The organism is Aureimonas sp. AU22 (assembly GCF_001463745.1).
Classification (GTDB): Bacteria; Pseudomonadota; Alphaproteobacteria; order Rhizobiales; family Rhizobiaceae; genus Aureimonas.
This window is the reverse complement of record NZ_BBWJ01000010.1, coordinates 54,724-101,594: the sequence shown is the minus strand read 5'-3', so window position 1 is coordinate 101,594 and position 46,871 is coordinate 54,724. Positions and strand designations below refer to the sequence as shown.

Below are 46,871 nucleotides of genomic sequence, written 5' to 3'. Positions count from 1 at the left end.
GGGGCGTATGAGGCGGCGACTGGCGAGGACGTCCTCGCCCGCCGCATTGGCAAACAGAAGGCGCCCTTCGTCGTCCAGGAGGACGGCCGCATAGGGAAGGGGATCCAGCACCGCCTCGAGTTCCGCGCGGCTCGGCGGCAAGCCTTCGCGAAGGCGCAGGGCGAGCGCCAGGGATTCCCGAAGCGGCACCGCCAGGGCGAGCGCGCCGCCGGGGCCGTCGGGCAGGTCCACGATCCAGGTTCCAAGGCCCGTCACGCGAAGCACGGCACGGCCGGTGCTGCCCGTTGGAGAGGCGCCGCCCGTCGTCCCCTCGGCCTGGAACCGCAGCGCGAAGCCGGGACCCGCCTCCGCCTGAAGCGCCTCGGCGACGGCGTGCCAGCCGGAGGACTCGAGCGCGGCCTCGCTCAGTCGAAGGGCGAGGGACGCTTGATGTCCGGCAGGGCAGGGTGTGTGGGTCATGGCGGGACAGCGAGAGTGAGGCTATGCAAAGTATCGCGCGCAAATCTCTGCAAAGGATCAACTGGCAGTGGAAATTTGGCGGCAAACGGCCCCGTCTTGCGTCCAGCCTTTCCGATCTGTATAAGCCGCCCGTTCACGCGAACCGGCCGGCAGGGCATGCCGTGCCGGTTCTGATGCTGTCGTGGTCCCCCGATCCTGGTTCAGGATTTGATTCGCTCTGGTCTTCGGGCCGATCGATGCGGGGCGCGATTTTCCGATCGAGGAGAGCAAAATGCCCAAGATGAAGACCAAGTCGGCCGCCAAGAAGCGGTTCCGCATGACCGCCGGTGGCAAGGTCAAGGCGGGTGCCGCCGGCAAGCGCCATGGCATGATCAAGCGCTCCAACGACTTCATTCGCAACGCGCGCGGATCGATGATCCTCAGCGAAGCGGATGCCAAGATCGTCAAGGTCTACATGCCCTACAACCGCTGAACGCGGTCGGGCCTTAAAGATTTCAAGGAGATAAGATCATGGCACGCGTCAAGCGGGGCGTTACGTCCCACGCCAAGCACAAGAAGGTCCTGAAGGCCGCCAAGGGCTTCTACGGCCGTCGCAAGAACACGATCCGCGCCGCGAAGGCTGCGGTCGATCGTTCCAAGCAGTTCGCCACGCGCGACCGCCGCGTCAAGAAGCGCAACTTCCGCGCCCTGTGGATCCAGCGCATCAACGCCGGCGTGCGCGAGCACGGCCTGACCTATGCCCGCTTCATCGACGGCCTGAACAAGGCCGGCATCGAGGTGGACCGCAAGGTTCTGTCGGACATCGCGATCCACGAGCCGGAGGCCTTCGCCGCCCTCGTGGGCCAGGCCAAGACCGCTCTCGCCTACATCAAGGACGACAGCGACACGGCCTATGCCCGCGCCGTCGGCGAGAAGCAGGCCGCCTGAAGGCAGCGCCTGCGACCTTAGTATTCCAAAGGCCCGCGACGGACACCGTCGCGGGCCTTTTCGTATCGGGCGCTTGCCGCTCTTTTGCGCTGGAAACCGCATCCTTGTCGTCCGCGCCTTTCCTTGCGGGCGGCGAGCGGCTAGGAAGGCGCCGCCGGACGGAACTGTCCCGCCGGCATCCTGCCGCCTGCCCGTGAGGACCTGCCGTGACGGACCTGTCCGCGATCGAAGCCCGCTATCTCCAGGACGTGGAAGCCGCCGCCGACGAGGCATCGCTCGAGGCCGTGCGCCTTGCGGCGCTGGGCAAGAAGGGCGAGATTTCCGAACTCCTGAAAGGCCTCGGCAAGATGGACGCCGAGGAGCGGCGGGAGTTCGGGCCGAAGCTGAACGGCCTGCGCGACCGCGTGCAGGAGGCGCTGTCGACGAAGCGCGAGCGGCTGGCGGACGCGGCCATCGAGGCCCGCCTTGCCGCCGAAACGCTCGACGTGACGTTGCCCGTTCGTCCCTCGCCCGTGGCGCGCGGGCGCATCCACCCCATCTCCCAGGTGGTCGACGAGATCACCGCGATCTTCGCCGACATGGGCTTCTCGGTGGCCGAGGGGCCGGACATCGAGACCGACCGCTACAACTTCACCGCGCTGAACTTCCCCGAAGGCCACCCGGCGCGCGAGATGCACGACACGTTCTTCCTCAAGGCGAAGGACGGGGCGGAGCGCAAGCTTCTGCGCACCCACACCTCGCCCGTGCAGATCCGCACGATGGAGACGCAGAAGCCGCCGATCCGCATCGTCATTCCCGGCAAGACCTACCGGCAGGATTCGGACGCGACCCACACGCCGATGTTTCACCAGGTGGAGGGGCTCGTCATCGACAAGTCCGCCAACATCGCCAACATGAAGTGGGTCCTGACGGAGTTCTGCAAGGCGTTCTTCGAAGTGCCGTCCCTGAACATGCGCTTCCGGCCGAGCTTCTTTCCGTTCACCGAGCCTTCCATGGAGGTCGACATCCAGTGCGACCGCTCCGGCTCGGAAGTGCGCTTCGGCGAGGGCACCGACTGGATGGAGATCCTCGGCTGCGGGATGGTCCATCCCAACGTCCTGCGCGGCGTCGGGCTCGATCCCGACGAGTATCAGGGCTTCGCCTGGGGCATGGGCATCGACCGCATCGCCATGCTGAAATACGGCATGCCGGATCTCAGGGCCTTCTTCGACGCCGACATCCGCTGGGTCGAGCACTACGGGTTCCGCCCGCTCGACATGCCGACCCTGTTCGGTGGCCTGAGCCAATAGGGCGTTACCCTCGTGAGGGAAGCCGCCTTCCCCTCGACGGACGAGGCCGTTCTGCGACGCCTCGCGCGGCCGTCCTTCGCCGAGCGCCTGGGTCTTCTATGGCGCGAGCGACGCTTTCGCCGACGGGCGCGCCCCTTGCCGACCCTCCGGCCGGCAGGGGCCGCGCCCGTCGCGGTCGCGCCGGATGCGATCGTGCTCGTGTGCGTCATGCGCAACGCGGCGCCCTATCTGCCGGCCTTCCTCGAGCATTACCGCAGGCTCGGGATCGCGCGTTTTGCGGTGGTGGACGACCGTTCCGACGACGGCACGCGCGAGCTTCTCGACGCCGCGCCCGATGTCGACCGCTTCGAGTCGCAGTTAAGCTTCCGCGAGGTGGGCGGCAGCATGGGCTGGCGCGACGCCCTCGTGGCGCGATACGGCCGCAACCGCTGGTACGTTTCGGTGGATGCCGACGAGTTCCTGCTCTATCCCGACAGCGAGACGCGGCCTCTTGCCGCCTTCGTCGCCGATCTCGAACGCGCCGGCCTTCGCCGCTCGCTCGGGCCCATGCTCGACCTGTATCCGCGGGGAGCCCTCGGCGCGGCGGTTCTGCACCCCGGGCAGCATCCGCTGGCCGTCTCGCCGCTGATCGACGGCGAGGGCTACCGGATCTCGCGCGAGCGGATCGGCACCTCGATCTGGGGCGGGCCGCGCACGCGCCTGTTCGGCGGCGAGAACCGCCTGTCGAAGTTTCCGGTGATCTTCGTGGACGAGGCGACGCAATTTTCCGGCGGCACGCATCACGCGCCGTTGCCGCTTGCCCGCAACTTCGCCGTTCCGACCTGCGCACTGCTCCATTTCAAGTTCTCGGCCGCCTCGCTCGGGGAGTTCCGCGCCTTCGTTGCGGAGGGTGCCCATTTCGGCGGCTCGGCCTTCTACCGGCGGATCGTCGAGTCGGGGGTCTTCGGGGCGGACCTCGACCTCGCCTACGAGGGGTCCCTGCCGGTCGGGGCGACGCAAGAACTCGTCCGGCGCGGCTTCATGACCGATCTTGCGCGGGGCGCGGTTTGACGCCGCGTCGGAAGCCGGGCATCAAGCGGCCCATCGGATCGAAGCGAAGGGGCCGTGCATGACTGCCAGGAGCGTAGTGCTGGACGCGATCGCAGTTCTCGCCGGTGCGGTGATCGCGACGCTCGTCGCCGGCCTCTTCGCGTGGATCTTCGCCGGCGTCGATCTCCAGGTCTCGCTGGCGTCGATAGGACCCTGGATGGTGGCGCTCGTCACGGTCGCCGTGTTCGCCGTCCTCTACGCCTACCTGCCGAAGACGCCGGCGGCGCTCGCTTCGCTCGCCTTCGGCATCCTGTTTCCCGGCATCCTGATCCGCTTCGCCTTCGACGGCACGCTGACCTGGGCCACCATCCTCCTCGTCGCCCTCGTTTTCGCGCTGACAGCCCTGTCCGTCTACCGCTTCATCCACGCCGACGGCCGGGTGCGGGCGGCGGCCGAGCGCCTGTCCGACCGACCCTGACCCATCCGCTTCCGATCGCGCCCGCCGCGCGACGTCTCCTTTCGAGTTCGCCATCATGAAGTTCACCCTGTCCTGGCTGAAGGATCACCTCGACACCGATTCCACGCTGGCCGAGATCGCTGACCGCCTCACCGCGATCGGCCTCGAGGTGGAATCGCTCGACGACAAGGCGGCCATGCGCGCCTTCACCATCGCCCGCGTCCTCGACGCGCGCCGCCACCCCGACGCCGACAAGCTGCAGGTGCTGACCGTCGATGCGGGTCCCGGCGTCAACGACGGCAAACCGTTGCAGGTCGTCTGCGGCGCGCCGAACGCACGCGCCGGGCTCGTCGGCGTCCTCGGCCTGCCCGGCACCTACGTGCCCGGCCTCGATGTGACCCTCGGCATCGGCAAGATCCGCGGCGTCGAGAGCTTCGGCATGATGTGTTCGGAGCGCGAACTGGAGCTGTCGGACGAGCACAACGGCATCATCGACCTGGCCGCCGATGCGCCGGTCGGCACGGCGTTCGCCGACTACGCCGGCCTCGCCGATCCCGTGATCGAGATCAACCTGACGCCGAACCGGCCGGACGCCACGAGCGTCCACGGCATCGCGCGCGATCTCGCCGCCTCCGGCCTCGGCACGCTGAAGGGCGGCGCGGTGGAGCCGATCGCGGGGCAGGGGCCTTGCCCGGTGGCCGTCGAGGTCGAGAGCGCCACCTGCCTCGGCTTCGCGCTGCGCCGCGTGTCGGGCGTCCGGAACGGCCCGTCGCCGGACTGGATGCAGAAGCGGCTGAAGGCGATCGGGCTTCGACCGATCAACGCCCTCGTCGACATCACCAACTACGTCACCTTCGACCGCGGCCGCCCGCTCCACGTCTTCGACGCCGCCAAGGTGTCGGGTGACCTCGTGGTGCGCCAGGCACGGGACGGCGAGGAGATCCTCGGCCTCGACGGGCGCGCCCACGCGCTGAACCCGAAGGTCTGCGTCATCGCCGACCGCAACGGACCGGAATCCATCGCCGGCATCATGGGCGGCGAGCATTCGGGCTGTGACGAAGGCACCACGGACGTTCTGATCGAATCGGCGCTCTGGGAGCCGATCGCGATCGCCCGCACCGGCCGGTCCTTGGGCATCATCACCGACGCGCGCTACCGCTTCGAGCGCGGCGTCGACCCGGCCTTCATGGAGCCGGGGATGGAACTCGCCACGCGCATGGTGCTGGATCTGTGCGGCGGAACGCCCGGCGAGGCGACCGTCGTGCCGGCCCGCGTGGAAGCGCGCGAGCCGATCCGCTTCCCCTTCTCGGAGGTCAAGCGCCTGACGGGCCTCGAGGTCGAGACCGCCGCGCAGGTCGAGCTTCTGACGCGCCTCGGCTTCGCGGTCGACGAGCGCGGCGATCATGCCACCGTCGTCGCGCCCTCCTGGCGGCCCGACATCGAAGGCAAGGCCGACCTCGTGGAGGAGGTCATGCGTCTCGTGGGCGTCGACAACATCGAACCCCAGCCGCTGCCCGCCATTGCCGGCGTCAACGGCCGTATCCTCACGCCGCGACAGATCCGCGACCGCGCCGCGCGCCGCACGCTCGCCGCACGCGGGCTCGCCGAGGCCGTGACCTATTCCTTCGTCTCCGCGGAAGCCGCGAAGGCCTTCGGCGGCGGCGAGGCGCATCTCAGCCTCGAAAACCCGATCGCGGCCGATCTGTCGGACATGCGCCCCTCGCTCCTGCCGAACCTCCTCCAGGCGGCCCAGCGCAATGCGCAACGCGGGAACAGTGATCTCGCGCTCTTCGAGGTGGCCTCGATCTATCGATCGGACGAGCCGGACGGCCAGCGGCGCGTCGCCGGGGGCCTGCGCCGGGGCACCGCCACGCATGCAGGCGCAGGGCGCGACTGGGCCGGCAACGCCGGAAGCGTCACCGTCTTCGACGCCAAGGCCGATGCACTCGCGGTTCTCGAAGCCGTCGGCGTCCCGGTGGAGCGACTGCAGTTCGAGACGCCCGCAAGCCCCTGGTACCACCCGGGCCGCTCGGGGAAGATCAAGCTCGGTCCCAAGACCGTGCTCGCAGAGTTCGGCGAGTTCCACCCGCGCGCCTTGAAGGCGCTCGGCGTGTCGGGCGCGGCGGCCGGTTTCGAGGTGTTCCTGGACGAGGCGCCCGAGGGCAAGCGGAAAGCCACGCGCACCAAGCCGGTGCTGCAGCTTTCGTCCTTCCAGCCGGTGCGGCGCGACTTCGCCTTCGTGGTGGATCGCGACGTCCCAGCGATCAAGCTGATCCGCGCCGCCGAAGGGGCCGACCGCAAGCTGATCGGCGACGTCCGCCTGTTCGACGTGTTCGAGGGGGCGGCGCTCGGGGACAATGCCAAGTCGGTGGCGATCGAGGTGACGCTTCTGCCGGCCGAGAAGACGCTGACCGACGAGGATCTGGAAGCCGCCTCGAAGAAGATCGTGGCCGCCGTCGAAAAGGCGACCGGCGGTCGACTGCGCGCGTAAGCGGCGAAGAATAAGGGGAGGGGTGTCATGCTGCGTTGGGGAATCCTGTCAGGGGCGAAGATCGCCCGCGAGCACGTCATACCGGCCCTCCTGAAGGCGGAGGGCTGCGTGCTCGAGGGCATCGCCAGCCGCGACGAGACGCGGGCGCGGGACCTCGCCCGCCACTTCGGCGCGCCGCGCTTCTTCGGCTCCTACGAAGCGCTGCTCGCCAGCCCCGACATCGACGCGGTCTACGTGCCGCTGCCGACGGCCGCCCACGTGGAATGGGCGGTTAAGGCGGCCGATGCCGGCAAGCACGTGCTGGTGGAAAAGCCGCTGGCGCTGAAGGCCGCCGACATCGCACCCGTGATCGCGGCGCGCGACCGCGCGGGCGTCACGGTGGCGGAAGCCTTCATGGTCCGCCACCACCCGCAATGGGCGAAGGTCCGCGAATGGATCGAGGCCGGGCGCATCGGCCGGCTGCGGCTCGTCCAGGGCGCCTTCTCCTATTTCAACGACGACCCCGCCAACATGCGCAACCGGATCGAGCTCGGCGGCGGCGCGCTGCCCGACATCGGCGTCTATCCGGTCGTCGCGACACGCCTCGTCACCGGGCTGGAGGGGGTGGCCGCTCGTGCGCGCATCGAGCGCGACGCACGGTTCGGCACCGACATCCTCGCCGAATGCGAGGTGGAATTCGAGGGTTTCCGCCTGAGCTTCTATGTCGCCACGCAGCTCGCGGCTCGACAGACCATGGTGTTTCACGGCACGGACGGCTTCATCGAGGTGGACGCGCCGTTCAATGCCGGGCTCTACGGCCACGCCGCCGTGCATTGCCACGACCGCTCGCACGGCCACGCCGAGACGGTCCGCTTCGGCGGCGTCGACCAGTACCGGCTGCAGGCGGAGGCGTTCGCACGCGCCGTCGCCGGATCGGGCGAGACCCTGTTCACGCTCGAGGAATCCGTCCGCAACCAGCGCGTGATCGACGCCTTTTACGCATCGGCCGAGACGGGAACCGCGGTTCCGGTCTGAGCGCCAACTCCGCGCAAGCTTCAGGCCAACCGCCGGCCTTAGTTTCGGCCGATCTGTCGGGCTGATCGCAGCCGAACGGAGGGCCGAGCGCATGGTGGGATCGATGGGGCTGCGAATGGCGCTCGGGCTGGGGTTGGCGCTGGGCCTTGCGCTGACCGGTGCGGCACGGGCCGAGCCGGCGGCCAAGGACCTGTTCTCCGCCAAGCAGTTTCCGTCGGCCGCCGCGCCGCAGAGCATCGGCTTCTATTCCAAGGGATGCCTCGCCGGCGGCATGGAGATGCCGAAGGACGGCCCGACCTGGCAGGTGATGAAGCCCTCGCGCGATCGCGCCTATGCCCACCCCGCCCTGATCGCACTTCTCCAGCGCCTGTCGGTCGACGCCCGGCGCGAGGCCAACTGGCGGGGCCTCCTGTTCGGCGACATGGCCCAGCCGCGCGGCGGCCCGATGAAGGATGGCCACGCCTCGCACCAGATCGGCCTCGACGCCGACATCTACCTCACCGAGATGCCGAACCGTCGCCTCACCGACGACGAGCGGGACAACATGCCGCTGCCGTCCGTGATCGACAAGCGCACGCGCCATATCGACGAACGGCGCTGGCGGCCCGAGATGCTGAAACTCCTGCGCACCGCCGCTGAGGAGCCGGAGGTCGAGCGCATCTTCGTCCATCCCGGCATCAAGGAGAAGCTCTGCAAGACGGCGGGGCGCGATCGCGCCTGGCTGAACAAGGTCAGGCCGATGTACGGCCACGACTACCATTTCCACGTCCGCATGGTCTGCCAGCCCGGCTCGCCGAACTGCAAGCCGCAGGAATCTACGGGCGAAGGCGACGGCTGCGACAAGCTCGACTATTGGTTCGACGTGGCGCTTCAGCCGCCCAAGCCCAGCGCCAAGCCCTACAAGAAGCCGCCCCCGATCTTCCTGTCCGCCCTGCCGCGCGCCTGCGCCGCGGTGCTGAAGCAGCCGGACGCGGCGGGCGCGCGCGTAGCCGCTCCCGCTCGTGCCACGCCGGCCGCGGCGCCCGTCGCAACAGCGATGTCGGACGATTTCGACACGGGGGCGCCCATCGCCCTCGCTCCCGAGCCTGCCGTCCCCGCTCGGCCTGCGCTGGCGGCCCCGGTGCCGCCCGCGCCGATTCCGCGCGGACGGCTGCCGATGCCTCGTTTGCGCCCCAACGGCTGAGCGATCGATCCCTGTCGGGCAAATGGCGCCCGGCGTCTTTTGCCCGATAGGGGGCGATGGTATGGCCCGATCTTCAAACGATGTGATGGGTGCCCCAATGGTCCATGTCGCCGACACCACCGACGTTCTGAAGTTTCCCATCCTGGTCGGGGACATCGGCGGCACCAACGCCCGCTTCGCCCTGCTCGTCGACGCCTTCGCCGATCCCAAGACCTTTCCGGTCGTCCAGACGGCCGACTTCCCCAACATCGACGACGCCATCCAAGCCGCCGTCCTCGACAAGACCTCCATCCGCCCCGCGACCGCGGTCCTGGCGATCGCCGGTCCCGTGGACGGCGACGAGATCGACCTCACCAACTCCCCCTGGGTCGTGCGTCCGCGCACCCTGATCGACGGCCTCGGCTTCGAGGAGGTCATCGTCCTCAACGACTTCGAGGCGCAGGCGCTCGCCGTCTCCGCGCTGCCGGAAAGCGGACGCGAGAGCATCGGCGGCGGCACCGTTCGCGAAGGGGCGAGCCGCGTCGTGGTCGGACCCGGCACGGGCCTCGGGGTCGCCGGCCTCGTGCGGGCGCGCAAGATGTGGATCCCCGTCGCCGGCGAGGGCGGCCATGTCGATCTCGGCCCCCGCACGGCGCGCGACGCTGCCATCTGGCCGCATCTCGACACGATCGGCGGGCGCGTCTCGGGCGAGCAGATCCTGTGCGGGCGCGGGCTCGTCAACCTCTACCGCGCCCTCTGCGCCGTCGAGGGCGTCGCGCCGATCCATGCCGATCCCGCCGCCGTCACCGAAGCCGCGCTCAACGCCCGCGACCCGCAGTCCACGGAGGCCGTCCAGCTCTTCGCCGTGTATCTCGGGCGCCTTGCCGGCGACCTCGCGCTCCTCTTCATGGCGCGCGGCGGCGTCTATATCGCCGGCGGCATCTTCCAGCGCATCATCCCCGTCATCAAGGCTGCCGAGATGCGCGCCGCCTTCGAGGACAAGGCGCCTCACGAGGCGCTCCTGCGCGACATCCCGCTCTTCGTCATCACGCAGCCGCTCGCCGCCCTCGCGGGCCTCGCCGCCTTCGCCCGCACGCCCCGCTTCTACGGCCTCGAGACCGCAGGCCGGCGCTGGGTGGCGTAAGGGGCTCACGGGGTTCCACCCCGTACCCCGCCAGGGAAATGATTTCCCTGGACCCTCCTTATTTTTAGGGTGTGTCCGAATGTCGGGAGGGCCGCTGGCCCTCCCGACATTCGGAAAAGTCTCAAAACAAAGCAGGGGTTCGGGGACGTCAGGCCCCGAGCGGGGGTCCGAAGGACGGGCGAGACCCGTGGCTTGCCCCGAAGGGCGGCAGCCCCGCCAGTTCCTGCGCCGCTGCACGCCCGGTAGGCAGCCTCGCCGCGACGCGCTATAGAGCCGCCGAACGAAGGTGGGTTGCGTTGGTCGGAAAGAAGAAGAGCCTGTCCCTGTCCGACGGGGCCGAGCGCGGCGAGGCGCTGCGGCTTCTGAAGCGAATCTTTGCGGAGAACGGGCGCGAGCACATTCGCGGCTATGCCTTCGCGAGTCTGTGCCTCGTTCTCATCGCGCTATCGACGGCCTTTCTCGCCTGGATCATGCGCGACGTGATCGACGAGATCTTCGTGGAGGGCAATCGCACGGTTCTGTTCTCGCTGCCGTTCGCGATCTTCCTGTCGTTCCTGATCCGGGGGCTCGCCTCCTACGGCCAGGGCGTTGTGCTGGCGCGGATCGGCAACGACATCGTGGCGCGCTACCAGCGCCGTCTGTTCCGGCATCTGACCGAGCTCTCCGTCGATTTCTACGGCGAGAACCGCTCGGCCCAGCTCGCCGCGCGCATCAACCAGAACGTCTCTGGGGTGCGCGAGACGCTGAACCTCACCGTCACCTCGATCGCGCGCGATCTCCTCACGCTGATCTTCCTGATCGGCGCGATGATCTGGCAGGACTGGGTCCTGTCGCTGATCGCGCTCACCGCCGGTCCGCCGATCGCGATCATGATCTCCAACCTGTCGCGCAAGCTGCGCAAGGCGACGCGCCAGTCGGTCGATCTCAATGCGCGCGTGCTCGGCTCCATGCAGGAAACGGCGCAGGGGATCCAAGTGGTGAAGGCCTTCACCATGGAAGAGCTCCTGCGCGAGCGCACGGAGGGGTTGATCCAGCAGGCGGAGGAGCGCTCCAACCGCATCGCCGTGATCACCGAGCGCTCGGGTCCGGTGACGGAAACGGTGGCGGGGCTGGCGGTCGCGGCGGTGATCGCGTGGTCGGGCTACCGGTCGATCGTCTACGGCTATTCGCCCGGCGCCATGTTCGCCTTCATCACGGCGCTGCTCCTCGCCTACGACCCGGCCCGGCGGCTGGCGCGGCTGCAGGTGCAGCTGGAGAAGGCGCTGGTCAACGCCCGCATGATCTATGAAATTCTCGATGAACCGCCCCGGCAGCAGGACGCGCCGGGCGCTCGCTCGCTCGAGGTGACGCGCGGCCAGATCGCGGTCGAAGACGTCACGTTCGCCTATCCCGGCGGCGACGACGTCCTGCGGGGCTTGAGCTTCACGGCGCCGGCGGGGCGCACCACGGCGCTGGTCGGCGCGTCCGGCGGGGGCAAGTCCACGGTGCTGGCGCTTCTGGAGCGCTTTCACGATCCGAAGTCGGGCCGCATCCTCATCGACGGGCAGGACATTCGCGGCGTGACCAAGCGCTCGCTGCGCCTGCAGATCGCCTATGTGCCGCAGCAGCCGGTGCTGTTCGAGGGCACGATCCGCGACAACATCCGCTTCGGTCGGCCGGACGCCGGTGACGCCGAGATCGAGGAGGCCGCGCGCCGTGCCCAGGCGGAGGAGTTCATCCTCGCCCAGCCGCTCGGCTACGAGACGCCGGTCGGCGAGGGCGGCGCGACCCTATCGGGCGGCCAGCGCCAGCGCCTGTCGATCGCGCGCGCGCTCGTGCGCGATGCGCCGATCCTGGTGCTGGACGAGGCGACCTCGGCGCTGGATTCGCGCTCCGAAGTGCTGGTCCAGCGCGCGCTGGAGGAGGCGATGCGCGGGCGCACGGTGCTGGTCGTCGCCCATCGCCTGTCGACCATCGTCGGCGCCGACCAGATTCTCGTCGTGGATCGCGGCCGCGTGGTGGAAAGCGGCACCCATGCCGAGTTGAACCGCCGCGCCAACGGCCTGTATGCACGCTTCCATGCGCTCCAGTCGGGCGCGGGCGAGACGGTGGACTGAGGAAGGGCGGACGATGGGCGCGATGCGGCTGGTGATCCTCGGGGCGGCGGGCCGGATGGGCCGGACGCTGGTGCGTCTCGTCCACGAGGCGCCGGACCTCGAACTCGCCGCCGCGCTTGAGCGGCCGGGATCGAGCGCGCTCGGCAGCGACGCGGGGTCACTCGCGGGCGTCGGCGAACTCGGCGTTCCCGTGACGGACGATATCGACGCTGCGCTGTCCGGTGCCCACGGGGTGATCGATTTCACGGCGCCCGCCGCCAGCGTGGGGTTGTCGCGCGAGACGGCGCGGCGCGGGCTGGTGCACGTCATCGGCACGACCGGCTGCTCGGCGGACGACGACGAGGCGATCGCCAGGGGTGGCGCGGACGGCGCCCGGATCGTGAAGTCCGGCAACATGAGCCTTGGCGTCAATCTCCTCGCCGTCCTCGTCGAGCAGGCGGCGCGCGCGCTTGGGCCCGACGCCTTCGACATCGAGGTCCTGGAGATGCACCACCGGCACAAGGTCGACGCGCCGTCGGGCACGGCGCTGCTTTTGGGGCAGGCCGCAGCCGCGGGGCGCGGGGTCGGGCTGGCCGAGGCGTCCGTCCGGGTGCGCGACGGCCATACGGGCCCCCGTTCGGCAGGCACCATCGGCTTCGCCACGTTGCGCGGCGGCTCGGTGGTGGGCGACCACGAGGTCATCCTGGCGGGCGAGGGGGAGCGCATCACCCTCTCGCACCATGCCGAGGATCGCGCGATCTTCGCGCGCGGGGCGCTGCGCGCGGCCCTCTGGGCCCGGAGCCGGCCGCCGGGCCTTTATTCGATGCGCGACGTTCTCGGCCTGTGATCGACGTTTCAACCCGCTAAGGAAGCCAACGCCATGTCCCGAACCCTCGTCCTCGTCCGCCACGGGCAGAGCGAATGGAACCTCAAGAACCTCTTCACCGGCTGGCGCGACCCGGACCTCACGGAGCAGGGCGTGGAAGAAGCGCGCGAGGCCGGCCGTCGGCTGAAGGACGAGGGCCTTCGTTTCGACGTCGCCTTCACCAGCGTCCTGTCGCGCGCCCAGCGCACGCTGGCGCTGATCGAGGGCGAGCTGGGCCAAGGGGCGATCGAGACGTATCGCGACCAGGCGCTGAACGAGCGCGACTACGGCGACCTGTCCGGCCTCAACAAGGACGACGCCCGCGCCAAGTGGGGCGAGGACCAGGTCCATGTCTGGCGCCGCTCCTACGACGTGCCCCCGCCGGGCGGCGAATCGCTGAAGGACACCGGCGCGCGCGTCTGGCCCTACTATATCCATCGCATCCAGCCGAAGGTGCTGTCGGGCGGCACCGTGATCGTCGCCGCCCACGGCAACTCGCTGCGTGCGCTCATCATGGCGCTGGACGGGCTGACCGGCGAAGAGATCGTGGCGCAGGAACTCGCGACGGGCGTGCCGATCATCTACCGGCTGAACGCCGATTCCTCCGTGGCGTCCAAGGACGTTCTCGCCGGCTGAGCGCAGCAATCCGCTCTTTCGAACGAGGCGGACCGGCGCGACGGCACCGGTCCGCGACATCGAATTGTCTATAACATGACCTGATTTGGTAGATCTTTCCTGTCCGGCACCCGTGCTAGCCTCTAGCTTCAAGCCATCGAAGCTTGGCTCCGGCCGGAAAGGACCTCGGGAATGCGCCTCTCCCTGTCTCTTGGAATCGCCGCCGCCGCGTTGATGGCACTGGCGGTGCCGGTCTCCGCCCAGACCCTCCTCAACGTTTCCTACGATCCGACGCGCGAGCTGTATCGCGACTTCAACGCCGCCTTCGCCGAGCACCAGAAGGCCGAAGGAAAGGACGCGCCGACCGTGCGCATGTCGCATGGCGGCTCGGGCGCCCAGGCGCGCACCGTGATCGACGGTCTCGACGCCGACGTGGTGACGCTTGCCCTGGAGGCGGACATCAACGCGATCGCCAAGGCGACGGGCAAGATCCCGGAGAACTGGCGCACGCTTCTGCCACACAACTCCTCGCCCTACACGTCGACCATCGTGTTCCTGGTGCGCAAGGGCAATCCCAAGGCGATCAACGACTGGGGCGACCTCGTGAAGGACGGGATCCAGGTCATCACGCCGAACCCGAAGACATCAGGAGGCGCGCGCTGGAACTATCTGGCCGCCTGGGCCTGGGCCAACAAGGAGTACGGCGGCGACGCCGAGAAGGTGAAGGCCTATGTCGGCGACGTGTACCGGCATGTGCCCGTGCTCGACACCGGCGCGCGCGGCTCCACCACGACCTTCGTCCAGCGCGGCATCGGCGACGTGCTCCTGGCCTGGGAGAACGAGGCCTTCCTGGCGCTCGAGGAACTCGGTCCCGACCAGTTCGAGATCAAGGTGCCGTCCATCTCGATCCTCGCCGAACCGCCGGTGGCGCTCGTGAAGGGCAACACCGACACCAAGGGCACGACCGCCGTGGCCGAGGCCTATCTCCAGTACCTGTATTCGGCAGAAGGGCAGAGCCTGGCCGCCAAGCACTTCTATCGTCCGGCGGAGCCCGAGAAGGTCGCCGACAAGGCGCTGCTGGAGCGCTTTCCGCAGCTCGATCTCGTCAAGATCGACGACGCCCAGTTCGGCGGCTGGGCCAAGGTTCAGCCGGAGCATTTCGGCGACGGCGGCATCTTCGACCAGATCTACAAGCCGGCCAACTGAGACATCGGCCCCGCCGCCTTCCGGCCGGCGGGGCCGGCCCCAAGGCGATCGGCGGATCGGCGCGTCAGGCTGGCGGTATCGCTGCGCGATCCGCCGCGCTATCGTGTCCTTCGATCGTGCCTGTTCCCTACTGCCTATCGTCAGGACCCCCATGGCATCGAGCGTATCTGTCCGTCCGGGTTTCCGCTTCCGCCAGCCGAGCGTCGTGCCGGGGTTCGGCTTGTCGCTCGGCGTGACGTTGGCGTACCTGAGCCTGCTGGTGCTGCTGCCGCTGTCGGCGCTCGCGGTTCGCGCGGCGGGCCTCGGGCTGACGGAGTTCGTGGCGCTCGCCGGCGACCGGCGCGTCCTGTCGGCGCTGGGGCTCTCGTTCGGCGCGTCGCTGGTGGCCGCGCTCGTGAACGCGGTGTTCGGGCTGCTGCTCGCCTGGGTGCTGGTGCGCTACCGCTTTCCCGGGCGGCGCCTGGTGGATGCGGCGATCGACCTGCCGTTCGCCCTGCCCACGGCCGTCGCCGGCATCGCGCTGACCTCGCTCTACGCGCCCAACGGCTGGGTCGGCCATCTGTTCGCGCCGGGCGGCCTGTTCGCGCCCCTGTTCGGCGACGCGGGCCTTCGCATCGCCTATTCGCCGCTTGGCGTCGTGGTGGCGCTGACCTTCGTGTCGCTGCCCTTCGTGGTGCGCACCGTGCAGCCGGTCCTCGAAGAGGTCGACGCCGAACTCGAGCAGGCGGCTGCGACCTTGGGCGCCAACCGCTTCCAGACCGTGTTCCGCGTGGTGCTTCCCACCGTCACCCCGGCGCTCCTCACCGGCTTCGCGCTGGCGCTCGCGCGCTCGGTCGGCGAGTACGGCTCGGTGATCTTCATCGCCGGCAACATCCCCTACGTCTCCGAGATCGCCCCCCTCCTCATCGTGATCCGTCTGGAGGAGTTCAACTATGCCGGCGCGACGGCCGTGGCGGCATTGATGCTGATGGTCTCCTTCACGATCCTTCTTCTCATCAACCTCGTTCAGACCTGGAGCCGGCGCCGATATGGCCTTGGTGCTTGAGACCCCCGTGGCGGCGGATGCCGAGAACGAGCGCGCGCACCGTCGGCGGCCGTCGCCGACCGACGAGAGCCCTGCCGTCAAATGGGCGCTGATCGCGCTGGCCATGGCGTTCCTCGCACTGGTCCTGTTCCTGCCGCTCGTGGCCGTCTTCGTCGAGGCGCTGCGCGGCGGCGTCAGCGCCTTCCGGCAGGCGGTCACCGATCCGGACGCGCTCGCCGCGATCCGCCTGACGCTCACCGTCGCGGCGATCGCGGTTCCCGTGAACCTCGTCTTCGGCCTGTGCGCCGCTTGGGCGATCGCCAAGTTCGAATTCACCGGCAAGACGCTGCTTACGACGCTGATCGATCTGCCCTTTTCCGTCTCCCCGGTGATCGCGGGCCTCGTCTTCGTGCTTCTGTTCGGCGCGCAGGGGTATTTCCACTGGATGGTGCAGGCGACGGGCATTCCGATCGTCTTCGCGCTGCCGGGCATCGTGCTCGCCACCGTCTTCGTGACGCTGCCCTTCGTGGCGCGCGAGCTGATCCCGCTCATGCAGGAACAGGGCACGGGCGACGAGGAGGCGGCGATCTCGCTGGGCGCCAGCGGCTGGCAGACCTTCTGGCGCGTGACGCTGCCGAACGTGAAGTGGGCGCTCCTCTACGGCGTCCTCCTGTGCAACGCGCGCGCCATGGGCGAGTTCGGGGCCGTCGCGGTCATCTCCGGCAAGATCCGGGGCGAGACCAACACGATGCCGCTGCATGTGGAGATCCTCTACAACGAGTACGCCTTCTCGGCGGCCTTCGCGGTGGCGACGCTTCTGGCCATGCTGGCGCTCGTGACCCTGTGCCTCAAGACCTTCCTCGAATGGCGCTATGCCGGCGACATCAAGGCCAGCCGCGGCGGCCACTGAGTACGGAGCCCACCCCATGAAGATCGGCGTGCGCAACATCCGCAAGGAATTCGACCGCTATCCCGCCCTCCACGACGTCTCGCTCGATATCCGCTCGGGCGAGCTGATCGCGCTGCTCGGGCCGTCGGGCTCGGGGAAAACGACGCTCCTGCGCCTCATCGCCGGTCTCGAGTTTCCGACCTCCGGCCAGATCCTGTTCGGCGACGAGGACGCCTCGGGCAAAACCGTCCAGGAGCGCAATGTCGGCTTCGTGTTCCAGCACTACGCTCTGTTCAAGCACATGACGGTGGCCGACAATATCGGCTTCGGTCTCTCGGTGCGCGAGCGTGGGAGCCGGCCTGCGGGCGCCGAGATCCGGCGCCGGACGCAGGAGCTTCTCGACCTCGTGCAGCTGCCGGAGCTGGGCAAGCGCTACCCGATGCAGCTCTCGGGCGGCCAGCGACAGCGCGTCGCGCTCGCCCGCGCGCTCGCCATCGAGCCGCGCGTCCTGCTGCTCGACGAGCCCTTCGGCGCGCTCGATGCCAAGGTGCGCAAGGACCTCCGCCGCTGGCTGCGCGAGCTGCACGAGCGCACCGGCCACACCACGGTCTTCGTCACCCACGACCAGGACGAGGCGGTGGAACTCGCCGACCGGGTGGTGGTGATGAGCCAGGGGCGGATCGAGCAGGTCGGCTCGGCCGACGACATCTACGATCGGCCGCAGAGCCCCTTCGTGTTCTCCTTCATCGGGCAGTCCAACGAATTCCCCGTCGAGGTTCGCGGCGGCGAGATCGCCCATGACGGCGTGTCGCTCGGGCGCACGCAGGAGCGCGACGGGGCGTTCCGCATGTTCGTGCGCCCGCACGACTTCGAGGTGCTGCCCGCCGGCAGCCAGGGCCTGTCCGGCCACATCTCGCTGACGCGGCGCGTCGGCAGCGCGCGCATGGCCGAGTTCAACTCCGGCAACCCCGCCCGCCGCATCGAGGTCGAACTGCCGGCCGAAGCCCCGAGCCAGACCGGAACCCCCATCACCGTCCGGCCGAAGCGCTGGCAGCTTTTCGCCTGAAGGCGGGACGCGACGCGCGACAACGCGCCGTCTGCCGGCCATTCCCGATCCGGTCCATGGAACCTCCGCAAGAAGCCGGGGCCGGGGAACGGGGAGGCGACGGGTGGGCGCGGACGAACTCGCCGAACTGATCGAGGACTGTCCCGTCCTCTACCACATGGCGGCCGCCGGCTCCTGGCCGTCCATCCGGCGGCACGGGCTCTGGGGTACGAACGCCCTTCTCGACCTTTTCGAGGTGGCGGCCAAGGACCGGCGGGCGATCGAGGCGCGGCGGTCGGCGTCGGTCGTCATCCGGCATCCCCGGCTCGGCGAGGCGACGATCCGCGACCAGAAGCCGATGAGCGACCGGAGCCTCCGCGCCTGCCTTGAGGACGGCTTGCGCCCCGCCGACTGGTACGCGCTCCTCAACGCACGGGCCTTCTTCTCGTTGACGCGCACCCGCCTCCTGCGGATGCTGAACGCCGGTTCGTACCGGCGGGAGGCGCACGACGTGATCGAGGTCGATACCGCCTCCCTGGTCTCGGCCCATGGCCCCGACATCACCCTCTGCGCGATCAATTCGGGATTTGCGCAGCGCCGGGCCGTGCCGCGCGGGCGCTCCACCTTCCTCTCCATCGCGGACTACCCTTACGCCGAATGGCGGGCGAAGCGGTCGCGCGGCGAGCGGGTGGTGGAGCTGGCCGTCTCGCCGGGCGTGCCGGACATTTCGCTTCATGCGCGCCGCGTCGTGCGCATGCGGGGAGACTGCGAGGTGGAAACGCTCTGGTCGCGCGGCTGAGCGGTCCGGACTGGTCTTCGCGCGCCGCGCCTCCTAAAGCTTGGCACGGTCCGCCTTCGAGGAGCCCCCATGAACGAGCCCGACGAACCCTCGGTCCCCGAGCGCCGGCGCGGCTCGGGCGCGCGCCTCGTCTACGAGCAGCTGCGCGACGAGATCCTGGACCTGCGGCTGGCACCCGGCAGTCCCGTGGACGAGGTGGCGCTGGCCGACCGCTTCGGCCTCTCGCGCACGCCGATCCGCGAGGCGCTGGTGCGACTGCAGGGGGAGGGGCTGGTCACCGCGCTGCCCAACCGGTCCACCCTCGTCGCCGCGCTCGATGCCGCGAGCCTTCCGCCGTTCTTCGACGCGCTGGTGCTGATGTACCGGGTGACGACGCGGCTGGCCGCCGAGCACCATCGTCCCGACGATCTCGGCCCGATCCGCTCGGCGCAGGCCGAGTTCGCGGCCGCCGTCGCCGCGCAGGACGCGCTCGCCATGATCGCCACGAACGCCGCCTTCCACGCGGCCATCGCGGCGGCCGGGCGCAACCCCTACTTCGCCGGCCTCTTTGAGCGGCTCCTGAACGACGGCCGCCGCCTCCTGCGCCTCTACTACGACTCCTACAACGACCGCCTGCCGCCGCGTTTCGTCGAGGAGCACGAGGATCTGATCGCCGCCGTCGCCGTGCGCGACATCGAGGCGGCGGACCGACTGGCCCGGATCCACGCCGAGCAGATCGTCGAGCAGGTCAACCGTCTCATGGCGCGGCGGTCCGATCTCGCCATCGACCTCGATCGCATCGTTGTCGACAAATAGAATGCAAGGTGGTACTGGTGGCCCATGGAGCGTGAAGGCGCCGTTTGGCGCCCGCCCGAACCTTTGGGAGCCAGCCATGTCCTCGTCCATCTTCTCCGGCGTCGTTCCGGCGCTCATGACGCCTTGCAAGGCGGACCGCACGCCGGACTTCGACGCGCTGGTCGCGACAGGGCAGCGGCTGATCGCGGCCGGCATGTCGGCGGTGGTCTATTGCGGCTCGATGGGTGACTGGCCGCTCCTGACCGATGCGCAGCGTATGGAAGGCGTCGAGCGTCTCGTGACGGCCGGCGTGCCGGTGATCGTGGGCACGGGCGCCGTCAACACCGCGTCCGCCGTCGCCCATGCGGCGCACGCCGCGAGCGTCGGCGCCAAGGGGCTCATGGTCATCCCGCGCCTCCTGTCGCGCGGCACGGTGCCGGCCGCCCAGAAGGCGCATTTCAAGGCGGTTCTCTCCGCCGCGCCCGGGCTTCCCGCCGTCATCTACAACAGCCCGTACTACGGCTATTCCACCAAGGCGGAACTCTTCTTCGCGATCCGCGCCGAGCATCCGAACCTCGTCGGCTTCAAGGAGTTCGGCGGGCCGGACGACCTGCGCTACGCCGCCGAGCACATCACCAGCCGCGACGACGACGTGACGCTGATGGTCGGCGTCGACACGGCCGTCGTCCACGGCTTCGTCAATTGCGGCGCGACGGGCGCGATCACGGGCATCGGCAACGTCCTGCCGCGCGAGGTGCTGCATCTCTGCGCGCTCGCGCAAGCCGCCGCCAAGGGCGACGCGGACGCGCGCCGCCAGGCTCTCGAGCTCGAAGCCGCGCTCGCCGTCCTGTCCTCGTTCGACGAAGGCCCGGATCTCGTCCTCTACTTCAAGCACCTCATGGTCCTGAAGGGGCACGCCGAGTTCGCGCTTCAGTTCAACGAGGGCGATGTCCTGTCGGATTCGCAGCGCGGCTTCGCCGAAGCGCAGCTCAAGCTCTTCGACGCCTGGTACGCCAGCTGGTCGAAGACCGCCTCCCATGCGCCGCGCCTTGCGGCCTGACGGCAGCGGGAGCATAGCTCTGGCATGAGCGAAGCAGCGCAGCCGGATGTGATCGTGATCGGGGCCGGCGTCGTCGGCCTTTCGTCGGCCCTCGCCCTGCAGGCGCGGGGAAAGACCGTCACCGTGCTCGACCGCGAGGGGCCCGCGGCCGGCGCCTCGGCCGGCAATGCCGGGGCCTTCGCCTTCACCGACATCCTGCCGCTCGCCTCGCCCGGCCTGATGCGCAAGGCCCCGCGCTGGCTGCTCGACCCGCTGGGGCCCCTCACGGTGCCGCCCTCTTACGCGCTGCGCATCGCACCCTGGATGCTGCGCGTGGCGCGGGCCTGCTCGCCCGCCCGCGTCGAGGCGGCGACCACGGCGCAGACCGCGCTGATGGACCTCTCCAAGGCCGAGCTCGAGCCGTTCCTGGCCGCCACGGGAACGCTGTCCATGCTGCGGCGCGACGGCAATCTCGAGGTCTACGAGAGCGACGCCGAATGGCGCGCCTCCTTGTCGGGTTGGGACGCGCGCGAGCGTCACGGCATCGCGTTCCGCCACATGCGGGCGGACGAGATGGCGGAGGTCCAGCCCGGCCTGTCGCCACGCTTCGTGCGGGGTACGTTCACGCCCGGCTGGTTCTCGATCGCCGACCCGAAGGACTATGTCCTGGCGCTGGCCGAGCGGTTCCGCGCGGACGGGGGCCGGATCGAGCGGGGCGAGGCGCTTCGGCTTCGCCCCGACGCCAGCGGCGTCACCGTCGAGGGCGCCGGGCTGCGCGCGACCGAGGTCGTGGTGGCGGCGGGCGCCTTCTCCCATCGCCTCGCGGCCACGATCGGCGAGCGCGTTCCGCTGGAGACCGAGCGCGGCTACAACACGACCCTGCCAGCCAATGCGTTCGACCTGCGCACGCAGGTCACGTTCGGGGGGCACGGCTTCGTGGTCACGCGGCTGGCCTCCGGCATCCGCGTCGGCGGTGCGGTGGAGCTCGGCGGTCTGCAGCTGAAGCCGAACTTCAAGCGCTCCACGGCCATGCTTGCCAAGGCCGAGAGCTTCCTGCCGGGTCTGCGGACCGAGGGCGGCCGGCAATGGATGGGCTTCCGCCCGTCGCTGCCGGACTCGCTGCCGGCGATCGGCTTTGCGCGCGGCAGCCGGCGCGTCGTCCATGCCTTTGGCCACGGCCATCTCGGCCTGACGCAATCGGCCGGAACCGCGCGGATCGTCGCGGACCTCCTGACCGGCCGGACCCCGCCGGTCGACCTCGCCCCCTTCTCCCCCCAGCGTTTCGCTTGAGGCGTTCCATGGCCAACCGCACCTTCTCCTGCCTCGACGGCCACACCTGCGGCAATCCCGTGCGCCTCGTCTCCGGCGGCGGCCCGGTGCTGGAGGGTGCGACCATGCTGGAGAAGCGCGCGCACTTCCTGGCGGAATACGACTGGATCCGCACCGGCCTGATGTTCGAGCCGCGCGGCCACGACATGATGTCGGGCTCGATCCTCTATCCTCCGACACGCCCCGACTGCGACGTCGGCGTCCTCTTCATCGAGACCTCGGGGTGTCTGCCGATGTGCGGCCACGGCCTCATCGGCACCGTCACCATGGCGATCGAGAACGGGCTGGTGACGCCGCGCGAGGCCGGCAGGCTGGCCGTCGATGCCCCGGCCGGCCGGGTGGACGTCACCTACCGGCAGGAAGGCCGCTTCGTCGAGGAGGTGCGCCTTCGCAACGTGCCGGGCTTCCTCCATTCGGAAGGGCTCACGGCCGAGGTCGAGGGCCTCGGCGAGGTCGTGGTGGACGTCGCCTATGGCGGCAATTTCTACGCCATCGTCGAGCCGCAGACCGTGTTTCGCGACATGGCGGATTTCACGGCCGGCGAGCTGATCGGCTTCTCGCCGAAGCTCCGCCGCGCGCTGAACGAGAAGTACGAGTTCGTTCATCCCGAGCATCCGGCGATCCGGGGCCTCAGCCATATCCTCTGGACCGGCGCGCCGCGCCATGAAGAGGCGCACGCGCGCAACGCCGTGTTCTATGGCGACAAGGCGATCGACCGCTCCCCCTGCGGCACCGGCACCTCGGCGCGCATGGCGCAGCTCGCGGCCAAGGGACGCTTGAGCGTCGGCGACGACTTCATCCACGAGAGCATCATCGGGTCCCTGTTCCGAGGCCGGGTGGAGGCGGCGGCCGAGGTGGCGGGCCGCCCCGCGATCGTGCCGTCGGTCGCCGGCTGGGCGCGCCAGACCGGCATCAACACGATCTTCATCGACGACCGGGACCCCTTCGCCCACGGCTTCGTCGTGGTGTGATCAGGCAAGGCCCTCTTCGCTGAGCGCCTGCGCCACGCCCGGACGCGCGTTCGCGGCGGCCATGAAGCGGGCGATGTTGGGGAAGGCCGACATGTCGAGCTTCATCGCATTCGCCCAGCGCAGGACGGTGAAGGCGTAGGCGTCGGCCGCCGTGAATTGCTCGCCGGTGAGATAGGTCCGGCCCTCCAGCGCGCCGTTCACGAAGGCGAAGCGCTTGGCGAGAAGCTCGCGCTGGATGTCCTTGGTGGCGTCCGGCGTGTTCGGCTTGAACAGCGGGCTGAACTGCTTGTGCAGCTCCGTCGAGACGAAGGCGAGCCATTGCTGCACCCGGTAGCGCGCCGTGGTGCCCGCCGCCGGCATCAAGCCGGATTCCGGCTTCCGGTCGGCGAGATACTGGACCACCACCGAGGCCTCGGTCAGCACCGGCCCTTCGCCGATGTCGAGCGCCGGCACGTAGCCGTTCGGGTTGACGGCGAAGAAGTCGCCGCCGTCCTCGAGCGTCTTCCTGGCCAGATCCACCGGCACGAGATCGACGGCCAGGCCCGCCTCGCAGGCGACGATGTGGGGCGCGAGCGAGCAGGCGCCGGGCTTGTAGTAGAGCTTCATCGGTTCGATTCTCCCGTTGCGGTCGATCGCCTCATGCCATGCCCCGACGCATCGCGCAGCCTCGCTCCGTGGCGACGCAGCGTTCATGCCGCGAAGGCGCCGTCATGTTCGGGCAGGTGAGACGGCGGGCGGCAGCTGCTATGAGCGGTCCTCCGCACGAGCCTTGAGGGAAGACAAGCGACATGAGCCAGACGCAGAACGCCATCGAGACCACCATCGCCGGCGAGATCGGTGCCCGCGCCCCCCAGGTCGCGGCGGCGGTGGCGCTTCTCGACGGCGGCGCGACGGTGCCCTTCATCGCCCGCTACCGCAAGGAGGCGACGGGTGGCCTCGACGACACGCAGCTGCGCACGCTGGAGACGCGCCTTGGATATCTGCGCGACCTCGAGGCGCGCCGGGCGGCGGTGCTGAAATTGGTGCGCGAGCAGGGCAAGCTGACCGGCGAGATCGAGCGGGCGATCCGGGCCGCGGCGACGCGCGTCGCGCTGGAGGACGTCTATCTCCCCTTCCGTCCGAAGCGCCGCAACCGGGCGGACGCCGCGCGCGAAAAGGGGCTGGGGCCGCTGGCCGAGCGCATCCTCGCCGACCGCCGGGTCGATCCGACGGCGCTGGCCGCCGCGTTCGTCACCACTGAGGTGCCCGACGTGAAGGCGGCGCTGGAAGGCGCGCGCGATATCGTCGCCGAGGGCATGGTGGAAAAGCCGGCGCTCGTCGGCGAGATCCGCCGCCATCTCGTGGCGAAGGCGAAAGTGCGCGCCCGCGTCGTCGCCGGCAAGGAGGAGGCCGGCGCCAAGTTCTCCGACTATTTCGACCACGCCGAGAAGTGGGCGACGGCCCCCAGCCACCGTGTCCTGGCGCTCCTGCGCGCCGAGAAGGAGGGCGTCGTCACGCTCGACGTCGAGGTGGACGCGGACGATCCGTCGCCTGTGAAGCCGGTCGAGGCGATGGTGGCGCGCCATTCCGGCGTGAAGCCCGTCGGCGGCTCGCCGGCCGACGCCTGGCTGATGGGCGTCGCGCGCTGGGCCTGGCGCCAGAAGCTCAAACTCAGCCTCACCACGGAGATGATGGGGACACTGAAGGAAGGCGCAGACGGCGAGGCGATCCGCGTCTTCTCGCGCAACCTCAAGGACCTGCTGCTCGCCGCGCCCGCCGGGGCGAAGGCCACGATGGGCCTCGATCCCGGCGTGCGCACGGGCGTCAAGGTCGCCGTGGTCGATGCCACGGGCCGTCTGGTGGACCAGGCGACGGTCTATCCCTTCCAGCCACGGAACGACGTCCAGGGCGCCATGGCCAAGCTCGCGCAGTTGATCCAGCGGCACGATGTCGAGCTCGTGGCCATCGGCAACGGCACGGCGAGCCGGGAAACCGAGGCGCTGGCCGCCGAGGTCATCAAAGCGCTGCCGGGCAGAAAGCCCGTGAAGGCGGTGGTCAGCGAGGCGGGCGCCTCGGTCTATTCGGCTTCGGAGCTGGCGTCCAAGGAGATGCCGGACGTCGATGTTTCGATCCGCGGCGCCGTGTCGATCGCGCGCCGCCTGCAGGACCCGCTGTCGGAGCTCATCAAGGTCGATCCGAAGGCGATCGGCGTCGGCCAGTACCAGCACGATGTCGACCAGGGGCGCCTGTCCAAAGCGCTCGACGCCGTGGTGGAGGACGCGGTGAACGCGGTCGGCGTCGATCTCAACATGGCGTCCGCCGCGCTCCTGTCGCGCGTCGCCGGCCTCGGGCCGTCGCTGGCGGAAGCCATCGTCGCCCATCGCGACGCGCAGGGGCCGTTCCGGACGCGCCGCAAGCTCCTCGACGTGCCGCGGCTCGGGCCGAAGGCCTTCGAGCAGTGCGCCGGGTTCCTGCGCATTGCGGGCGGCGCGGAGCCGCTCGACGCCTCCGCCGTCCATCCGGAGGCCTATCCGGTGGCGCGCCGGATCGTCGCGGCGCTCGGCCGCGACGTGCCGGCCGTGATGCGCGACCCATCGGCGCTGAAGTCGCTCGATCCCGAGCGCTTCGTCGGCGACGGGTTCGGCCTGCCGACCGTCCGGGACATCATCGCCGAGTTGGAGAAGCCCGGCCGCGATCCGCGTCCCGCCTTCCGCACCGCCGCCTTCGCGGAGGGCATCAACGCGATCACGGACCTGAAGCCCGGCATGAGTCTGGAAGGCACGGTCACCAACGTCGCGGCCTTCGGCGCCTTCGTCGACATCGGGGTCCACCAGGACGGGCTCGTCCACGTCTCGCAGCTCGCCGACCGTTTCGTGAAGGACCCAGCCGAGGTGGTGAAGGCGGGGCAGGTCGTGCAGGTGCGGGTGGTGGAGGTGGACGCGAAGCGCAAGCGCATCTCTCTCACCATGCGCCGCGAGATGCCCGATGCAGGCCAGACGGCAGGCCGGGAGCGCGCGTCCGATCGCCCGCCCGCCAGGGCGGCAGCGCCGAAGACCGAGCCGGCGGCGCGCGAGGGCGCGTTCGGTGCCGCCCTGTCCGCCGCCATGAAACGAAAGTGACGAGGGGCGGACGCTGCAGCCCGGCACTCCCCCTTCGGCATTCCTCCGTCGGGAACGTCGCGTCGACGGAGCGTCCGTGCCGGCACGCCGATGGTTGACATGCCGGGACGGCGACGTAAGGTCCGGCCCGTGAGGTAACGTCCTCATCCCGCTGCGGGAACAAACGTCCGGGAACGGCCCGGCCCACCTAGGGTCAGGGGCCGTCGGATGGCTTGGTTGTATCTCGTTCTTGCAGGACTTCTCGAAATCGGCTGGCCGGTCGGGCTCAAGCTCGCGCAGAACCCCTCGTCCCGGTGGGGCGGGATCCTCATCGCCGTGGCGTTCATGGGCGCCAGCGGGTTCATGCTCTGGCTGGCGCAGCGTCAGATCCCGATCGGGACGGCCTATGCGATCTGGACCGGGATCGGCGCCGCCGGGACCTTCGCGGTTGGGGTGGCCTTCTTCGGCGATGCGACCTCGCTTGGCCGCTTCGCGGGCGTCGCCATGATCGTCGGCGGCGTCGTCACGCTGAAGCTCGCCAGCGCCTGAGCCCGAAGAGGGCCGGCCAGTTTCGAGAAGAGGCGGCGCGGACCGCGGCTGCGTGTCGACGGGCGATGCGTGTTCGGTTCGGTGCGGAACGTCGCCCATGCCGGCCCGCTGCAGTGGCGCACCCGGACGTCGACCTCGCCGTTGCGCCCGGCGGCGACATTATACGCGTTGGGCTCGCCGCGCAGCCGCGTCGAGACGGCGCTCGCGGCCTGCACCACGAGAAGGGGGGCAGAGGCCGACCGATGCCGCTGGCGCGGACGGCAACGGACTTCCTCCTTGGTTTCGTCGGGATCGGCGAGGTCGTCTGGACCGCTGAGCGACGCTCGATCGCCTCCGCGCGGGACGACGCGCCGGGCTTCATCCTGACACGATCGGTCGACAAGTACGGCCGCGTCATCGCCTTCGCCTTCGCGGGCGAGGCGTCCGAGGGGGACGGCGACGAGGTGTTCCTCGACGCCGAGCGGCTCGGGGTGAGCTACAATCAGGCTGCCCTCGCGGCGGGGCTCGCCTACCCGACCTTCCACTGGGGTCTCTTCGCCGACCTTCGCGCCGCGCTGGCCGACGCCGCGCGGGGCGCACGGGCCGAACGCAAGGGCGTCTTCGCCGCGGACGCGACGCAGGACGGCGTTCGCGTGGCGTCCCTCTACTCCATCACCGACGACGCGGTGATCCTGCCCAAGCTGTTCCGTCGCCTGTCCGACTTCCTAGTGGCCACCGGTTCCGGCGACGGCTTCCTGGCTGCAATGGAGGCCAACCGCGAGCCCGTTCTGGACCTGACGACCAGCAACTTCACCCATTTCGACACCTTCATCGAGCAGGACGGCGACACCGTCAGGCTGACGCGCCTGCCCGAGGAGATCGTCTTCGATCCGATGCCGACGCGCGAAACCGCCAGCCTCGGCGCCATGCTGGAACTGGCGATGGCCGAGTCCGATTGGGTCGAAGACACCAGTCAACGCACGGGAGGCATCGCATGAGCAACACACCGGGCATCAGCCCCATCACGCCCGACATCGAGGATGTCAGGCACTCGGACGAGGACGGGTTCTTCGGCGACGAAGCGGAGAACGGCTCCGGCGACGAGGGCGCGGGGGAGGACAAGGCTCCGCGCGACGACGAGGAGCGCGCGCCCGAGCGTTGAGCACGGATCGGGAGCTGCCGATCCGGCGTTGCGCCATCGCCGCAGCACCACGCGGGGCACTGAATGGTGCGCAATGCCGATGCGATGACGGCTTCGGCGATCGGCTGGCGCGACCGCCACCCGGCAATCGCGCCGGGCGCCGGTCGCGTCCCCCCTCGATCGGTCAACTGCGCAGCGCCTCGGCCGGCGACTGGCGGTAGGCGAGGAGCGCGGGAACGAGGGTCGCGACGGCCGCGGCGGCGAAGATCACGGCCAGCGTGCCAAGGTCCGCTCGCTGGAACGCCACCGGCATGGCGACGCCGCTGGCCTCGGCGAGGCGGCGGGATAGGACGCGAACCGCGCCGTAGCCGATGGCGAAGCCCGCAAGGACCCCCGCCGCCAGGATCACGAAGGCTTCCAGCCAGACGATCGAGAACACCACCGCGCGCGGGGCGCCGAAGGCGCGCAGGGCCCCGATCTGGCGGCGCCTCTGCAGGACGTGCACGGCGATGACGAGGAGGATCGCGGCGGCCACGAGCGATTGCGCGCCATAGGACACGGCGGCGAGGATCTGGCGCGCGTCGCCAAGCGTGCCGTAGAGACGTGTCAGAACCTCGCCCGGGAACACCGCGAGCGTCGCCTCGCGCCGATAGTCCTGCCGCAGCTTGTAGGCGTCGGCGATGGACTTCGGCTTGACCACGATCGCCGGCACGCCCGGATTGTCGGCGCGATCGAGCGACGTCGGTGCGATCGCACCGGCCAGCGGACCCTCGTGGGCATGCCCGCCGTGATCGCCGCCGTGGTCGTGGTCGCCGACGGAAGCGGCATCATGGTCGGCTGCGACGCCTGTCGTCCCGGCGCTCGCCTCGTCGTGGTCGTGATGCGCGTGCACTTCCCAGACCGCCTGGATCGGGACGAGGATCGCGCGATCCCACGGCGTGCCGGTCGGAGCCATCCGGCCGACGACCTCGTATTCGAATGCTGCGTGCACCTCGCCCGCCGTGCCGACCGTGCCGTGGAAGGGGCGGAAGTGGTCGCCGATCGACTTGCCGACCGAAGCGCCGACGACCGCATCGCCGAGGTGGCTGAAGCCCGCGCCTTCGGCGAGTCCGCCGAGCCCGTCGATCACGTCCCCCGTTGTTCCGACGATCGGGTGGCCGTCGGCGAAATCGCCGAAGCCTACGGGTGCGGCCCAGTCGACCCGGGGATCGGCTCGCAGGTCCGACAGGACATGGCTGGGCAGGAGGGGCAGGGGAGCGGGCTGGAGGAAGACGGATGACAAGACGAGCTGCGTCTCGCTTCCCGCCGCGCCGACGAGAAGGTCGAAGGCGGCGGCCGAGCGCGCGCTGCCGAGCCGCAGCGCGCGCTCCTGAAGCGTGACGGCGACGCCGAGCGCGGTGGCCAGGGCGATCAGCAGCGTGACGGCGAGGACGCCGATCCAGTTGCGGCGCAAGTCCGCGGCGATGAAGCGGATCATGCGGGCACCGGCTCCGATCGGGCGAGGCGGCCGCCTTCGAGACGCAGGACATGGGTGAGGCGATCGATCAGCCGCCGGTCGTGGCTGGCGACGATCAAGGTCGATCCGGTTTCCGCGGCGAGTTCCAGAAGAAGGTCGGCGACCGCCGCGCCGGCGTCCGCGTCGAGGCTCGCCGTCGGCTCGTCCGCGACCAGCAGACCTGGCCGGCCGACGAGCGCGCGGGCGACCGCTACCCGCTGCATCTGTCCGCGCGACAGGGTCTCCACGGGCTGGTCCAGTCGTTCGATGCCGACGCGCGCCAGGAGCCTTCTGCCTTCGTCGCGAAAGTGGGGAGGCAGCCGCAGGCGCGAAAGGCGCTGGGGCAGGAGCACGTTCTCCAAGGCGGACAGGCCGGGAAACAGGTAGAAGTCCTGCATCACCAGCCCGACATGGCCGGCGCGCCAGCGGTCTCGGCGGCGCTCGGACAAGGTGCCGAGATCGCAATCGCCCCAGCAGACGCGCCCCTGCGTGACACGCGCGAGCCCCGTCAGGACGTTGAACAGCGTCGTCTTGCCCGACCCGGAGGGGCCGGTGATCGCGACGCGCGCGCCGGGAGCGAGTCGGAGTGAGGGGATGTCGAGGGCCGGCGCGGTCAGTCCGGCAAAGCGCACCTCGACGCCGTCCAGTGCAAGGGCCAGCACGGTTCAGGCGGCCCGGAACTCGGCATCGACGATGCGCACCAGGCTGACGAAGCCGGTCTGGGGATCGGTCCAGGATCCGACTTCAAGCCGCCCTTCCACCTCGATCGTGGCGTTCGCCTGCTCGAAGGTCTGCGCCTCGCCGAGATAGACGACCACGATGTTGTCGGGCCAGTCGGCGTCGGAGGAGCAGAAGGGGCAGAGCGCCATCGGGATCTGCGTGAGGACGAAGAAATTCGCCTCGGCCTTCAACGGCGGCGCCATGAAGCCGCGCATCGCCACCGCCTGTCCGTCGAGCCGCTTGAGCTTGTCGGAGAAGGTGAGGCCGAGCACGCCGACCGACCCGTACATCTCGTCGAAGGTCAGGTTGTCGGCAGCCAAAGCGGGGCCGATCCCAAGCCCCAGCCCGGCCAGAAGCGCCGCCGTGCCACGCAGCATCTGCCGGCGGTGCAGGGCCGGGAACCGGGGCTGATCGTACATGGAACGGACCTTGGCGATGATCGGGAAGGATGGTCGGACTCGGGCTTTCGCGAGCCCTGCGTCCGACCCTTGCGGCGTGGCCTTACTGCGTCTGCTTGGTGCCGAGCGCCATGACGTCGGCGAGGACGCGGTAGACGTCGCTCTGCTCCATGTAGCCCTTGAAGCTCTCCGAGCCGGGGCCGGTCGCCTGCAGCACGATGTCGTCGACCGAATGGACGCCGGAATCGCCGCTGCGCGGGATGTTGCCCTGAACGAGCACGGCGCCCGGCACGTCCTTGTAGGCCTCGTTCGCGACGTATTGCTTGGCCTCGTTCTGGATCGCCGGCACGAACGGACCGTCGAGCTTGGGGCGGAAGGTCTCGTAGTGGTCCGGGCCGTTGTTGGCCGACAAGAACAGGCGGCGCGACACGTCCACGCGGTCGGGGTAGCCGTCGCCGTTCTCGTCGGTGTAGTTCGGGAAGCCGGCTTCGGCATAGGTGCCGACCTTCTCGCGCATGTCGTCGCCCGGCTTCTCGTCGTCCACCGTGCCGATGATCGAGACGCCGTGGGTGTGGTCGCCCGTCGCCACGACCAGCGTGTCCGGATTGTTGCGCGCGAACTCCATCGCGACGCCGACCGCCTTGTCGAACTCGATCGTATCGACGACCGCGCGATCCCAGTCGAGCGGATGGGACATCTTGTCGATGTTGGCCGCTTCCACCATCAGGAAGAAACCGTCCTGGTTCTTCGAAAGCTGTCCGATCGCGATCTCGGCCATCTCGGCGAGGCCCGGCTGGTTCGGGAACTTCTCCACCGTGCCCTTGCGCAGGAACTCGCGGTCGAGCGTCGTGTCCATGTTGGCGGTGTGGAAGAGGCCGAGGATCTTGCCGCTGTTGGTTCCCTTGGCGCTCTCGAGCTGCGTCTTGTCGGTCGCCAGCGTGTAGCCGGCGTCCTGGAACATCTTGATGTAGTCCTTGTCGTCCTTGCGCTTGGAGCCCGGGGTCGACTGCGGCAGGAAGTAGGCCGAACCGCCGCCCATGATGACGTCCGGCGTCACGTCGAACAGCATGCCGGTGATCTCGGCCTTGTCGGCGCGCCGGCGGGTGTGGGCGGCGACGGCCGCCGGGGTCGCGTCCTGGAGCTCGGAAGTCGTGACGATCCCGATCGAGCGGCCGGTCTGGCGGCGCAGCGCCTCGGCCATGGTCTCGACCTTCGGGTCGTCCATCGAATCCTTCGTGCGGTCGGCATAGACGCCGAGCGCGTTCACCGCCGTCTTGTGGCCTGTCATGTAGGCCGACATCGTGTTGGCGCTGTCCGTCGCCACCGCTTCGGTGGACGAGGTGCCGATGAAGGCCATGCGGTCGAGGCCGTCCATGTTGAGGCGGCCGTTTGCCTTGCCCTCGGTCATGCCCTTGGACATGATGCGCGCCGCGGTGCGGTGCGCCACCGACAGGCCGTCGCCGACCAGGAAGATGACGTTCTTCGCCTTCGGGGTCTCGGCCGTGCCGTAGACGTCCCAGGTCACGGTCCTGGTCTCGTCGCCGGCCTTGGCGACGACCTCGTAGGACCCGGGCTGGACAAGCGCGACGCCCTTGATGCGGACGGCGGAGGCTTCGGCGTCCGGCTCCTTCTCGATGAACTCGACCTGGCTCCCCAGAACCTCGGCGGCGGGCTTGCCGTTGATCGTGACCGAAACGTCGCCCTCGGCGACGACGCCGTCGAATTCGACCTTCATGTCGAAGGGCGACTGCGCCAGGATCGTGGCGCGATCGAGCGGGTAGATCGTCGTGGCCTGGGCGGCTGCGACGGAGGCCAGACAGGTCGTGGCGGCGAAGAGGGCGAGAAGACCGCGCATGGTCCAGAGACTCCGGAAAGGGGCTGATGCGCCCCGCTCGCTAGCGCCTGCTCATGTCACCTGCATGACAACGGCCGCGAGCATCCAGGAAGGGCGTCGCCCTCCGCGGCTCCGGGTCTCAGATGCGTCGTCTCGAAATGGCCGTTCAGCTTCCGTTTTCGAAGCCTATGTAGGGGCGACGCCCGCCGCAGCCTTGTGGCTTGGGCCAATATGCACGGAGTTTTCCATGACCCAGCACCCCACCGTTTCCTTCAACGACGGAAGGGCCATCCCGCAGGTCGGCCTCGGCGTCTGGCAGACACCGGACGACGGGGCGGCGGCGGCCGTCTCCACCGCCATCCATGCCGGCTACCGGCATGTCGATACCGCCGCGGTGTACGAGAACGAGCGCGGCGTCGGCGAGGGCCTTCGCCAGTCGGGCGTGGCGCGGGAGGAGCTCTTCGTCACCACGAAGGTCTGGAACGCCGACCAGGGCTTCGACGCGACGCTGAAGGCCATGGACGCGAGCCTCGGACGCCTCGGCCTCGACCATGTCGATCTCTACCTCATCCATTGGCCCGCGCCTGCCAAAGGGCTCTATGTCGATACCTGGCGGGCGCTCGTCCGGCTGAAGGAGGAAGGGCGCGCCAAATCCATCGGCGTCTCCAACTTCACGGCGGAGCACCTCGACCGGCTGATCGCGGAAACGGGTGTGACGCCCGTCCTCAACCAGATCGAGCTGCACCCGCGCTTCCAGCAGCGCGCTCTGCGCAAGGCCCATGCCGAGCGGGGCATCGCGACCGAGTCCTGGAGCCCGCTCGGCCAGGGAAAACTGCTGGAGGATCCGGTCATCACGAAGATCGCCGGGAAGCACGGCAAGACCCCGGCGCAGGTCATCATCCGCTGGCACATCGACAACGGGCTGGTTGTGATCCCGAAGTCGGTGACGCCGAGCCGCATCGTCGCCAATTTCGATGTCTTCGGCTTCCGCCTGGACGCCGATGACATGCGGGACATCAAAGGCCTCGACTCGTCCGGGGGCCGGCTCGGCCCCGATCCGATGACCGCGACCTTCTGATCGGGCGCTACGGGCGGGAGCTGCGGGCAGGCCGCTCCCGCCGGGCGTCGCGGGGCATCCTCTCGCGGCCGGATTGCAGCACCGCGACACCGAGGATGATCGCCGCCATCGCGGCGACGTCGAGCGGTGCGACGGGTTCGCCGACGAGCGCGGCTCCGATCGCCAGCGACACGACGGGCGGGATATACGTCACGCCCGATGCCGCCACGGCGCCGAGACGCCCCACGATCCGGTAGTAGAGGATGTAGGCGAACCCCGTGCCGCAGAGGCCGAGACCCAGCACCAGGCCGAGCGACGCCCACGCGTCGGAAAACACCGCGCCGATGCCTTGCAGGTCGGTGGTGGCCAGGAGCAGCACGAGGGCGATGCCGATCTGGTAGGTGGTCAGCGCCAGCGGCAACAGGCCCAGGGGGCTGATGAACTTCCTGGCGTAGACGAAGGACGCGCCGACGCTGAAGGAGCCCGCGATCATCCAGAGGATGCCCGCCGGATCCACGCCGCCGATGTCATCGTTCCAGGGACGGGCGATCAGAAGGATGCCGAGGAAGCCCAGAAGCGTGCCCGTGACCGAGCGGGCGTTGATGGGCTCCGAGCGTAGGAAGACGAGCGCCGTGACGAAGGTGAAGAGCGGGATCGCCCCGCTCAGCATGCCGGCGACGCTCGACAGGAGCAGCACCGTGCCCTTGGCGAAGGCGACGTAGTAGAAGGTCGTCGCCAGAAACGACATGACCAGGAAGTGGTGAAGGTGCCTGATGTCGCGCCAATGCAGCGCTCCCATCGCAAGGGCCGCCACCAGAAGGGGAAGGAAGCCGAACAGGACGCGCAGAAGCACGATCTGGCTCGGGGAGATCCAGACCGCCGCCCATTTCACGAGAATGAAGTTCGAACCCCAGATCACGCCGAGGGCGACGAAGGCCGCGTAGGCGAGCGCGAGGCCGGACGAGGCGTCGCGAGGAACGGGTGGCCGCGGGACTGTCCTGGCGCGCATCGACGTCAGACCGATCGCGTCACGCCGCCGTCGACGCGGATGTTCTGGCCCGTGATGTAGCCGGCCCCGTCGGAGGCCAGGAACGCGATCGTGGCGGCCACTTCCTCCGCCCGGCCGTAGCGACCCATCGGCACGCCCTGTCGGCGCTCCTCCGTCGCCGGGAGGCTGTCGATCCAGCCCGGCAGGACGTTGTTCATGCGCACGCCGTCGGCGGCGAAGGCGTCCGCGAAGATCTTGGCGTAGGCCGCGAGCCCCGCCCGGAAGACCCCCGAGGTCGGGAACATGGCGCTCGGCTCGAAGGCCCAGGCGGTGGAGATGTTGACGATGGCACCGCCCCGCTGCTCCCGCATGATCGGGGCGACGAGCCGAACGGGGCGGACGACGTTGAGGAGATAGACGTCCATTCCCTTGTGCCACTCTTCGTCGGTGATCTCGACGATGGGCGCGCGCGGCCCGTGACCGGCGCTGTTGACGAGGACGTCGATCCGGCCCCAGCGGTCCATCGTGCCGTCGACGAGGCGCCGGAGGTCGTCGACGGACTGGTTGGAGCCCGTCACGCCGAAGCCGCCGAGTTCGGCGGCGAGCGCCTCGCCCTTTCCGGACGAGGACAGGATGGCGACCTTGTAGCCGTCGGCGGCCAGGCGCCGCGCCGCGGCCGCTCCCATGCCGCTGCCCCCTGCGGTGACGATGGCGATCCGGTCGGTCATGGCACGGGCTCCTGCGGTCCTGTTGATGAGCGATTTGCGGCTCGACCCCCGAGCTATGGCATTGCGGGGTCGCGCCCACTATGAAGAAGTTCGCTCGCGACACTGTAGGAAATCTACTGGGTGACCAGTTCGCCGAACCGACGTCCGCCGCTCAACGCCCTGCGCGCCTTCGAGGCGTCGGCGCGCCATCTGAACTTCCGGCTCGCCGCAGAAGAGCTCGGCGTCACGCAGGGCGCCGTGGCGCAGCAGGTCCGGGGGCTGGAAGCCGCCCTCGGCATCCGGCTTTTCGAGCGCCTGCCGCGATCGCTGGCGCTGACGCCGCCGGGACGAAGCTACGCCGCGCAATTGCGGCGGGCCTTTGAGCTGATCACCGAGGCGACCGAGGCGCTCAGGCCCGAGCCCACGCGGCTGACGATCAGCGTGACGCCGACCTTCGCGTCGAAATGGCTGCTGCCGCGGCTGCCGGATTTCGCCGGAACCTGCCCTGGTATCGAACTGCGCATTCTTGCCACCGAGGCGCTGTCGAATTTCCAGACCGACGGCGTCGATATCGCGGTGCGCCAGGGGCGCCCGCCTTTCGGCGCCGCGCTCGTCGCCGATCTCCTGTTCGAACAGGAGGTCGTCGCCGTCGGCAGCCCGGCCTTGCTCGGCGGCGGATCGTCCCGGCTCGATGCGGAGGACCTCGACCGCTTCACGTTCCTCAACGACGCGCACGACCTCTGGCCGGAGTTTGCGGAGCGCGTCCTCGCACGCGCCTTGCCCGCGTCCGCCCGGCAGGTGCGGTTCAGCCAGACCTCCCTGGCGATCGACGCCGCCGTCGCGGGGCAGGGGCTGGCCGTCGCAAGCCGCTTCCTGGTGGAAGGCGACCTTTGCGCTGGTCGTCTAGTGCAGGCGCTTCCCGCCGGCATGCGGGGCGGCTTGAGCGCCTATGTCGTGACCCTGCGCAAGCCGCGATACCCCGTTCCCACCATGGCGGTCCGCGAATGGCTGCTCCGCCATCGAAGGCTCGAAGGCACCGCCGAGGACTGACCGCCGCATCATACGGGCCGGCGGCGGGGAACCGCTACGCCATCCAGGTCGGGAGCCTTGCGGGGGCCCGGCCCGACAGAAGGGCGTCGGCGCAGTCCGTCAACGTGCCGAGACGCACCGCGCAGCCCGACAGGCCGGGGCCGTAGTGCGCGTACTTGCCCGATGTCGTGATCACCGTCCTCGCGGTCGTCGGGAAGACGGGGCGCGAGATCGAGCACCAGCAGAGATCGGGGATCATCTCGACGCCCGCTGCGGCCAGCGCCCCGCGCGTCCCGTCCGCCTCCGCTTCGGCGAGGACCTGGCGTCCGGCGGTTACGATGGCGGCGACGCGCGGGTGGCGGGGTTGTCCCGCCAGCACCGCCGCCAGCGCGCGGCATTCGGCAAGCGAGGCATGGGGACTGCCGATCGCGACGAGATCGATCGCCTCCGGCCCGTCGTTCAGCTTGCGCCAGCCCTCCGCGAGTTCCGCCCGGCCGATCGCGATGTGCGGTGCGTCCGGCGCGGCCGCGCCGTCGGCTTCGGGCGTGACCCCTTCGACGTGCAGCATCGGGGCCGCCGAGGTCGTCCCGAAGGCGGCGCAGAGGGCCTTGAGGTCGTCGGGCGTCGGCGCTGCGTCGGCGAGGCCGCGCAGAAGCGGGATCCGGTCGGGCGCCAGCGAGCCCGCGAGATAGCCGATCAACGGCCAGGCCGCGGCGTCCGCGCCCGCCGGCAGGTCGACCGTGATCACGACGCGGGCGCGCCGCTCGGCCTCGAGGAACGGTCCCGCCAGCGGCGCGCGCCCGGTGATGGCGATGCAGAGGTCGAGGAAGTCGGCGTGCTTGGCCGTCCGGGCGCCGAGCACGCTGTTGGCGAAGATCACGGCGTTCGACTCCGACCAGCCGATCGGCTCGCCGCGGTCCGGTGCGCCGGGCAGGAGGTAGGGTGCGCAGGTGAAGGTCGGGCGGCATCCCATCCGGACATAGGCGTCGGCAAGTCGGGCCGCGGGCTCCCCGAAGTCGCGGGCCACACCCTGGCGCTGCCACCCCTCGCGATCGACGGAAATCGCGTTGGTCGTCGTCGGCACGCGGACCCGGCCCCCCTTGGCCTCCATCGCCTCGGCGAAGACGAGGTTGGCGGGGCCGGCATAGATGCAGCCGTCGATATGGGCACGTGTGACGTCGATGAGCCGGGCCGCGCCCTGCTGGCGCGCCATGGCGACGAGGATACGCATCGCCTGTGCGACGGCCTCGCCCTCGGCGCCCGCGAGCATCCCCTGATCGCGGTCGTCGAGCTCGAGCTCGCCCTCGGACGGACGCGCCACCGGGATCTCCAGGCCATCGGCCCGGATCGCCGCCGCGTCGATCGTGGCGGTCCCGGCCGCCGCGAGGGCTTCGAACTCCGCCGGCCCCAGCCGCAGGACGGGGACGGGCCTGGCGAACATCTCGGCGGCCACGAGCGCTCCCAGCGTCGCGACGTCTTCCGCTTCCCGGAACACCAGGGCGGCGGGGGCGAGGCCGGCGAGCGCCATCTCGAGGACGACGCCGGACCCCGAGCAGGAGCCGCGCGTGGTCGGCATGAGGACCACGGCGCCGGAAAGGCGCGCCCCGTGCTGCGGATGGCGTGTGTCGATCACCTCCGCCGTCGCCGCGTCGACGCCGCCCCAGAAGCTCAGGGGCTCGGTCAGCCGGAGGATCGGACCCGCGGCGTTTCCGGCAAGGATCGAGAGGGCTGTGCCGTGGGTCGTCATGGGCTCCTGCTCCGTGCCTGGGCGGTGTGTCGAGGCCGCTTTGATTTTTGGCGGCTGAGGTCGCGAGCGCGGCGACCCGACCGAAATACGCCCTTCGGATCGGAATGCCGAGGCACGTCGGACGCCCGAACCGCTCCCATCAGGTCCCTTTCACGATCGGCGTAAGCGCGGGGTGCGCCGCGGCTCGGATCGATCACGATAAGCCACTGGCTGCTCCTTAGGGATCTCCACGCCGGGATGGGTGCCGTCGCCCACCCGCGACGAGAAGCTGCCGTCCGGTCAGCGTGATGGCCCGGAGTTCCACCAGCGGGGACTGCGCAAGGGCGGGCTGTGCGAAGCCTCGCCGCGCATCGACGCGCGGACACGAGGGTGCCGCGTCCGCGAGAGGCGCCAGGGCACGGCCGCCCACCCAGCCGCCGACGGTCTCACTCTCGGCGTGGCGCGTGACGACACGGAAGATCGCCGACATGCGCATGGGATGATCCCGGAACGCGCCGTGTCCGCTTCCGAGCCGGGACTGCCGGAAGCGGACGGGATCGGCCGCCGACGATCGCGGCTAGACCTGTTGCATGCCTCCATCGACGCACAGCTCCGCGCCGGTGATGAAGCTGGCTTCGTCGCTGAGGAGAAACAGCGTTGCGGACGCCACTTCGTCGGGTCGTGCCATGCGGCCCATGGGGATCGGCGCGACAAGGGCTGCCCGCCCGTCCTCCGGTACTGCCGCCATCATGTCGGTATCCGTCGGACCGGGGGCGACGACGTTGACGCGGATGCCCCGCGGCGCCAGTTCGGCGGCCCAGGTCCGGGCGTAGGAGCGGACCGCCGCCTTCGTGGCCGCGTAGGTGCCGTAGGGCGGGATGCCCATCGTATCCGCGATCGATCCCATCAGAACCACCGAGCCGCCATCGCCCATCGCGCCGAGCGCCGCCTGAAGGCCGAACACCATCCCGCGCACGTTGACCGCGAAGTGGCGGTCGAAGTGCTCGGGCGTCTCGTCCGTGAGTGGGGCGGGCTCCGACAAGCCGGCGTTGAGGACGAGAAGGTCCAGGCGCCCGTGGGCTTCCCGCACTGTCGCGACCATACGCGAAAGGTCCTCCGGCGAACCGGCGTCGCCGACGAGCCCATGCCCCTGTCGGTTCAGTTTCCGAGCCGCCGCCTCGACCTCGCCGGCGCGTCGCCCGGTCAGAAAGACGGTCGCACCTTCCTGCGACAGCCGCTCGGCGATCGCCAGACCGATGCCCTTTGCGCCCCCGACCACGAGGGCAATCTTGTTCTCAACCCGACCCATCGCACGTTCTCCTTGTGCAGCGATGGCATCGAGATATACGACGGATATCTAGTCGCAAGAACGCACTTGGATGAGCCTAGATATGACGGACGATACCGAGCTCGAGATCCTGTCGGAAAAGGCGCGCGCCGACATGGTACGCATTCGGCCCGTTCTCGACCGGATCGCGGACAAATGGACGATCATGATCCTGACCGTGGTGTGCCCCAGGCCGGCGCGGTTCAACGAGATCAAGCGGCGATTGAACGGGGTCACCCACAAGGCCCTCGCCGACGCCTTGAAGCGGTTGGAACGCAATGGCCTCGTGACGCGGACGGTGCTGCCGACCGCGCCGATCGGCGTGGAATACGCGATCACGCCGCTGGGCCACTCGCTCCGCGAGCCCTTCGAGGCGCTTTGCGTCTGGGCGCTCACCCATGGCCCGGATATCGAACAGGCCGGCACCCGCTTCGACCACGCGAAAGCCGAGCGCTAAGCGCGACGCGCACCATCCGCGAGGTTCATCGAGGCGTCGAAACGGCGGGTGCGGTCCTCGTCGCGCTGCGGGACGGGGAGGCCAGCACCCAGCGCGTCGTCCTGACGGACGCGGCGCTCGCGCGCCTGCCGGAAGCGATCGCCGTGCTGTTCCAAGGCAACCGCGATGCGCTGGCGGGCTTCACGGACGAGGAGGCGGCGCAGTTCTGCGACGTCCTGACCCGGCTCCTCGCCAACCTCGACCCACTGACGGAGGCGCGATCCGGCCGCGGGTGAGCGGTCGCGCGGAGAAGCGGAAATCGATCGGTTCGGCGGTGTTCCAAAGTGGCGCGCAGTCTCGAACGGCTGCGCGGTGGGGAAGCCACGGATGTCGAACGCGTGAAGCAGGCGGTCAGCGCGTCGGGGCCCGCCGACGGTTTCGGATCGATCGCGGCTGAGCGCCCGCTCCGGATGTCCGTGTGCGCACTTCGCCCAGGTCGGAGCCTGGGGTTGGGGTCACCGCACGCCCAAGGCGATACGGGAGCGCAGGACGTGGACGGGCGAGGGAACCTGCGCTCGTCCCGTATCGGCGTCCGGCGGCAGCTGAAACCGCTGGAGCAGGTCGCGAAGCCGCGTCGCCTCGTTGGCAAGGTCGTTGCTGGCGGCGGTCGACTGCTCCACCATCGCGGCGTTCTGCTGGGTGCCCTTGTCGAACGTCTCCATGGCGATGCTGATCTCGCTCAGCGCGATCGACTGGGACTTCACGCCGGCGACGATGCCGCGGATGTTGCCGTCGATCTCGGCGAACTTGCCCAGCATCCCGTCGAGCGCGGACCCCGTCTTGCCGACGAGCTCCACGCCGTGCGCCACCTGGCGCCGGGAACCCTCGATCAACGACTTGATATCCTTGGCCGCTTCCGTCGAACGCTGGGCGAGGCCGCGCACTTCCTGGGCCACCACCGCGAAGCCGCGCCCCGCGTCGCCCGCACGGGCCGCCTCGATCCCCGCGTTCAAGGCGAGAAGATTGGTCTGGAAGGCGATTTCGTCGATCACGCCGATGATCTTGCCGATCTCGGCGGACGAGCGTTCGATCTCGGCCATCGCGTCCACCGCTTGGCGAACGACGTCGCCGGAGGCCATCACGACGGACCTCGTGTTAGACACGAGCGATCCGGCGTCGTCGGCCTGGACGCTCGACTGACGGACATTTCCGGAAATCTCGGTCATCGCGGCGGTGGTTTCCTCGACCGCGGCAGCCTGCTGCTCGGTTCGCCGGGCGAGGTCGTCGGCCGCCATCCGGATCTGGTTGGTTCCCGCGTGCATGACCCCGCTGCTCTGCAGGACGGCCTGCATCACCTCGCCGAGCGAATCGAGAGCCCCGTTGAAGCTGTGGCGGATGCCTTCCAGCGACGGGACGAACGGTGTGTCCAGGCGCTGGGTAAGATCCCCGTCGGCCAGTTTGGACAACGCGGTCCCCAGCGTGTCGAGCGCCGTCATGCGGTCGGTGAGGTCCGTGGCGAATTTCACGACCTTGACGACCACCCCGTTCTCGTCGCGGATGGGATTGTAGGAGGCCTGGATCCAGACCTCGCGGCCCCCCTTGCCGATCCGCTTGAAGTCGGCCGCCCGGTACCGACCCGCCCGCAGATCGTTCCAGAATGTCGCATAGTCGGGATCGGCGACCTGCGCCGGGTCGAGGAACATCCGGTGGTGTTCGCCGACGATCTCCTCCAAGCCATAACCCAGCGTCGCCAGGAATTTGTCGTTCGCCCTGAGGATCGTGCCGTCGGGTTCGAATTCGATGATGGCCTGCGAGCGCGACAGAGCCTCGAGCTTTTCCGCGTTCTCCATCGCGGCCCGCTTCGTCTCGGTGATGTCGGACGCGAGTTTCACGATTTTGACGACACGGCCCCGGGAGTTCAGGACGGGATTGTAGGTTGCCCGGATCCAGATCTCGCGTCCGCCCTTCGCGATCCGCTTGAAGGCGTCGGATACGTAGGCGCCCTGCGCGAGAGCCGTCCAGAAGTCCTGGTACTGGGCGGACGATGCGACCTGCGGCTCGACGAACATCCGATGATGTCTGCCGACGATCTCGTCGGGCTCGTAGCCGAGGGCCGCACAGAAATTGGCATTGGCCGAGAGGATGTCCCCTTTCGGCGTGAACTCGATGACCGCCAGCGATCGGCCGAGCGCTTCGAGAACCCGCTCCGCATTTCCAGAAAGCATGCGCATGAACAGCCCTCCGCCCGACCTGGTCCAACTCGTCCGAGCACCACTCCAGGTTACGCTTCCAACCGTTAAGGAGGACTTGGCGGCATGTCTTGGATCGTCGGCGAAGCGACCCCGGCATAATGGCCGTGAGCCTTGAGATGACTCGAGCAAGAGTTCCCGGAGCGTGGGTATCGCTTGGCCGGTTCCCAGATGTCGGCGTCGCCTCCTCGGAACCGCGTGCTCGACGCGGCGCCAATGCATGTGCTTTCGGAGGGGGATCCCGGGTTCGCGCCCTCGGGGGCTCGGAATCCCGGGTCAAGAGGAGAACTCTTCGAACTATCGGCTCCCGCGGATCGAAGGCTGCTCCCGGTGAGCGGATGGAAAGCGTCGGCGGGTCGCCAGCTTCAAGGCGTCCCCGACGCCGGTTCCCATTTCGGCCGGGGTGACGAGGCGAGGAGGGTTCGGGTGTAGTCGTGTCGGGGGGCCGCGAACAGGGTCTCGGTATCCGCCTCCTCGACGACCTTGCCGCCGCGCATGACGATGATGCGGTCGGCGAAGTTCCGGACCACCGGCAGGTCGTGGGTGATGAAGACGTAGGCGAGGCCTAGGCGGTCGCGAAGGTCGGCCAGGAGGTCGATCACCTGCATCTGGACCGACACGTCGAGCGCGGAGACGGCTTCGTCGCAGACGATGAGTTCGGGATCGCAGGCGAGTGCCCGGGCGATCGCGATGCGCTGGCGCTGTCCGCCGGAAAACTGATGCGGGTGACGGCCCGCCCAGTCCGGGTTCAGGCCGACGAGGTCGAGAAGCTCGCGCACACGGGCGCGCCACTGCGCCTTCGGCAGGATGTCGCCATGAATGCGCCAGGGCTCCGAAATGATCGCCTCGACGGTCATGCGCGGGTTCATCGAGCCGTAGGGGTCCTGGAACACCATCTGCACCTTTCGGCGCAGCGCCATGAGATCCGACCCTTCGAGGCCGTAGATGTCCGCGCCCCGGAACAGCGCCCGACCGGCGGTCGGCTCGACGAGCCGGAGCAGCATCTTGGCGACGCTGGACTTGCCCGATCCCGACTCGCCGACGATGCCGAGCGTCTCGCCGCGCCCGACCCGGAACGACACGTCCTCCACCGCCGCCACGCTCCGCGGCGCGGCGAAGAGCCCGCTGGTGACCTGGTAGACCTTGGTGAGCCCCTGAACGTCGAGAAGCGTCTCCGCGGCCGGCGCCCTGGAGCGACGGCCGCCCTCGCCGTCGTGCGAGGGGATCGCGGCCATCAGCCGGCGCGTGTAGTCGTCGCTCGGCCGCGTGAAGACGGCACGCGCCTCGCCCGCCTCGACGATACGCCCGCGCCGCATGACGATGACGCGATCGGCCATCGAAGCCGCGACTTCGAGATCGTGGGTGATCATCACCAGCGCCATGCCGAACTCGCGCTGGAGGTCGGCGAGGAGCGCGAGGATCTGCGCCTGCACGGAGACGTCGAGCGCGGTGGTCGGCTCGTCGGCGATGAGAAGCGAGGGCTTGAGGGCGATCGCCATGGCGATCATGACGCGCTGGCGCTGGCCGCCGGAGAACTCGTGCGGGTATCGGTCGAAGCGCGCCTCGGGTTCGGGAATGCCGACCCGGCCGAAGAGTTCGATGCCGCGCCGCCGCGCCTCGGCCCCGTCGCAGATGCGGTGGGCGCGGAACACCTCGCAAATCTGAGCGCCGACCGTGTAGACCGGGTTGAGATGGGCGAGGGGGTCCTGGAAGATCATCGCGATCTTCCGGCCGTTGATCCGCCGCCGCTCCTCGGGCGTCATGCCTGCGAGGTCGCGGCCCTCGAAGAGCATCTGCCCCGAGACGATCTCCGCCGGCGGCGTGTCGAGGATGTCGAGCACGCTGGAAGAGCTGACGCTCTTGCCCGAGCCGCTTTCCCCCAGGATGCAGAGCGTTTCGCCGCGCCGCACCTCCAGGCTGACGCCGTCGACGGCGCGCACCGGCGCCTCGTCCGACAGGAAGTCGACGGTCAGGTCGCGGATCTCGAGAACGGGAGGTTCGATCGCGGTCATTTCGGCGCTCTCCTCAGCGACTGGAGCCGCCAGCGCTGGTGGGGATCGGAGGCGACGCGGGCCCAACTCGCAACGATGTTGAGCGACAGCGTCGTCAGCATGATCAGGAGCCCCGGCCAGAAGGCGATCCACCACGCGGTCTGCAGGTAGCCGCGCCCCGTCGCCACCATCGCGCCCCAGGTGAAGGCCGGCGGCTGGATGCCGAGGCCGAGGAAGCTCAGCGCCGATTCCGCGAGGATCACGGCGGCAAAGTCGATCGCGCCGATGGTCACCAGTGTCGGAATGGTGAGCGGCGCGATGTGCCGGAACAGGATGCGCCCGTGCCCGGCGCCCATCGAGCGCGCCGCCTGCACGAACATGCGCTCGCGCAGCTCCAGCACCTCCGCCCGCGTCGTGCGCAGGTAGATCGGCACGCGCGTGACGGCGAGGACGATGATGAGATTGGTGATGCTGGGACCGAGGAGATAGAGGACGATCAGTGCCAGCAGGAGCGAGGGAAAGCTCATGATGACGTCGGCGACGCGCATGATGGCTTGCGCGAACCAGCGCCGCGAATAACCCGCCACCAGGCCAAGGCAGCCGCCGAGCACCATCGAGCCGAGCACCGCGCTCGCCGCGATGCCGAGCGTCGTGCCGGCGCCGACGAGGAGGCGCGCCAGCATCGGCCGGCCCAGCGTGTCGGCACCGAGCACGTAGAGCCAGCCGGCACTTAACGTGAAGGGCGCGAGATTGCGCTGGCGAAGGCCCGGACGCGTGGCCGCGGCATCGAGGAGGAACGGCGACAGCGCGGCGGCGACTGCCAGCACCACGAGGAACAGCACGGCGGCCAAAGCCAGCTTGTCGCGCCGGAGCCAAGCAGCCCAGGTGCCGAGCTGCGCCGTGCGCGATGCCGGCCGATCGGGGAGGGTCGTGATCTCGCTCATGGGGTCAGTACCGGATGCGCGGGTCGAGCGCGGCATAAAGGAGGTCGATCAGGATGTTGAGGATGAAGATCGCGCAGGCGGTGACGAGGATCGTGCTCTGGACCACCGCGAAGTCGCGCTGAACGATGCTGTCGATCATCAGTTTGCCGATGCCGGGCCAGCCGAAGATCGTCTCCACCACCACCGCGCCGTTGACGAGGCTGGCCGCCAGATCGCCGGCGACGGTGACCACCGGCAGCATCGAATTGCGCAACCCGTGGCGCAGCAGGATCGTGCGTGGGGCAAGGCCCTTCGCCTTTGCGGTCTTGACGTGCGCTTGGGCGAGGACGCCGATCATCGTGCCGCGCACCACCTGGACGAGGAGGCCAAAGGGGCGGAGCGTCAGCACGGCCACCGGCAGGATCCAGTAGGCGAGACCCCCGGTGCCCGACGTCGGCAGAAGGCCGAGGCCGACCGAAAAGACGAGGACGCCGACGATCGCCACCCAGAAGTCCGGGGCGCTGGCGCCTGCCAGCGAGACGAAGCTCGACAGGCGATCGAACCAGCCGCCGGGCCGGGCCGCGGCAAGCGCCCCCACCACGAGCGCCAGCGAGAAGGACAGGAGGATGGCGAAGAACGCGAGTTGAAGCGTGCGCGGGAAGGCTTCCAGCGCCACTTCCATCGCCGGCCGGTTCTGCCGGAGCGACATGCCGAAATCGAGGCGGAGGAGGTCGCCGAGATAGGCGAGGAACTGGCTGACGACCGGCTGGTCGAAACCGTTCAGCCGGTTGAACTCCTGGCGCGCCTCCAGCGAGGAGTCGAGCGGCAGGAACAGGGCCGCCGGATCGCCCGTCAGGCGCGTCAGCACGAAGACGAGGACCAGGAGACCAAGAATGGAGACCGCGCTGTTGAAGGCGCGCTTGCCGATGAAACCGAGCATGGGGTGCGTGCGTCCGGAAAGGCGACGGTCGGCCGGAGGGCGGGAGGCCACCCTCCGGCGCGCGACCTTGCTACTTGAAGCGGATCTGCGAGAGCGGAATCTCGCTGTTGGTGGCAAGGCTCGGACGCCAGTCGATGCGCGGGCCGACGGCGGTATAGCCGATCATGTGGAACATCGGCACGTCGGCGGCGATCTCGTCGTGGACCTTGCCGAAGACCGCGCGGAACGCTCGTCCGCGCTCGTCCCCGGTCGCCGCCAGCGCCGTGTCGATCTCGGCGTCCATCGCCGGGTCGTTCAGCGTCGAGTAGCTGCCGGACGAGCGATAGAGCAGCGGCACGGTGAAGGCGGCGTCGCCCTTGTTGTTGTCGTGCTGGATCTGAAGAAGCGTCGGGCCGCGCTCGGCCGGGAACGGCTTCTGGAGGTAGCGGGTCCAGTCGGCCACGTCGAGCATGGTCAGCTTCACGTTGAAGCCGGCATCGTTCCACATGGCCATCATGGCTTCCATGGCCTCGGTGCCGTTGGGATAGATGCCGTTGCGCCCGACGAGGTTGATCTCGGTGTCGACCGGAACGCCCGCCGCACGGGCTTCCTCCAGGAGCTTGGCCGCCCCGTCGGGATCGAAGGCCCAGGGCTTCAGGTCCTTGTCGTGGCCGTTGATGCCGGGCGGCACCATCTGCGAGGCGCGCAACGCCTCGTCGCCGAAGAGGCCGGCCATGCCGTCCCAGTCGATCGCCATGTTGAGCGCCTTGCGCACGCGCACGTCGTCGAGCGGGGGATAGTCCATGTCGATGCGGACCGCCGTCGTCTCCGAGTTGAGGTAGGAGACGTCGCGGGCGGGGTCGGTCGCGTCCTGGAGCGCGATCGTCGGCGTTAGGTCGGCCTCGCCGGTCTGAATCATCGCGATCCGCAGCGAGGATTCGCCGCGCCAGACATAGGTGGCCTTCGTCACCGCCGGCGCCTCGCCCCAATAGCCGTCGGAGCGCTCGAGGACGATGCGCTCGGGGCTCGCCTCCTTCAGCACATAGGGCCCGGTGCCGACCGGCGCGTTGGTCGCCTGCGTCGCCGCGGTCTTGGGCGAGACGATCATCGCCACGCTGATCAGCGTCGGCAGGATCGGCTGCGGCTGCGTGGACTTCACGTCGACGGTGGCGGGATCGACCACCTCGACGGTGATCGTGTCGTTGCCGAACTTGGCGAGGTTGTTGCAGGTGAAGGCCTTGGACGTCATGCGGTCGATCGAGAACTTGACCGCCTCGGCGTCGAAGGTCTCGCCGTCTCCGAACTTGACGCCCTCGCGCAGCTTGAAGCGCCAGGTCAGCGGCTCGACCTGTTCCCAGGACGTCGCGAGCTTGGGGTCGACCGAGCCATCGGCCGGATCCACCACCGTCAGGGTCTCGGTGATGTTCTGGCTAAGCACCTGCCCGACATCGGTCAGGATCGAGCCGCAGGGCTCCAGGTTGCTCGGCTGCTCCGGCAGGACGATGGTGATCTCGCCGGGCGAGCCTTGCGCGAGGGCGGGCTGCGCGATGGTGCCGGCCAGGGCCGCGAGGGCCATCCCGGCAATCGTCGTTGGTCTCATGATGATCCTCCCGTTCGTGTCGTCAGGTTCGAGACGGCCGACGCCTCCCGCGCGGCCGCCCGGACGTGTTGTCAGGCGCTCTCAGGCGTTCTTCTCGATCAGGGCGGCCAGCATGCCGCGCTC

General features: G+C 69.4%; 46 protein-coding genes (1 of these 46 running past the window's edge). 29 read left to right on the top strand and 17 right to left on the bottom strand.

Annotation, left to right across the window (positions count from 1 at the left end):
• Positions 1 to 459 (bottom strand): PAS domain-containing protein (locus tag AUL34_RS03865; protein ID WP_156420771.1); only part of this gene is annotated, 459 nt, incomplete at its 3' end.
• Positions 460 to 730: 271 nt separating this feature from the next.
• Between AUL34_RS03865 and rpmI the strand changes: the two genes are divergently transcribed.
• The 21 genes from rpmI to AUL34_RS03760 all read left to right on the top strand — a co-directional run bounded on the left by rpmI (position 731) and on the right by AUL34_RS03760 (position 22,603).
• Complete coding sequence (gene rpmI, locus AUL34_RS03860; RefSeq protein ID WP_061931394.1) at positions 731 to 931, top strand: 50S ribosomal protein L35; 201 nt, start codon at positions 731 to 733, stop codon at positions 929 to 931.
• Positions 932 to 969: 38 nt separating this feature from the next.
• Entirely contained in the window at positions 970 to 1,386 is a 417-nt protein-coding gene (gene rplT, locus AUL34_RS03855) for a 50S ribosomal protein L20 (RefSeq protein ID WP_061931392.1), read from the top strand.
• 206 nt (positions 1,387 to 1,592) lie between these two features.
• Positions 1,593 to 2,675, top strand: coding sequence for a phenylalanine--tRNA ligase subunit alpha (pheS, locus tag AUL34_RS03850; RefSeq protein ID WP_061931390.1), 1,083 nt, complete (start codon positions 1,593 to 1,595; stop codon positions 2,673 to 2,675).
• Between the two features lie 12 nt (positions 2,676 to 2,687).
• On the top strand, positions 2,688 to 3,725 hold the full coding sequence (locus AUL34_RS03845; RefSeq protein WP_061931388.1) for a glycosyltransferase family 2 protein: 1,038 nt from the start codon (positions 2,688 to 2,690) through the stop codon (positions 3,723 to 3,725).
• Positions 3,726 to 3,783: 58 nt separating this feature from the next.
• Positions 3,784 to 4,182 (top strand): hypothetical protein, encoded by a 399-nt coding sequence (locus tag AUL34_RS03840; protein WP_156420770.1) that lies wholly within the window; start codon positions 3,784 to 3,786, stop codon positions 4,180 to 4,182.
• A gap of 55 nt (positions 4,183 to 4,237) precedes the next feature.
• The gene (pheT, locus tag AUL34_RS03835) at positions 4,238 to 6,652 is read left to right on the top strand and encodes a phenylalanine--tRNA ligase subunit beta (RefSeq protein WP_061931384.1); all 2,415 of its coding nucleotides are present in this window, start codon (positions 4,238 to 4,240) and stop codon (positions 6,650 to 6,652) included.
• A 27-nt stretch (positions 6,653 to 6,679) separates the two neighbouring features.
• Entirely contained in the window at positions 6,680 to 7,666 is a 987-nt protein-coding gene (locus AUL34_RS03830; RefSeq protein WP_061931381.1) for a Gfo/Idh/MocA family protein, read from the top strand.
• 91 nt (positions 7,667 to 7,757) lie between these two features.
• Positions 7,758 to 8,849, top strand: coding sequence for a penicillin-insensitive murein endopeptidase (gene mepA / locus AUL34_RS03825; RefSeq protein WP_082653138.1), 1,092 nt, complete (start codon positions 7,758 to 7,760; stop codon positions 8,847 to 8,849).
• Between the two features lie 85 nt (positions 8,850 to 8,934).
• Positions 8,935 to 9,972: a glucokinase gene (locus AUL34_RS03820; RefSeq protein WP_370539019.1), complete on the top strand. Its 1,038-nt coding sequence runs from the start codon at positions 8,935 to 8,937 to the stop codon at positions 9,970 to 9,972.
• A gap of 317 nt (positions 9,973 to 10,289) precedes the next feature.
• Positions 10,290 to 12,068: an ABC transporter ATP-binding protein gene (locus AUL34_RS03815; RefSeq protein ID WP_061931414.1), complete on the top strand. Its 1,779-nt coding sequence runs from the start codon at positions 10,290 to 10,292 to the stop codon at positions 12,066 to 12,068.
• 13 nt (positions 12,069 to 12,081) lie between these two features.
• Positions 12,082 to 12,894 carry a 4-hydroxy-tetrahydrodipicolinate reductase gene (dapB, locus tag AUL34_RS03810; protein WP_061931377.1) on the top strand — a complete coding sequence of 271 codons (813 nt, stop codon included), beginning with the start codon at positions 12,082 to 12,084 and terminating at the stop codon, positions 12,892 to 12,894.
• A gap of 33 nt (positions 12,895 to 12,927) precedes the next feature.
• Positions 12,928 to 13,548 (top strand): 2,3-bisphosphoglycerate-dependent phosphoglycerate mutase, encoded by a 621-nt coding sequence (locus tag AUL34_RS03805; protein WP_061931375.1) that lies wholly within the window; start codon positions 12,928 to 12,930, stop codon positions 13,546 to 13,548.
• A 171-nt stretch (positions 13,549 to 13,719) separates the two neighbouring features.
• The gene (locus AUL34_RS03800; RefSeq protein WP_061931373.1) at positions 13,720 to 14,733 is read left to right on the top strand and encodes a sulfate ABC transporter substrate-binding protein; all 1,014 of its coding nucleotides are present in this window, start codon (positions 13,720 to 13,722) and stop codon (positions 14,731 to 14,733) included.
• 151 nt (positions 14,734 to 14,884) lie between these two features.
• A complete protein-coding gene (gene cysT / locus AUL34_RS03795; protein ID WP_061931371.1) occupies positions 14,885 to 15,778 on the top strand; it encodes a sulfate ABC transporter permease subunit CysT in 894 nt (297 codons plus the stop codon).
• Complete coding sequence (cysW, locus tag AUL34_RS03790) at positions 15,762 to 16,667, top strand: sulfate ABC transporter permease subunit CysW (RefSeq protein WP_082653137.1); 906 nt, start codon at positions 15,762 to 15,764, stop codon at positions 16,665 to 16,667. The genes cysT and cysW overlap by 17 nt, the downstream gene beginning before the upstream one ends.
• 16 nt (positions 16,668 to 16,683) lie before the next feature.
• Entirely contained in the window at positions 16,684 to 17,712 is a 1,029-nt protein-coding gene (locus tag AUL34_RS03785; RefSeq protein ID WP_061931369.1) for a sulfate/molybdate ABC transporter ATP-binding protein, read from the top strand.
• Between the two features lie 103 nt (positions 17,713 to 17,815).
• Positions 17,816 to 18,490 carry a hypothetical protein gene (locus AUL34_RS03780; RefSeq protein ID WP_061931367.1) on the top strand — a complete coding sequence of 225 codons (675 nt, stop codon included), beginning with the start codon at positions 17,816 to 17,818 and terminating at the stop codon, positions 18,488 to 18,490.
• Positions 18,491 to 18,559: 69 nt separating this feature from the next.
• On the top strand, positions 18,560 to 19,285 hold the full coding sequence (locus tag AUL34_RS03775; RefSeq protein ID WP_061931366.1) for a GntR family transcriptional regulator: 726 nt from the start codon (positions 18,560 to 18,562) through the stop codon (positions 19,283 to 19,285).
• 76 nt (positions 19,286 to 19,361) lie between these two features.
• Positions 19,362 to 20,324, top strand: coding sequence for a dihydrodipicolinate synthase family protein (locus AUL34_RS03770; protein ID WP_061931364.1), 963 nt, complete (start codon positions 19,362 to 19,364; stop codon positions 20,322 to 20,324).
• A 24-nt stretch (positions 20,325 to 20,348) separates the two neighbouring features.
• The gene (locus AUL34_RS03765; protein ID WP_061931362.1) at positions 20,349 to 21,593 is read left to right on the top strand and encodes an FAD-binding oxidoreductase; all 1,245 of its coding nucleotides are present in this window, start codon (positions 20,349 to 20,351) and stop codon (positions 21,591 to 21,593) included.
• Between the two features lie 8 nt (positions 21,594 to 21,601).
• On the top strand, positions 21,602 to 22,603 hold the full coding sequence (locus AUL34_RS03760; protein WP_061931360.1) for a 4-hydroxyproline epimerase: 1,002 nt from the start codon (positions 21,602 to 21,604) through the stop codon (positions 22,601 to 22,603).
• On the opposite strand, the gene gstA is transcribed toward AUL34_RS03760, so the two are convergent.
• On the bottom strand, positions 22,604 to 23,209 hold the full coding sequence (gene gstA, locus AUL34_RS03755) for a glutathione transferase GstA (RefSeq protein ID WP_061931359.1): 606 nt from the start codon (positions 23,207 to 23,209) through the stop codon (positions 22,604 to 22,606).
• A gap of 182 nt (positions 23,210 to 23,391) precedes the next feature.
• On the opposite strand from gstA, the gene AUL34_RS03750 reads away from it, so the two are divergent.
• From AUL34_RS03750 to AUL34_RS22135, 4 genes are all read left to right on the top strand, one after another.
• Complete coding sequence (locus tag AUL34_RS03750) at positions 23,392 to 25,701, top strand: Tex family protein (RefSeq protein WP_061931357.1); 2,310 nt, start codon at positions 23,392 to 23,394, stop codon at positions 25,699 to 25,701.
• Between the two features lie 207 nt (positions 25,702 to 25,908).
• Positions 25,909 to 26,229 carry a multidrug efflux SMR transporter gene (locus AUL34_RS03745; protein WP_061931355.1) on the top strand — a complete coding sequence of 107 codons (321 nt, stop codon included), beginning with the start codon at positions 25,909 to 25,911 and terminating at the stop codon, positions 26,227 to 26,229.
• 242 nt (positions 26,230 to 26,471) lie between these two features.
• Positions 26,472 to 27,206: a hypothetical protein gene (locus AUL34_RS03740; protein WP_061931353.1), complete on the top strand. Its 735-nt coding sequence runs from the start codon at positions 26,472 to 26,474 to the stop codon at positions 27,204 to 27,206.
• Positions 27,203 to 27,370: a hypothetical protein gene (locus AUL34_RS22135; protein ID WP_156420768.1), complete on the top strand. Its 168-nt coding sequence runs from the start codon at positions 27,203 to 27,205 to the stop codon at positions 27,368 to 27,370. Before AUL34_RS03740 ends, AUL34_RS22135 begins: the two co-directional genes overlap by 4 nt.
• Positions 27,371 to 27,533: 163 nt before the next feature.
• On the opposite strand, the gene AUL34_RS03735 is transcribed toward AUL34_RS22135, so the two are convergent.
• The 4 genes from AUL34_RS03735 to AUL34_RS03720 all read right to left on the bottom strand — a co-directional run bounded on the left by AUL34_RS03735 (position 27,534) and on the right by AUL34_RS03720 (position 31,817).
• Entirely contained in the window at positions 27,534 to 28,826 is a 1,293-nt protein-coding gene (locus AUL34_RS03735; protein WP_061931351.1) for an ABC transporter permease, read from the bottom strand.
• A complete protein-coding gene (locus AUL34_RS03730; RefSeq protein WP_061931349.1) occupies positions 28,823 to 29,506 on the bottom strand; it encodes an ABC transporter ATP-binding protein in 684 nt (227 codons plus the stop codon). Before AUL34_RS03730 ends, AUL34_RS03735 begins: the two co-directional genes overlap by 4 nt.
• Positions 29,507 to 29,509: 3 nt before the next feature.
• Positions 29,510 to 29,983, bottom strand: coding sequence for a hypothetical protein (locus AUL34_RS03725; protein WP_061931347.1), 474 nt, complete (start codon positions 29,981 to 29,983; stop codon positions 29,510 to 29,512).
• An 82-nt stretch (positions 29,984 to 30,065) separates the two neighbouring features.
• Entirely contained in the window at positions 30,066 to 31,817 is a 1,752-nt protein-coding gene (locus tag AUL34_RS03720; protein WP_061931345.1) for an alkaline phosphatase, read from the bottom strand.
• A 226-nt stretch (positions 31,818 to 32,043) separates the two neighbouring features.
• Between AUL34_RS03720 and AUL34_RS03715 the strand changes: the two genes are divergently transcribed.
• The gene (locus AUL34_RS03715; RefSeq protein WP_061931343.1) at positions 32,044 to 32,874 is read left to right on the top strand and encodes an aldo/keto reductase; all 831 of its coding nucleotides are present in this window, start codon (positions 32,044 to 32,046) and stop codon (positions 32,872 to 32,874) included.
• 7 nt (positions 32,875 to 32,881) lie between these two features.
• Here the strand turns inward: AUL34_RS03715 and AUL34_RS03710 are convergent, their stop codons facing one another.
• Both AUL34_RS03710 and AUL34_RS03705 read right to left on the bottom strand, forming a co-directional pair.
• The gene (locus AUL34_RS03710) at positions 32,882 to 33,862 is read right to left on the bottom strand and encodes a DMT family transporter (RefSeq protein ID WP_082653136.1); all 981 of its coding nucleotides are present in this window, start codon (positions 33,860 to 33,862) and stop codon (positions 32,882 to 32,884) included.
• Positions 33,863 to 33,867: 5 nt separating this feature from the next.
• The gene (locus AUL34_RS03705; RefSeq protein WP_061931341.1) at positions 33,868 to 34,569 is read right to left on the bottom strand and encodes an SDR family oxidoreductase; all 702 of its coding nucleotides are present in this window, start codon (positions 34,567 to 34,569) and stop codon (positions 33,868 to 33,870) included.
• A 120-nt stretch (positions 34,570 to 34,689) separates the two neighbouring features.
• Between AUL34_RS03705 and AUL34_RS03700 the strand changes: the two genes are divergently transcribed.
• Complete coding sequence (locus AUL34_RS03700) at positions 34,690 to 35,598, top strand: LysR substrate-binding domain-containing protein (RefSeq protein ID WP_061931339.1); 909 nt, start codon at positions 34,690 to 34,692, stop codon at positions 35,596 to 35,598.
• Between the two features lie 34 nt (positions 35,599 to 35,632).
• Here AUL34_RS03700 and AUL34_RS03695 read toward each other — a convergent pair whose 3' ends face one another.
• The 3 genes from AUL34_RS03695 to AUL34_RS03685 form a co-directional block, all read right to left on the bottom strand.
• Positions 35,633 to 37,324 carry an aconitase X gene (locus AUL34_RS03695; RefSeq protein ID WP_061931337.1) on the bottom strand — a complete coding sequence of 564 codons (1,692 nt, stop codon included), beginning with the start codon at positions 37,322 to 37,324 and terminating at the stop codon, positions 35,633 to 35,635.
• A gap of 217 nt (positions 37,325 to 37,541) precedes the next feature.
• On the bottom strand, positions 37,542 to 37,799 hold the full coding sequence (locus AUL34_RS03690) for a hypothetical protein (protein WP_061931336.1): 258 nt from the start codon (positions 37,797 to 37,799) through the stop codon (positions 37,542 to 37,544).
• Positions 37,800 to 37,880: 81 nt separating this feature from the next.
• Positions 37,881 to 38,612 (bottom strand): SDR family NAD(P)-dependent oxidoreductase, encoded by a 732-nt coding sequence (locus AUL34_RS03685; RefSeq protein ID WP_061931334.1) that lies wholly within the window; start codon positions 38,610 to 38,612, stop codon positions 37,881 to 37,883.
• An 82-nt stretch (positions 38,613 to 38,694) separates the two neighbouring features.
• On the opposite strand from AUL34_RS03685, the gene AUL34_RS03680 reads away from it, so the two are divergent.
• Together AUL34_RS03680 and AUL34_RS22980 are read left to right on the top strand one after the other, a co-directional pair.
• The gene (locus AUL34_RS03680) at positions 38,695 to 39,087 is read left to right on the top strand and encodes a helix-turn-helix domain-containing protein (protein WP_061931332.1); all 393 of its coding nucleotides are present in this window, start codon (positions 38,695 to 38,697) and stop codon (positions 39,085 to 39,087) included.
• Between the two features lie 143 nt (positions 39,088 to 39,230).
• Positions 39,231 to 39,362, top strand: coding sequence for a hypothetical protein (locus tag AUL34_RS22980; RefSeq protein ID WP_274532645.1), 132 nt, complete (start codon positions 39,231 to 39,233; stop codon positions 39,360 to 39,362).
• Positions 39,363 to 39,581: 219 nt separating this feature from the next.
• Here the strand turns inward: AUL34_RS22980 and AUL34_RS03675 are convergent, their stop codons facing one another.
• The 6 genes from AUL34_RS03675 to kdgD all read right to left on the bottom strand — a co-directional run.
• Positions 39,582 to 41,297: a methyl-accepting chemotaxis protein gene (locus AUL34_RS03675; RefSeq protein WP_061931330.1), complete on the bottom strand. Its 1,716-nt coding sequence runs from the start codon at positions 41,295 to 41,297 to the stop codon at positions 39,582 to 39,584.
• Between the two features lie 383 nt (positions 41,298 to 41,680).
• Positions 41,681 to 43,327, bottom strand: coding sequence for an ABC transporter ATP-binding protein (locus AUL34_RS03670; RefSeq protein WP_061931328.1), 1,647 nt, complete (start codon positions 43,325 to 43,327; stop codon positions 41,681 to 41,683).
• Positions 43,324 to 44,250: an ABC transporter permease gene (locus AUL34_RS03665; RefSeq protein ID WP_061931326.1), complete on the bottom strand. Its 927-nt coding sequence runs from the start codon at positions 44,248 to 44,250 to the stop codon at positions 43,324 to 43,326. The genes AUL34_RS03670 and AUL34_RS03665 overlap by 4 nt, the downstream gene beginning before the upstream one ends.
• A 4-nt stretch (positions 44,251 to 44,254) precedes the next feature.
• On the bottom strand, positions 44,255 to 45,169 hold the full coding sequence (locus AUL34_RS03660) for an ABC transporter permease (protein ID WP_061931324.1): 915 nt from the start codon (positions 45,167 to 45,169) through the stop codon (positions 44,255 to 44,257).
• A 70-nt stretch (positions 45,170 to 45,239) separates the two neighbouring features.
• Complete coding sequence (locus tag AUL34_RS03655) at positions 45,240 to 46,748, bottom strand: ABC transporter substrate-binding protein (RefSeq protein ID WP_082653135.1); 1,509 nt, start codon at positions 46,746 to 46,748, stop codon at positions 45,240 to 45,242.
• Positions 46,749 to 46,829: 81 nt separating this feature from the next.
• Positions 46,830 to 46,871, bottom strand: partial view of a 5-dehydro-4-deoxyglucarate dehydratase gene (gene kdgD, locus AUL34_RS03650; RefSeq protein ID WP_061931320.1) — the end only. The gene runs 861 nt beyond the window's last position; only the last 42 of its 903 coding nucleotides appear in the window; the start codon falls outside the window, past its right edge — the gene reads right to left on this strand; the stop codon is at positions 46,830 to 46,832.

Bases quoted from the DNA above. Each gene is read 5' to 3' on its own strand.
- AUL34_RS03690 (WP_061931336.1), bottom strand. From the start codon at position 37,799: ATGCGCATGTCGGCGATCTTCCGTGTCGTCACGCGCCACGCCGAGAGT.
- rpmI (WP_061931394.1), top strand. From the start codon at position 731: ATGCCCAAGATGAAGACCAAGTCGGCCGCCAAGAAGCGGTTCCGCATG.
- AUL34_RS03830 (WP_061931381.1), top strand. From the start codon at position 6,680: ATGCTGCGTTGGGGAATCCTGTCAGGGGCGAAGATCGCCCGCGAGCAC.
- AUL34_RS03770 (WP_061931364.1), top strand. From the start codon at position 19,362: ATGTCCTCGTCCATCTTCTCCGGCGTCGTTCCGGCGCTCATGACGCCT.
- AUL34_RS03725 (WP_061931347.1), bottom strand. From the start codon at position 29,983: ATGTACGATCAGCCCCGGTTCCCGGCCCTGCACCGCCGGCAGATGCTG.
- AUL34_RS03695 (WP_061931337.1), bottom strand. From the start codon at position 37,324: ATGACGACCCACGGCACAGCCCTCTCGATCCTTGCCGGAAACGCCGCG.
- cysT (WP_061931371.1), top strand. From the start codon at position 14,885: ATGGCATCGAGCGTATCTGTCCGTCCGGGTTTCCGCTTCCGCCAGCCG.
- cysW (WP_082653137.1), top strand. From the start codon at position 15,762: ATGGCCTTGGTGCTTGAGACCCCCGTGGCGGCGGATGCCGAGAACGAG.
- pheT (WP_061931384.1), top strand. From the start codon at position 4,238: ATGAAGTTCACCCTGTCCTGGCTGAAGGATCACCTCGACACCGATTCC.
- AUL34_RS03715 (WP_061931343.1), top strand. From the start codon at position 32,044: ATGACCCAGCACCCCACCGTTTCCTTCAACGACGGAAGGGCCATCCCG.
- AUL34_RS03675 (WP_061931330.1), bottom strand. From the start codon at position 41,297: ATGCGCATGCTTTCTGGAAATGCGGAGCGGGTTCTCGAAGCGCTCGGC.
- AUL34_RS03740 (WP_061931353.1), top strand. From the start codon at position 26,472: ATGCCGCTGGCGCGGACGGCAACGGACTTCCTCCTTGGTTTCGTCGGG.
- AUL34_RS03745 (WP_061931355.1), top strand. From the start codon at position 25,909: ATGGCTTGGTTGTATCTCGTTCTTGCAGGACTTCTCGAAATCGGCTGG.
- AUL34_RS03665 (WP_061931326.1), bottom strand. From the start codon at position 44,250: ATGAGCGAGATCACGACCCTCCCCGATCGGCCGGCATCGCGCACGGCG.
- AUL34_RS03805 (WP_061931375.1), top strand. From the start codon at position 12,928: ATGTCCCGAACCCTCGTCCTCGTCCGCCACGGGCAGAGCGAATGGAAC.
- mepA (WP_082653138.1), top strand. From the start codon at position 7,758: ATGGTGGGATCGATGGGGCTGCGAATGGCGCTCGGGCTGGGGTTGGCG.
- AUL34_RS03750 (WP_061931357.1), top strand. From the start codon at position 23,392: ATGAGCCAGACGCAGAACGCCATCGAGACCACCATCGCCGGCGAGATC.
- AUL34_RS03670 (WP_061931328.1), bottom strand. From the start codon at position 43,327: ATGACCGCGATCGAACCTCCCGTTCTCGAGATCCGCGACCTGACCGTC.
- AUL34_RS03800 (WP_061931373.1), top strand. From the start codon at position 13,720: ATGCGCCTCTCCCTGTCTCTTGGAATCGCCGCCGCCGCGTTGATGGCA.
- AUL34_RS03785 (WP_061931369.1), top strand. From the start codon at position 16,684: ATGAAGATCGGCGTGCGCAACATCCGCAAGGAATTCGACCGCTATCCC.
- dapB (WP_061931377.1), top strand. From the start codon at position 12,082: ATGGGCGCGATGCGGCTGGTGATCCTCGGGGCGGCGGGCCGGATGGGC.
- AUL34_RS03660 (WP_061931324.1), bottom strand. From the start codon at position 45,169: ATGCTCGGTTTCATCGGCAAGCGCGCCTTCAACAGCGCGGTCTCCATT.
- AUL34_RS03655 (WP_082653135.1), bottom strand. From the start codon at position 46,748: ATGAGACCAACGACGATTGCCGGGATGGCCCTCGCGGCCCTGGCCGGC.
- AUL34_RS03775 (WP_061931366.1), top strand. From the start codon at position 18,560: ATGAACGAGCCCGACGAACCCTCGGTCCCCGAGCGCCGGCGCGGCTCG.
- AUL34_RS03820 (WP_370539019.1), top strand. From the start codon at position 8,935: ATGGGTGCCCCAATGGTCCATGTCGCCGACACCACCGACGTTCTGAAG.
- AUL34_RS03680 (WP_061931332.1), top strand. From the start codon at position 38,695: ATGACGGACGATACCGAGCTCGAGATCCTGTCGGAAAAGGCGCGCGCC.
- AUL34_RS03685 (WP_061931334.1), bottom strand. From the start codon at position 38,612: ATGGGTCGGGTTGAGAACAAGATTGCCCTCGTGGTCGGGGGCGCAAAG.
- AUL34_RS22135 (WP_156420768.1), top strand. From the start codon at position 27,203: ATGAGCAACACACCGGGCATCAGCCCCATCACGCCCGACATCGAGGAT.
- AUL34_RS03710 (WP_082653136.1), bottom strand. From the start codon at position 33,862: ATGCGCGCCAGGACAGTCCCGCGGCCACCCGTTCCTCGCGACGCCTCG.
- AUL34_RS03735 (WP_061931351.1), bottom strand. From the start codon at position 28,826: ATGATCCGCTTCATCGCCGCGGACTTGCGCCGCAACTGGATCGGCGTC.
- AUL34_RS03705 (WP_061931341.1), bottom strand. From the start codon at position 34,569: ATGACCGACCGGATCGCCATCGTCACCGCAGGGGGCAGCGGCATGGGA.
- AUL34_RS03840 (WP_156420770.1), top strand. From the start codon at position 3,784: ATGACTGCCAGGAGCGTAGTGCTGGACGCGATCGCAGTTCTCGCCGGT.
- AUL34_RS03765 (WP_061931362.1), top strand. From the start codon at position 20,349: ATGAGCGAAGCAGCGCAGCCGGATGTGATCGTGATCGGGGCCGGCGTC.
- rplT (WP_061931392.1), top strand. From the start codon at position 970: ATGGCACGCGTCAAGCGGGGCGTTACGTCCCACGCCAAGCACAAGAAG.
- gstA (WP_061931359.1), bottom strand. From the start codon at position 23,209: ATGAAGCTCTACTACAAGCCCGGCGCCTGCTCGCTCGCGCCCCACATC.
- AUL34_RS03720 (WP_061931345.1), bottom strand. From the start codon at position 31,817: ATGCGCGGTCTTCTCGCCCTCTTCGCCGCCACGACCTGTCTGGCCTCC.
- AUL34_RS03760 (WP_061931360.1), top strand. From the start codon at position 21,602: ATGGCCAACCGCACCTTCTCCTGCCTCGACGGCCACACCTGCGGCAAT.